The 57671-nt window shown below is 71.4% G+C and carries 50 protein-coding genes (1 of these 50 running past the window's edge); 30 read left to right on the top strand and 20 right to left on the bottom strand.

The features are described from left to right. Window positions 1–18: 18 nt before the first annotated feature. From AAW14_RS13910 to AAW14_RS13900, 3 genes are all read left to right on the top strand, one after another. Window positions 19–2055: a tetratricopeptide repeat protein gene (locus AAW14_RS13910; RefSeq protein WP_265563694.1), complete on the top strand. Its 2037-nt coding sequence runs from the start codon at window positions 19–21 to the stop codon at window positions 2053–2055. Beyond that, complete coding sequence (locus AAW14_RS13905; protein ID WP_265563693.1) at window positions 2052–3722, top strand: nickel transporter; 1671 nt, start codon at window positions 2052–2054, stop codon at window positions 3720–3722. Before AAW14_RS13910 ends, AAW14_RS13905 begins: the two co-directional genes overlap by 4 nt. 63 nt (window positions 3723–3785) lie before the next feature. Then, window positions 3786–5411: a serine/threonine-protein kinase gene (locus tag AAW14_RS13900; protein WP_265563691.1), complete on the top strand. Its 1626-nt coding sequence runs from the start codon at window positions 3786–3788 to the stop codon at window positions 5409–5411. 3 nt (window positions 5412–5414) lie between these two features. Here AAW14_RS13900 and AAW14_RS13895 read toward each other — a convergent pair whose 3' ends face one another. Next, window positions 5415–6221 carry an SGNH/GDSL hydrolase family protein gene (locus tag AAW14_RS13895; protein WP_265563689.1) on the bottom strand — a complete coding sequence of 269 codons (807 nt, stop codon included), beginning with the start codon at window positions 6219–6221 and terminating at the stop codon, window positions 5415–5417. A gap of 263 nt (window positions 6222–6484) precedes the next feature. On the opposite strand from AAW14_RS13895, the gene AAW14_RS13890 reads away from it, so the two are divergent. The 6 genes from AAW14_RS13890 (at window position 6485) to AAW14_RS13865 (ending at window position 14728) form a co-directional block, all read left to right on the top strand. Continuing rightward, window positions 6485–6907: a hypothetical protein gene (locus AAW14_RS13890; RefSeq protein WP_265563687.1), complete on the top strand. Its 423-nt coding sequence runs from the start codon at window positions 6485–6487 to the stop codon at window positions 6905–6907. Window positions 6908–6911: 4 nt separating this feature from the next. Further along, entirely contained in the window at window positions 6912–8006 is a 1095-nt protein-coding gene (locus AAW14_RS13885) for a GNAT family N-acetyltransferase (protein ID WP_265563686.1), read from the top strand. Window positions 8007–8375: 369 nt separating this feature from the next. Beyond that, complete coding sequence (locus tag AAW14_RS13880; RefSeq protein WP_265563684.1) at window positions 8376–9194, top strand: glycosyltransferase family 2 protein; 819 nt, start codon at window positions 8376–8378, stop codon at window positions 9192–9194. Beyond that, the gene (locus AAW14_RS13875; protein WP_265563682.1) at window positions 9191–10195 is read left to right on the top strand and encodes a glycosyltransferase family 2 protein; all 1005 of its coding nucleotides are present in this window, start codon (window positions 9191–9193) and stop codon (window positions 10193–10195) included. The genes AAW14_RS13880 and AAW14_RS13875 overlap by 4 nt, the downstream gene beginning before the upstream one ends. Next, window positions 10192–10992 carry a polysaccharide deacetylase family protein gene (locus AAW14_RS13870; protein WP_265563681.1) on the top strand — a complete coding sequence of 267 codons (801 nt, stop codon included), beginning with the start codon at window positions 10192–10194 and terminating at the stop codon, window positions 10990–10992. Before AAW14_RS13875 ends, AAW14_RS13870 begins: the two co-directional genes overlap by 4 nt. Further along, entirely contained in the window at window positions 10985–14728 is a 3744-nt protein-coding gene (locus AAW14_RS13865; RefSeq protein WP_265563678.1) for a lipopolysaccharide biosynthesis protein, read from the top strand. The genes AAW14_RS13870 and AAW14_RS13865 overlap by 8 nt, the downstream gene beginning before the upstream one ends. 77 nt (window positions 14729–14805) lie before the next feature. Here the strand turns inward: AAW14_RS13865 and AAW14_RS13860 are convergent, their stop codons facing one another. Then, window positions 14806–16227, bottom strand: a complete 1422-nt coding sequence (locus tag AAW14_RS13860; protein ID WP_265563677.1) for a GH39 family glycosyl hydrolase — start codon at window positions 16225–16227, stop codon at window positions 14806–14808. 166 nt (window positions 16228–16393) lie between these two features. Here AAW14_RS13860 and AAW14_RS13855 point away from each other — a divergent pair, with 166 nt between their 5' ends. Both AAW14_RS13855 and AAW14_RS13850 read left to right on the top strand, forming a co-directional pair. Next, on the top strand, window positions 16394–17488 hold the full coding sequence (locus AAW14_RS13855) for a DUF5925 domain-containing protein (protein ID WP_265563674.1): 1095 nt from the start codon (window positions 16394–16396) through the stop codon (window positions 17486–17488). Between the two features lie 50 nt (window positions 17489–17538). After that, entirely contained in the window at window positions 17539–18414 is an 876-nt protein-coding gene (locus AAW14_RS13850; RefSeq protein ID WP_265563672.1) for a DUF72 domain-containing protein, read from the top strand. Here the strand turns inward: AAW14_RS13850 and AAW14_RS13845 are convergent. Beyond that, entirely contained in the window at window positions 18402–18770 is a 369-nt protein-coding gene (locus tag AAW14_RS13845) for a GntR family transcriptional regulator (protein ID WP_265563670.1), read from the bottom strand. The two genes, AAW14_RS13850 and AAW14_RS13845, sit on opposite strands and share 13 nt — an antisense overlap. A gap of 71 nt (window positions 18771–18841) precedes the next feature. Here AAW14_RS13845 and AAW14_RS13840 point away from each other — a divergent pair, with 71 nt between their 5' ends. Next, window positions 18842–19771, top strand: coding sequence for a GNAT family N-acetyltransferase (locus AAW14_RS13840; protein ID WP_265563668.1), 930 nt, complete (start codon window positions 18842–18844; stop codon window positions 19769–19771). After that, entirely contained in the window at window positions 19752–20252 is a 501-nt protein-coding gene (locus AAW14_RS13835) for a DUF402 domain-containing protein (RefSeq protein WP_265563666.1), read from the top strand. The genes AAW14_RS13840 and AAW14_RS13835 overlap by 20 nt, the downstream gene beginning before the upstream one ends. Before the next feature lie 9 nt (window positions 20253–20261). On the opposite strand, the gene AAW14_RS13830 is transcribed toward AAW14_RS13835, so the two are convergent. Further along, window positions 20262–20888, bottom strand: coding sequence for a class I SAM-dependent methyltransferase (locus AAW14_RS13830; protein ID WP_265563806.1), 627 nt, complete (start codon window positions 20886–20888; stop codon window positions 20262–20264). A gap of 187 nt (window positions 20889–21075) precedes the next feature. Between AAW14_RS13830 and AAW14_RS13825 the strand changes: the two genes are divergently transcribed. Next, on the top strand, window positions 21076–21210 hold the full coding sequence (locus AAW14_RS13825) for a hypothetical protein (RefSeq protein WP_265563665.1): 135 nt from the start codon (window positions 21076–21078) through the stop codon (window positions 21208–21210). A gap of 38 nt (window positions 21211–21248) precedes the next feature. Here the strand turns inward: AAW14_RS13825 and AAW14_RS13820 are convergent, their stop codons facing one another. Next, window positions 21249–21698: a GNAT family N-acetyltransferase gene (locus AAW14_RS13820; protein ID WP_265563804.1), complete on the bottom strand. Its 450-nt coding sequence runs from the start codon at window positions 21696–21698 to the stop codon at window positions 21249–21251. Between the two features lie 194 nt (window positions 21699–21892). Between AAW14_RS13820 and AAW14_RS13815 the strand changes: the two genes are divergently transcribed. Then, the gene (locus AAW14_RS13815) at window positions 21893–22873 is read left to right on the top strand and encodes a lytic polysaccharide monooxygenase auxiliary activity family 9 protein (protein WP_265563663.1); all 981 of its coding nucleotides are present in this window, start codon (window positions 21893–21895) and stop codon (window positions 22871–22873) included. 97 nt (window positions 22874–22970) lie between these two features. On the opposite strand, the gene AAW14_RS13810 is transcribed toward AAW14_RS13815, so the two are convergent. Beyond that, window positions 22971–23828 (bottom strand): esterase/lipase family protein, encoded by an 858-nt coding sequence (locus AAW14_RS13810; RefSeq protein ID WP_265563662.1) that lies wholly within the window; start codon window positions 23826–23828, stop codon window positions 22971–22973. A gap of 190 nt (window positions 23829–24018) precedes the next feature. Continuing rightward, complete coding sequence (locus tag AAW14_RS13805; RefSeq protein WP_265563660.1) at window positions 24019–24465, bottom strand: MarR family winged helix-turn-helix transcriptional regulator; 447 nt, start codon at window positions 24463–24465, stop codon at window positions 24019–24021. A 95-nt stretch (window positions 24466–24560) separates the two neighbouring features. Here AAW14_RS13805 and AAW14_RS13800 point away from each other — a divergent pair, with 95 nt between their 5' ends. Continuing rightward, window positions 24561–24941, top strand: coding sequence for a cupin domain-containing protein (locus tag AAW14_RS13800; RefSeq protein WP_265563659.1), 381 nt, complete (start codon window positions 24561–24563; stop codon window positions 24939–24941). Window positions 24942–25149: 208 nt separating this feature from the next. Here AAW14_RS13800 and AAW14_RS13795 read toward each other — a convergent pair whose 3' ends face one another. Continuing rightward, window positions 25150–26175: an alcohol dehydrogenase gene (locus AAW14_RS13795; RefSeq protein ID WP_265563657.1), complete on the bottom strand. Its 1026-nt coding sequence runs from the start codon at window positions 26173–26175 to the stop codon at window positions 25150–25152. A 459-nt stretch (window positions 26176–26634) separates the two neighbouring features. Here AAW14_RS13795 and AAW14_RS13790 point away from each other — a divergent pair, with 459 nt between their 5' ends. From AAW14_RS13790 to AAW14_RS13760, 7 genes are all read left to right on the top strand, one after another. After that, window positions 26635–26844 (top strand): ferredoxin, encoded by a 210-nt coding sequence (locus AAW14_RS13790; RefSeq protein WP_265563655.1) that lies wholly within the window; start codon window positions 26635–26637, stop codon window positions 26842–26844. After that, complete coding sequence (locus tag AAW14_RS13785; protein ID WP_265563652.1) at window positions 26834–28207, top strand: NAD(P)/FAD-dependent oxidoreductase; 1374 nt, start codon at window positions 26834–26836, stop codon at window positions 28205–28207. Before AAW14_RS13790 ends, AAW14_RS13785 begins: the two co-directional genes overlap by 11 nt. 30 nt (window positions 28208–28237) lie before the next feature. Next, window positions 28238–29437 (top strand): cytochrome P450, encoded by a 1200-nt coding sequence (locus tag AAW14_RS13780; RefSeq protein ID WP_265563651.1) that lies wholly within the window; start codon window positions 28238–28240, stop codon window positions 29435–29437. 369 nt (window positions 29438–29806) lie between these two features. Continuing rightward, window positions 29807–33259 (top strand): DNA polymerase III subunit alpha, encoded by a 3453-nt coding sequence (locus AAW14_RS13775; RefSeq protein WP_265563649.1) that lies wholly within the window; start codon window positions 29807–29809, stop codon window positions 33257–33259. Further along, complete coding sequence (locus tag AAW14_RS13770) at window positions 33256–34269, top strand: DNA polymerase Y family protein (protein WP_265563648.1); 1014 nt, start codon at window positions 33256–33258, stop codon at window positions 34267–34269. The genes AAW14_RS13775 and AAW14_RS13770 overlap by 4 nt, the downstream gene beginning before the upstream one ends. Before the next feature lie 276 nt (window positions 34270–34545). Then, a complete protein-coding gene (locus AAW14_RS13765) occupies window positions 34546–35421 on the top strand; it encodes a universal stress protein (protein ID WP_265563646.1) in 876 nt (291 codons plus the stop codon). A gap of 25 nt (window positions 35422–35446) precedes the next feature. Then, entirely contained in the window at window positions 35447–37000 is a 1554-nt protein-coding gene (locus tag AAW14_RS13760) for an AAA family ATPase (protein WP_265563644.1), read from the top strand. Window positions 37001–37069: 69 nt separating this feature from the next. Here AAW14_RS13760 and AAW14_RS13755 read toward each other — a convergent pair whose 3' ends face one another. Beyond that, window positions 37070–37993, bottom strand: a complete 924-nt coding sequence (locus AAW14_RS13755; protein ID WP_265563642.1) for a CBS domain-containing protein — start codon at window positions 37991–37993, stop codon at window positions 37070–37072. Between the two features lie 490 nt (window positions 37994–38483). Here AAW14_RS13755 and AAW14_RS13750 point away from each other — a divergent pair, with 490 nt between their 5' ends. The 4 genes from AAW14_RS13750 to AAW14_RS13735 all read left to right on the top strand — a co-directional run bounded on the left by AAW14_RS13750 (window position 38484) and on the right by AAW14_RS13735 (window position 42574). Beyond that, the gene (locus AAW14_RS13750) at window positions 38484–39884 is read left to right on the top strand and encodes a nicotinate phosphoribosyltransferase (RefSeq protein WP_265563641.1); all 1401 of its coding nucleotides are present in this window, start codon (window positions 38484–38486) and stop codon (window positions 39882–39884) included. Between the two features lie 187 nt (window positions 39885–40071). Beyond that, entirely contained in the window at window positions 40072–40365 is a 294-nt protein-coding gene (locus tag AAW14_RS13745; RefSeq protein ID WP_265563639.1) for a DUF1918 domain-containing protein, read from the top strand. 39 nt (window positions 40366–40404) lie between these two features. Then, window positions 40405–41286 carry a universal stress protein gene (locus AAW14_RS13740; protein ID WP_265563637.1) on the top strand — a complete coding sequence of 294 codons (882 nt, stop codon included), beginning with the start codon at window positions 40405–40407 and terminating at the stop codon, window positions 41284–41286. 298 nt (window positions 41287–41584) lie between these two features. Further along, window positions 41585–42574 (top strand): Acg family FMN-binding oxidoreductase, encoded by a 990-nt coding sequence (locus AAW14_RS13735; protein ID WP_265563636.1) that lies wholly within the window; start codon window positions 41585–41587, stop codon window positions 42572–42574. A gap of 33 nt (window positions 42575–42607) precedes the next feature. Here the strand turns inward: AAW14_RS13735 and AAW14_RS13730 are convergent, their stop codons facing one another. Continuing rightward, a complete protein-coding gene (locus tag AAW14_RS13730; RefSeq protein ID WP_265563635.1) occupies window positions 42608–43075 on the bottom strand; it encodes a universal stress protein in 468 nt (155 codons plus the stop codon). A gap of 266 nt (window positions 43076–43341) precedes the next feature. On the opposite strand from AAW14_RS13730, the gene AAW14_RS13725 reads away from it, so the two are divergent. From AAW14_RS13725 to AAW14_RS13715, 3 genes are all read left to right on the top strand, one after another. Next, window positions 43342–43491: a hypothetical protein gene (locus AAW14_RS13725; protein WP_265563633.1), complete on the top strand. Its 150-nt coding sequence runs from the start codon at window positions 43342–43344 to the stop codon at window positions 43489–43491. A 68-nt stretch (window positions 43492–43559) separates the two neighbouring features. Further along, the gene (locus AAW14_RS13720) at window positions 43560–45422 is read left to right on the top strand and encodes an ABC transporter ATP-binding protein (protein ID WP_265563630.1); all 1863 of its coding nucleotides are present in this window, start codon (window positions 43560–43562) and stop codon (window positions 45420–45422) included. Further along, complete coding sequence (locus tag AAW14_RS13715) at window positions 45419–46333, top strand: serine/threonine-protein kinase (RefSeq protein WP_265563628.1); 915 nt, start codon at window positions 45419–45421, stop codon at window positions 46331–46333. Before AAW14_RS13720 ends, AAW14_RS13715 begins: the two co-directional genes overlap by 4 nt. Before the next feature lie 49 nt (window positions 46334–46382). On the opposite strand, the gene AAW14_RS13710 is transcribed toward AAW14_RS13715, so the two are convergent. The 10 genes from AAW14_RS13710 to AAW14_RS13665 form a co-directional block, all read right to left on the bottom strand. After that, window positions 46383–47144, bottom strand: a complete 762-nt coding sequence (locus AAW14_RS13710) for an anti-sigma factor family protein (RefSeq protein WP_265563626.1) — start codon at window positions 47142–47144, stop codon at window positions 46383–46385. Beyond that, window positions 47134–47700, bottom strand: coding sequence for an RNA polymerase sigma factor (locus tag AAW14_RS13705; protein WP_416223297.1), 567 nt, complete (start codon window positions 47698–47700; stop codon window positions 47134–47136). The genes AAW14_RS13710 and AAW14_RS13705 overlap by 11 nt, the downstream gene beginning before the upstream one ends. A gap of 240 nt (window positions 47701–47940) precedes the next feature. Then, the gene (locus tag AAW14_RS13700) at window positions 47941–49020 is read right to left on the bottom strand and encodes a S1 family peptidase (protein ID WP_265563622.1); all 1080 of its coding nucleotides are present in this window, start codon (window positions 49018–49020) and stop codon (window positions 47941–47943) included. A gap of 274 nt (window positions 49021–49294) precedes the next feature. Beyond that, a complete protein-coding gene (locus AAW14_RS13695; RefSeq protein ID WP_265563621.1) occupies window positions 49295–50209 on the bottom strand; it encodes a slipin family protein in 915 nt (304 codons plus the stop codon). A gap of 164 nt (window positions 50210–50373) precedes the next feature. Continuing rightward, window positions 50374–51273, bottom strand: a complete 900-nt coding sequence (locus AAW14_RS13690) for a S1 family peptidase (RefSeq protein WP_265563619.1) — start codon at window positions 51271–51273, stop codon at window positions 50374–50376. 173 nt (window positions 51274–51446) lie between these two features. Then, on the bottom strand, window positions 51447–52265 hold the full coding sequence (locus tag AAW14_RS13685; RefSeq protein WP_265563617.1) for a DUF1684 domain-containing protein: 819 nt from the start codon (window positions 52263–52265) through the stop codon (window positions 51447–51449). A 354-nt stretch (window positions 52266–52619) separates the two neighbouring features. Continuing rightward, the gene (locus tag AAW14_RS13680; RefSeq protein WP_265563615.1) at window positions 52620–54383 is read right to left on the bottom strand and encodes an FAD/NAD(P)-binding protein; all 1764 of its coding nucleotides are present in this window, start codon (window positions 54381–54383) and stop codon (window positions 52620–52622) included. After that, window positions 54380–54580, bottom strand: a complete 201-nt coding sequence (locus AAW14_RS13675) for a hypothetical protein (protein WP_265563613.1) — start codon at window positions 54578–54580, stop codon at window positions 54380–54382. Before AAW14_RS13675 ends, AAW14_RS13680 begins: the two co-directional genes overlap by 4 nt. Window positions 54581–55027: 447 nt before the next feature. Then, a complete protein-coding gene (locus tag AAW14_RS13670; protein ID WP_265563611.1) occupies window positions 55028–56902 on the bottom strand; it encodes a nitrate- and nitrite sensing domain-containing protein in 1875 nt (624 codons plus the stop codon). A gap of 169 nt (window positions 56903–57071) precedes the next feature. Continuing rightward, window positions 57072–57671, bottom strand: the 3' portion of a protein-coding gene (locus AAW14_RS13665) for a DUF5685 family protein (protein WP_265563609.1). The gene runs 672 nt beyond the window's last position; the window shows 600 of its 1272 coding nt (coding positions 673–1272); its start codon lies off the right edge, out of view — the gene reads right to left on this strand; its stop codon occupies window positions 57072–57074.

The raw sequence follows: 57671 nt of genomic DNA, 5'->3' as shown, positions 1-57671 counted from the left end.
CAGAACTGAGGAGAGGGCATGTCCCCGCGTACCAACGAGAGCGCGCCGGAGAGCGGGCACGGCGACCGGCCGAAGGCCGAGCCACCGAAGCCACCGCTCCGCGCGGTGGAGGCGAGCGGCGAGGCGGGCGCGACGGGCGCCTGGGCGGGCGCCGTGAGCGGCGGGGCGGGGAGCGCGAACGCCGCCATGACCGCGGGGGAAGGCAACGGGAGCGGTGTGAAGCACGCCGGAGCCGGAGCAGACGGCGGGAACGGTGCTGCGAGCGCCGGAGCGTATGGCGGCAGCGCCGCCACGGGCGCCGGGGCGAGCAGCGGGAGCATCGGAGAGCGCTGCGGGAGCATCGCCACGGGCGCGGACGAGTACGACGAGAGCGCCGAGGAGTTCGGCGAGGGCGCCGCCACACACGCCGAGGCACACGTCGACGCTCCGGCTCAGGCTGGCGACGGCGGTGGCGAGCTGGTCGACGGTGAGTCGGCGGCCCCCGCAACGACGGAGGGCGCGCCCCCACCGCCGGACGGCAAGACGCCCCCCTCACCGCCGGACCGCAAGACGCCCCCCTCACCGCCGGACGGCAAGACGCCCCCCTCACCGCCGGACGGCAAGACGCCCCCCTCACCGCCGGACGGCAAGACGCCCCCCTCACCGCCGGACGGCGACGCACCCTCTTGCGAAGCCGCCGGTGGTGGCGACGAGCGGGTCGTCGCGGTGCGGAGGTTCGCCGCTGCGGGGCGGCGGTGGCGGGTCGTGCAGCTCGGATTCTGTGCCGCCTCGTTGGCCGTTGCGCTCACCGCCGGGGCCGTCGCCGTAGGAGCCGTGCGGGACAGCGGCACGGCGCCCGTCGCATCCGCGCCCGCCGGGATCTCGCCCGAACTGCTCGCCGGCGGCGACCTCGACTCGAGCATCCGGGCCCTGCAGGCTCATCTCCGCGCCCAGCCACGGGACTACGGCAGCTGGGCCACCCTCGGCCTCGCGTACGTCGAACAGGCACGCACCAAGGGCGACCCTTCCCGCTACCCTCAGGCGCAGAGCACGCTGGACCGTTCGCTGGAGCTCCGCCCGGACAACGACGCCGCGCTCGCCGGCCGGGCCGCCCTCGCCGCGGCCCGCCACGACTTCACCGACGCCCTGAAGTACGCGGACCTCGCCCTGCAGCAGAACCCCTACAGCGAGCGCGCCCTGTCCTCCCGTATCGACGCGCTGGTCGAACTCGGGCGCTACGCGGACGCCTCGAAGGCGGCGGACCTGGCGGACTCGCGCCACCCCGGCGTTCCCGTCTTCACCCGCTACGCCTACGTCCACGAACTGCGCGGCGACGTGAACACCGCCCGCCGCGTCCTGGAGCAGGCACTCGCCTCGGCCACTTCCCGCGGCGACATCGCCTACGTGGCGACCGCGCTCGCCCAACTCGCCTGGAGCCAGGGCGACTACGGGACGGCTCTCACCGACTACGCACGCGCCCTCGCGGCAGACGACACCTACCTCCCTGCGCTGGAGGGCCGCGCCCGCGCCCAGGCGGCCCAAGGCGACACCGCGGACGCGATCCGGGGAATGGAGCAGGTCGTCGACCGCTATCCGCTCCCCCAACCCCTCGTGGAACTGGGCGAGTTGTACGAGGCGCGCGGCAAAGGCGACGACCTGACCAAGGCCCACGACCAGTACGCACTGGTCGACGCCTGGGTCTCGCTGGCCCGCGCCAACGGCGTCAACGCCGACCTCGACACGGCCCTCGCCGCTGCCGACCACGGGGACCGCACGGCCGCCCTGAAGGCCGCCCGCGCCGAGTGGGCACGCCGCCACACCGTGCACACTGCGGACGCCCTCGCCTGGGCGCTGCACGTCAACGGCCGCGACCAGGAGGCCCTCCCCTACGCCCGGCAGGCCACGGCCACCGGCTACCGCAACGCGGCCTTCCTCTACCACCGCGGCATGATCGAGCGCGCCGCCGGACACCCGGACCAGGCCCGAGCCTCGCTCACCGCGGCCCTCGGCCTCAATTCCGGCTTCTCACCCCTGGGCGCGCGCGAGGCCCGCAAGGCCCTGGAGGCGATGAAGTGAACCTGCGCCGTGTCGTCGCCTCCGGCGCGGCCGTCCTCACGGCCGCCTGCCTGCTCGTCCTCGCCCCTTCCGGCCACGCGAGCGCCCACCCGCTCGGCAATTTCACCGTCAACCGGTACGACGGCCTGGTCGCCGCCCCGGGGCAGCTGCGGATCGACCATGTCGAGGATCTTGCGGAGATCCCGGCCACCCAGGCCAGGCCCGACCTGGAACGGCTCGGCCTCACCGCATGGGCACGGGGGCGGTGCACGAAGGCCGCCGAAGGCAGCAAGGTCACGGTGGGCGGACGGAAGGCCGTGCTCACCGTCGGCGCGAGCCGCGCACAACTGCGGCCCGGCCAGGCGGGGCTGAACACCCTGCGCGTGGAGTGCCGGCTGACGGCCCCGCTGCCCAAGGCGGACACCCTCGTCGTCGGCTTCCACAGCGCGGGCGCGACCACCGGGCCCGGCTGGCGGGAGATAACCGCGCGCGGCGACCGCATGACGCTCACCGCGTCCACCGTGCCGAAGGTGTCGGTGTCCCATGAACTGATCACCTATCCGAAGGAGTTGCTCTCCTCACCGGCCGATACCTTCGAGGCCTCCCTGCGGGTGCGCCCCGGCGGCCCCGCCCTCACCGTCGACCGCCCGGACGCGCCGGCGGCCTCCATCCTGCCGCGCGACGCCGACCGTTGGACCCGGGCGCTGGACGATCTGGTCGCCAGTCACCACCTCACCCTCGGCTTCGGCGCGCTCGCCCTGGTCATCGCGGTTGGCCTCGGCGCGATGCACGCGCTCGCGCCGGGCCACGGCAAGACCCTGATGGCGGCGAGCGCGGCGGCCCGCGGAGGCCGTGCGAGGCTGCGCGACGTTCTTCCTCTGGCCGCGTCGGTGACGGTCACCCACACCCTGGGAGTGGTGGCCCTGGGCCTGCTGGTCACCGCCGGTTCCGCCGCTACGCCCTCGGTGATCGCATGGCTGGGCCTGGCGAGCGGGGTCCTCGTCATCCTGGCGGGCACGTCCCTCGTACGACGGGCATGGCGCAACCGGGGGCACGCGCACGGCCACGGACACTTGCACACCCAGCAGCGAGGAGACGCGCACACCCACGACGACGGGCACGACCACCACCACGGCCACGACAACGGACCCGGGCACGACCACGCGCACGACCACGACCACGCGCACGACCGCCCGGACCACGCGCACAACCACGACCACGCGCACGACCGCCCGGACCACACCCACGACCACGCCCGGGAACACGCCCACGACCACGCCCGGGAACACGCCCACGGCATCCCCCACACCCACGGCGGCGTCACCCACACCCACCCCGTCGCCCCCACCCTCCGCGGCACGATCCTCCTCGGCTTCGCCGGCGGACTCGTGCCCAGCCCCTCCGCCGTGGTGGTCCTCGTCGGGGCCACCGCGCTCGGCCAGGCCTGGTTCGGTCTCCTGCTCGTCGTCGCCTACGGCGCCGGGCTCGCCCTGACGCTGACCGCCGCCGGGTTCGCCGTGGTCAAGCTGGGCAGCGGGATGAACCGTCTGCTGGACCGGCGGCCACGCTGGACCCGCGGCCCGGCGGCCACGCTGGTACGCCGCACCGCTCCCCTGGGTTCCGCCTTCGTCGTCGTGGCCCTCGGGGCCGGACTGGTGTTCAAGGGGGCGGCATCCGCACTGGGTTGAGCTACTTTTGGGGAGAAATCACGCGGAGTTCATACGTCGCGCGGATGCGAATGGGGGACGCCCGTGTCCGAAGAACCGGGCCATGAACGTGTGATCGCGGGTCGCTACCGTCTGCTGTCCCCTCTCGGCCAGGGCGGCATGGGGACGGTGTGGCGGGCCCGTGACGAGGTCCTGCACCGTGAGGTGGCCGTCAAGGAGGTGCGCGCTCCGGCGGGACTGCCCTCGGCCGAGGTGGAGCGGATGTACGCCCGGCTGGAGCGCGAAGCCTGGGCCGCGGCCCGGGTGGCGAACCGCAACGTGGTGACGGTCTACGACGTCGCACACGAGGACGGGCGGCCCTGGATCGTCATGGAGCTGGTCCGCGGCATCGCCCTGTCGGACCTGCTGGACGCGGAGGGACCGATTCCCCCGCAGCGGGCCGCGCACATCGGCGCAGAGGTGCTGGCCGCCCTGCGCGCCGCGCACGCCGCCGGGGTGCTGCACCGCGACGTCAAACCGGGCAACGTCCTGCTGGCGAACGACGGCCGGGTGGTCCTCACGGACTTCGGCATCGCCATGGTCGAGGGCAGTTCCGCGCTGACCATGACCGGCGAGGTCATCGGCTCGCCGGAGTTCCTCGCCCCCGAGCGGGCACTCGGACGCACGCCGGGCCCCGAGTCGGACCTGTGGTCGCTCGGTGTGCTGCTGTATGCGGCGGTCGAGGGGAACTCACCGTTCCGGCAGAACACACCGCTGAGCACGCTACGGGCGGTCGTCGACGAGGAGTTGCCGCCACCGCGCCGGGCCGGTCCGCTGACTCCGGTGATCGAGGGGCTGTTGCGCAAGGACCCGGCGGAGCGCATCTCCGCCGAACGGGCCGAGCAGGACCTGCGGGTCATCGGAGCGGGCGGTACCCCTCGCACCGGCGCACCCGTGTACACGCCGACGGTCGCCGCGTATCCGAGCGGGCCGCCGACTCCCCCGCTGCCTGCATCCGCCTCCACGCCCGCCCCCACCACCGCAGCCACACGGCCCGCTCACACGGCTCCCGTCGATCCTCCGCGGCGCAACCGCCGTGCCGCCGTCGTGCTGGTCGCGGGCCTGGCCGCGCTCGCCCTGGCCCTGGCGGGAGTGACGTACGCGCTGATGAACCACGACAACGGCGGCGGTACGAGCAGTTCGAGCGGCGGCTCCACCCGCGCGGGCGGCGCCGAGGGCGGAGGCTCGGGCCGTTCGGGCAGCCCCGAGAGGAGCACCGGCGCGGGCACCGCCCCCTCCGGCGGATCGACGTCGGGCAGTGGCAGCGGCGGCAGTCGCACCGCGAGCCCGACCGCCCAGACCGTCCAGGTGACCGTCTCGGGCAGCCACACCGACTACACCGGCGCCTGTCCGCCGCCGGACGCGCAGGCACCCACCTTCACGGCGACGTTCACGGTGGGCAGTGTCCCGGTCCATGTGTCCTACCGCTGGGTGACCAAGACCGGGCAGGTGTCGGACCCGGGCTGGAAGACCCTGTCGTTCTCGGCGGGCAGCGACCGGACCAAGCAGCGGCAGGTCGTCGTCACCACGTACGACGCGGGCGGCTCGGTGCAGAACGAGATCGGCGTGGAGGTACGCGCTCCGGTGCGGGTCACGTCCAACTCCGTGCCGTTCTCGGTGACGTGTGAGAAGGAGACCCCGTCGGGCGGGGCCTCCCCCTCCAGTTCATGACGGTCAGGCCGCGCTGGTCAGCACCGGCAGATAGCCGCCGGACTGGCCGGCCGCGGTCGGGTGGTAGGACTCGCTGATGTTCAGCCAGTTGACGCTGTGAAGCCAGGGGTCGCCGGAGCAGATCTCGTGGCCGCTGAACGTGGCGCGCACGTCACCGAAGGTGAAGCCGTGGTCGGCGGCGCGCTTGGCGATGGCGGCGTCCAGGTAGTCGGCGGCGCCGTTGATCGCGGACCGCTTGGTCTCGGAGAGACCGAGGCAGGTGGTGCCGAGCTGGTAGAAGCGGGGGTAGCCCAGCACGACGACGTGCGCCGAGGGGGCCTTGGCGCTGATCGCCGAGTAGACGTTGTCCAGTTGGCCGGGCAGGCTCGAGTCCACGTACGCCTTGGCCGTCGCGATCCGCGAGAGGCAGGCGCTGTCGGACTGGAGCACACAGGTCGTCATGACATCGGAGAAGCCGGCGTCGTTGCCGCCGATGGTGAGGGACACCAGGCTCGTGGCCGAACCGAGGGTGCCGAGCTGATTGTTGAGGACGTCGGTCGTCTTGGCGCCCGAGCAGGCGAGGAAGCCGAAGGACGCGGGTGCGTGGGCGGCCTGCCACAGGTACGGGTAGGCCTTCGTGCTGCGGCTGCAGTTGCCGCTCGAGCTGATGTAGCTGCCGGAGCCGACGCCGGAGGAGTAGGAGTCGCCGAGGGCCACATAACCCCCGGTCGCGGTGAGGGGGGACGCCTGCGCCGCGGCGGCCCCGGTGAGGGCGAGGCCGACGGCGAGGAGGAGCGACGTCACGTATGCCGCATATCGGGAACGTCTCATGGAACCTCCCTTTAGCAGGATCTCTGCCACAACCGTGGTAGCAGCTACGCGTGTTGACAGGAAGTGTCCATGCCAAGACCATTTCGGCATTCAACAGGATCAACGCCCACACGACGGTTCCCCGGAGGCCACACCGTCTTTGGGGAACGGATGTTCAAAGCCGGCCAAGAATCCGCGCGTCCCGCTTCCGCATCTTGACGTCCCTCCGCCTGCTGCGCGACATTGAAGCCCGGCATCCGGCGCTTCGGGGGGCAAAGTCGCCAATGCAGACCTTAGGCATCAAGCCACCTTCATCAGGCAACGACGGGTGGTCGGGACAGGATCCGGGGAGGGACCTGTTTCCCCTGCTCGCGGGCGCGGCGGTCGCCGTCGCGGGGATCGGCGCGATCCTCGCTTTCGTCGATGCCGACTCACCGCTGCGCGGCCCGTTCGCGCTGTTCTTCCTGCTCGCCGCGCCGGCCACGGCCGTCGGCGCCGCCTTGCGCGGGCTGGAACCTTTCGCCCGCACGGTGGTGTCCGTCGCGGGAGCGATCGCGACCGACCTGCTCGTCGCCCAGGGCATGCTGGCGGTGCACCGGTGGTCGGTCACCGGCGGGATCGTCGCCGTGACCGTGATCAGCTCCCTCGCTCTCCTGCTGGTACTGGTACGACGGCAGCGCCGCCGTACGGCGAGAAGACGGGCCTGAAGACGTGGACATCAGCGTGTACCGCCCCGGCGAGCTCGGCTCCGCCGACCGGGCGGCGTGGACGGCTTTGCAGTCGAAGGCCCATCTGAACGGCTCGCCCGAACTGGCCAACCCGTTCCTGTCCCCGGAGTTCGCGCTCGCCGTGGGCAGAGCGAGACACGGCGTACGGATCGCGGTGGTCCGCGAGGACGGCGAGCCGGCCGCGTTCTTCCCGTTCCAGAGGACCGCCGCCGGCGTCGGCCGGGCCGTGGGCCTCGGCGTCTCGGACAGCCAGGGGCTGGTGCACCGGCCTGGCTTCGCCTGGGACGCACAGGAGTTGCTGCGGGCCTGCGGGCTCGCCGTCTGGGAGTTCGACCACCTGGTGGAAGGCCAGACGCCGTTCGAGGCAGGAGCCTCGGGCACCTTCCCGTCCCCGGTCATGGACATCGACCAGGGATACGAGGCCTATCTGAGCCGACTGCGCGCCCGGTCGCCCAAGTTCACCCGTACGACGCTCGCCAAGGAGCGCAAACTCGGACGGGACGCCGGCGAGGTGCGCTACGTCCACCATGAGCACGACCCGGCCGCCCTGCGCACGCTGATGGCCTGGAAGTCCGCGCAGTACCGCAGGACCGGGCGCAGCGACCGCTTCGCGCACCCCTGGATCAACCAGCTGGTGCAGCAGCTCTTCCACACCCGCTCGGAGCCGTTCGCGGGGATCCTGTCGGTGCTCTACGTGGGCGGCAGGCCGGTCGCCGCGCACTTCGGACTGCGCACCGAACGGGTGCTGGCCTGCTGGTTCCCGGCGTACGACACGGCATTCGCGAAATACTCGCCCGGGTTGATATTGCATCTGCGGATGGCCGAGGCCGCCGCCGCGGACGGCATAGCCTATTTGGATCTCGGGCGGGGCCACAAGGAATACAAGGACTCCCTGAAGACACGGGAACTCCTCGTGTCGGAAGGGTGGGTGACGCGTCGTCACCCCGTTGCACTCGGACACCGGGCGCGCCGCGCCCCGGTCCGGGCACTGCGCAATGCGGTGCTGTCACGGCCGGAACTTTTCGAACCCGCCGACCGGATCCTCAAACGGATGGGGAAAATCCGTTCGAAGGGTTGAGTTACGACCATACCAACAAAAAGCCGGGACACGTCCCAGGTCTTGCCATAAAGTCGCAATCGTCAATACCGTCATACATCAACCCGCATCGACCCATCATCAGGCGGCTCCAGGGGAGGGCTCAGGGTCCGCGATGGTTTCGGGGCGGGGCGCGGTAGGGGGGGTGCCGTGCTCGGTGACCACAGGTGTACCGAGTCGTGCCGCGCGACCGGCTGCCGTTTTTCCGGCAGACGGCCAGCTTTGCCAGCTCACCCGGCATGCACGGAGATCCATTTCGGCATGACGTAAGTGAGAACCCCCCTTTCGAACCGGACAAAGAGCCGGACTGTCCAGGGGCGGACGGTCCACCGGACGAGAGGGACCAGACTCATGAGTTCTGTATTGCGCCCGGCAGTTTCGGGACAAGATCCGTTAACGCCGGGGAAGTACCGGCCCATCTCCTCTCACCTGGCCATTGCGCCGCCGGTGAGTGTCGTGATCCCCGCCATGAATGAGGCGGAGAATCTCCCCTACGTCTTCAAGACCCTTCCCGGCTGGATTCATGAAGTGGTCCTTGTCGACGGGAATTCCACCGACGACACCGTGCAGGTCGCACGTGAGCTGTGGCCGGAGGTGAAGGTCGTCGAACAGCGCGGCAAGGGCAAAGGGGATGCCCTGATCACCGGGTTCGAGGCCTGCACCGGCGACATCATCGTGATGGTCGACGCGGACGGCTCGGCGGACGGTCACGAGATCGTCAGCTATGTCTCCGCGCTGGTGTCCGGCGCCGACTTCGCGAAGGGCTCGCGCTTCGCGAACGGCGGCGGCACCTCCGACATGACACCGATCCGCAAGCTGGGCAACCGGGTGCTGTGCGCGATCGTCAACGCCAAGTTCGGCGCCCGCTACACCGACCTCTGCTACGGCTACAACGCGTTCTGGCGGCACTGCCTCGACCAGATCGACCTCGACTGCACCGGCTTCGAGGTCGAGACCCTGATGAACATCCGGGTGGTCAAGGCCGGCCTCAAGGTGCAGGAGATACCCAGCCACGAGTACCTCCGCATCCACGGCGCCAGCAACCTGCGCGCGGTGCGCGACGGGTTCCGGGTACTGAAGGTGATCCTCAAGGAGCGCTCCAACAGGCGCGCGCTGCGCCGCCGCCCGCACGCCGTGGCGCTCAACTCCGGTCAGGGAGAGATGTCTTGAGCTACCCCGACATCTCCGTGGTGATCTGCGTCTACACCGAGGACCGCTGGGAGGACATCCTCGCGGCGGTCGCCTCGGTGCGGGCGCAGTCCCGGCCCGCGCGCGAAACGCTGCTGGTCGTGGACCACAACGAGACCCTGCGGGAACGGTTGACCGGGGAGTACAAGGAGGTCGAGGAGGTCCGCGTGATTGCCAACGCGGGCCCCCGCGGCCTGTCCGCCGGACGCAACACGGGAATCGCCGCCTCGCACGGGGAGATCATCGCGTTCCTCGACGACGACGCCGTGGCCGAGCGGGACTGGCTGAAACACTTCGCCGAAGGGTACGAGGATCGACGTGTCATGGCCGTCGGTGGCCGTACGATGCCGGTCTGGGCGTCGGGCCGTCGCCCGGCCTGGTTCCCCGAGGAGTTCGACTGGGTGGTCGGCTGTACGTACAGGGGACTGCCGCCCGGCCGGGTCCGGGTGCGCAACGTCCTCGGCGGCAACGCCTCCTTCCGCCGTGCGGCGTTCGAGGCCGCGGGCGGCTTCGCCACGGGCATCGGGCGCGACGGCGACAAGCGCCCGCTGGGCTGCGAGGAGACGGAACTGTGCATCCGCCTCGCCCGGGCCAGGCCCGACGCGGTCCTGCTGATCGACGACCGGGCGGTGATCCACCACCGGGTGCCCGCGCCGCGCGAGCACTTCGCGTACTTCCGCACCCGTACCTATGCCGAGGGCCTGTCCAAGGCGCTCGTGGCCCGGAGCGTCGGCTCCGACAAGGGCCTGGAGTCGGAGCGCCGCTACACCACCCGGGTTCTGCCCGCCGGGGTGGCCCGCGGGCTGCGCGACGCCCTGCTGGGCCGCCCCGGCGGCGCGGGCCGGGCGGGCGCGATCGTGGCCGGGGTGCTCACCGCGGCCGGCGGATACGTCCTCGGGAGCGTCCGGGCGCGCAGGGGCGGCACCGTGTTCTCGGTGGTCCCGATCGAGCGGATCCCGGAGGGCGAGGGGGAGGCAGCATGAGCGACCTGGCCGTGCCCATTCTGATGTACCACTCGGTCGCCACGGCACCGAACGAGGCGACGCGCGCCCTGTCGGTGGCGCCCGAGGCCTTCACGGAGCAGATGGCCCTGCTGGGCGACCTGGGTTTCACACCCGTCACCACCGCCGATCTGGCGAGGAGCTGGCGGGAGGACGGTCCGCTGCCCGAGCGCCCCGTCCTCATCACCTTCGACGACGGCTACGAGGGCGTGCACCGGCACGCCCTGCCCGTGCTCGCCAAGCACGGCTTCGCGTCCACGCTGTTCGTCTCGACCGGCTGGATCCGCGGTGCCCACGACACCGGCGGCGGCCTGGACACCATGCTCCACTGGGACCAGGTCCGCGATCTCGCGGGCGCCGGGGCCGAGATCGGCGGACACAGCCACACCCATCCGCAGCTCGACCAGCTGGACGACGACGCCCTCCGGTTCGAGCTGCGGCGCTGCACGGAGATCGTCGCCGACGAACTGGGCACCCGCCCGGTCTCGTTCGCCTACCCGTACGGCTACTCCAGCCGCCGGGTGCGCCGCACGGTGCGCGAGGCGGGATACCGCCAGTCGCTCGCCGTCGGCAACGCTCTCGCGCGCCGCCGCCAGGGCCCGTACGCGCTGCAACGGGTCACCGTGCGCCGCAGTACCGGTGTCGAGGAGTTCGAGCGGCTCGTCCAGGGCCGCGCGATCGCCCGCAACTTCGCCAGGGACCGCGTCCTCACCCAGGGGTACGCCGTGGTCCGAAGAGCACGACAGGTCCGCCGGAAGGCCATGCGTTCCCGTGTCTGACACGACGACCACCACCACCCAGGCCGCACAGGCCACGACCACGGCGACCGAACAGTCCGGGCGCCGCCTCCGCCTGCCGGGACGCGGCGGGGGCGGCGGCAACCAGCTGTTCCGCAACGCCTATGCGCTGATGCTCAACACCGGTATCTCCGCGGTGCTCGGCCTCGGCTACTGGCTGGTCGCGGCCCGCTACTACTCCGATTCCGCGGTCGGCCAGGGCTCGGCCGCGATCGCCGCGATGAAGCTCCTCGCCGGGCTCACCGCGGTGACGCTGACGGGTGCCCTCGCCCGTTTCATACCGGTCTCGGGCCGGACCACCGGACGTCTCATCTTCCGTACGTACGCCGGGAGTTCGGTCGTCGTGGCACTCGCGTCGGGGGTCTTCCTGCTGACGCTGGACGTGTGGGGGCCCTCGTACCGCTTTCTGCACGGACCGGGTACGGCGCTCGTCTTCGTGGTGGCCGTCGTCTCGTGGAACCTGCTGACCCTCCAGGACGGTGTGCTGACCGGGCTGCGCAGTGCGCTGTGGGTTCCGGTGGGCAACACCGTGTTCTCCGCGGTGAAGCTGGTGCTGCTGGTCGGGCTCGCGGCCGCGATCCCCATGATGGGTGTCTTCGTCTCCTGGGTGGCGGCCATCGCCACGTCCGTGCTGCCGCTGGGCTGGCTGGTGTTCCGGCGCCTGGTGCCCCGGCACATCGAGGCGACCGAGGAGCACGCCAGGCCGCCGTCCCTCAAGGAGGTCGGGCGGTTCCTGGCCGGCGACTACACCGGCTCGCTGTTCTCGCTCGCCGTGGTCTACCTCGTCCCGGTGATCGTGGCCTCGCAGGTCAGCTCCGCGGACAACGCGTACTTCTACATCACCACCACCATCGGCGGCACGGTCAACCTGCTCGCCATCAACATGGGCGCGTCGCTGACCGTCGAGGGCTCGCACGAGCCGGCCCGGCTCGCCGCCAACACCCGGGCCGCGCTCAAACGCATGGCCCGCATCATGCTGCCGGTGTGCGGCCTGCTGTTCCTCGGAGCGCCGCTCATCCTGCACGTCTTCGGCGAGGGCTATGCCCACTCGGCGACCCCGCTGCTGCGCTGGTTCGCGGTCGGCGCGCTGCTGCGGGTGGTCATGGAGACGTACTTCGCCGTGCTGCGCGCCCAGAGCCGCACCTTGGGACTCGCCTGCCTCCAGGGCCTGCTGTGCGTCCTGGTGCTGGGGCTGACCCTGCTGCTGCTTCCCCGCATGGGGCTGACCGGCGCGGGCGTCGCGGAGATCTCCAGCCTCGCGGTGATCGTGTCGATCGCCGCACCGAAGCTGTTCAGGATCGTGCGCGCCGCGCCCGCGGACGCCCTGCCCGAGGACGCGGCGCCGGACGGGGACCTCGCCGACCTGGGGGCGCGCGAGGTCCCCGCACCGAGGAGCGGGCCGTCCTGGGCGAAGAAGCTCGACGCCGACACGCTCGCGCTCGGCATCCACGTCGACTTCGACCATGTGGAACGCCGGCCGGACGTACGCCCCGGCCCGGGCACACCGCCCACCGGGACACCCGCGGTGCGCGAGGAGCGCGAGGAGCGCGACCGGACCTGGGAGTTGCGGCTGAAGCTCCCGGAGGGTGCGGTGGGGCTGCCGGTGGAGGAGGGGGAGAGCCGCGCCTCCGAGGCCGCGCGGGGAACTGCGCGACAAGCCACGGACGACCCGCAGCTCACGGGCGACCCGCACGCTTCCGGCGCTCCGAACGGAGTGCTCCTGCTCGGTTGTCTGCTCTTCTCCGCGCTGGTGCTGTACTGGGTGCCCGCGCTGGCGCTCGGTGACGTCTCCCTGGACCGGATGGGCGGCCTGGGACTGATCTCGGTCCTGCCGCTGCCGACGCTGGCCGGGGCCGCGCTGCTGGTCGTGGTCTTCGCCGCGCTGCTGTGGCGCGGCCGCGAGCACAGGGGGCTGCTGCTGGCCACCTTGCTCGCCACGGTGGTGTCGCTGCACGCGCTGCCCGCGGTGATCGAGGCCGAGCCACGGTTCGCGACGGCGTGGCAGCACCTGGGGTTCATCGACTACATCGACCGGACCGGCTCGGCCGTACCGGACCTGGACGCGCGCTGGAGCTGGCCGGGCTTCTTCGCGGGGGCCGCGTTCGTCGCGAAGGCCTGCGGGGTCACCGACCTCACCGAGGTCATCCGCTGGTGGCCGCTGACCATGCAACTCCTCTATCTGGCACCCATGTTCCTGCTGGTGCGCGCCCTGCGGGCGAGCTGGCGCGCCAAGTGGACCGGCATCTGGATCTTCGTACTCAGCGGCTGGGTGGGCCAGGACTACTTCTCCCCGCAGGGCTTCACCTATCTGCTCTACCTGGTCTTCGCGGCGATCCTGCTGGTGTGGTTCCGCGCGCCGCGCGTGATCTGGACGAAGGCGCGGCCCGGCGAGGCGGAGGTCGAGCCGACCGACCGCCGTCAGCGGGCCGTGCTGCTCATGGTGCTGACCGGCCTGTACGCGGCGAGCGTCCCGGCCCATCAGCTCACCCCGTTCGTGATGCTGGGCGTGCTCGCGGCCCTCGTCGTGGCCGGCCGCTGCGAACTGCGCGGCCTGCCGATCCTGTTCGCCGTGCTGGTGGCGTTCTGGGTCGGATTCATGGCCGAGCCGTACTGGTCCGGGCACTTCAACGAGCTCTTCGGTGGGGTCGGCGGCGTCGGCAGCAATGTGTCGACGTCCGTCTCCGGGCGCATCCAGGGTGGCGACTCGACGCACAAGCTCGTGCTCTACACACGGGTGCTGCTGGCCGGCGGTGTGATGGCTTTCGCGTGCTGGGGCTGGTGGCGGCGTCGCCGCCACCGGTACCGCGAGCGGTCGCTGCTCGTGCTCACCTTGGTGCCGTTCCTGGGCTTCGGCATGCAGTCGTACGGCGGTGAAATGGCGCTGCGCGTCTTCATGTTCGCCGTGCCCGGGGCGGCGTTGCTCGGCGGGCTCGCCCTCTTCCCGCGTGCCGGCGCGACGGCCGAGGAGCGGGAGAAGGACCGGGTGAGCCTCGCCCCGCTCGCGGCGCTCATGGCGGGCCTGCTGCTGATGGGCGGCTTCCTGGTGGCCCGCTGGGGCAACGAGACGTTCGAGCGGATCCGCCCGGGCGAGGTCGCGGCCATGGACTACGTGTATGCGCACGACAACCCGACCGTACGGCTGCTGTGGATGAGCAACGACACGGTCAACAATGTGACACCCGCGATGCCGTGGGGCGCGAAGGACATGGAGAAGGTGCAGTACGTGCCGACGCTGGCACCCGGCGATCCGGTCCTGGTGTCGGGCCTGGTCAAGTCGCTGAAGGACGCGGGCCCGAACTCGTACCTCATGATCAACCGCAGTCAGGTGACCTACCTGCGGATGGACGTGGGCTACCCGGCGACCTGGGAGTCCCGGCTCATCAAGAACCTGGACGACCGCCAGGAGCTGACCAAGGTCCTCGCCAACGACGACGTGACCCTGTACGCGCTGCGCAAGCAGCCCGCGGGCGAGGTCGCGAAGCCGCATCCGGGGCCGATCGGACCGCGGGTGACCTGGACGCCGTGGTCGGTCGTCGGGGGGCTCGCGACCGTCGCGCTGGTTCTGCTGCTCATCGCTCGCGAGGTGGTACGGGTCGCGGTGCAACCGGGCATACGGCAGCTGCGGTGGCTGCAGAGCAGCTTCTGGTTCTCGCTGCCGTTGCTCGCGGTGTTCCTGGCCTCACTGGTGCAGCGGTTCCTGACCATGGGGAAGGGCTGACGCACGGAACGGAACCTACGGGGTGAAACAGGAAACGGACGAGGCGAGAAGGGCTCGGCGCGGAAACCCGGGGCGGCTCAGCGCCGAAGCCACTTCACCTCGTAGGGCTTCATGTCGAACCGCTTGCCGTCGACCTGTGCGCTGATCGGACGGTCGAGGATGTTCACCACCAGGACCGCCCTGTCGCTCGCAAGGACACGGACGTTGGGGACGTCGTCCTTGGCGACCGGCACCGTGCGGTAGGCGGTACCGGGCGGGAACTCCTTGCCGAAACGGGAGACCAGGTCGTACATGGGAAGTGGCCGGCCGCCGCCCGAGGCAGCGGTCGGGGTCCACAGACAGCCGGCGCAGCCGGTGCCCTGCTGCTCCTCCGGGTTCCAGTAGAAGCCGGAGGAGGCGCCGCCCCTGACCATCGCGATCATCCCGGTGGCCTGGACGGCGACGCGATGGTCCTCGGTCCAGCCCTTGCGGTTGTCGCTGCCGTCGGCGGGCTCGACGTAGTACTCGGCCCACCACAGCGGCAGGCCGCGGGTCTGCCGCCGCACCCAGGCGCCGACGGCGGTGAGCTTGTCGGTGGCGGCGAACTCGTCGGGCAGCAGGTCGTCGTCCTTGGTGTAGCTGGAGCCGTCCACGACGACGAAGTCGGCGCCCGCCTTGTGCGCGTTCCAGTAGTCGAAGGCATCGAGGACCCGCTGGTCCATGGCGCCCCAGGTACCGCGCAGGGCTGTTGCGGCGTTGTCCTTCTGGCGCGGGTTGACGCTGTCCATGACGAGGTACGGGCCACCGACCATGATCTTGTCGTCGACCTGCTTGAGCGCCGTGTAGACCTGGTTGTAGAGCTCGGTGTAGCCCTCGTAGTCCCAGCGGGCCTTGGAGTCGTTCCAGAAGCCCTTGAACTCGTTCCAGACGATGAAGTGACGCACGTCCGGGTAGCGCCTGGCGACGGTCGCCGCGAGGGCGGCGAAGTCCTTGTAGTGGCCGGGGGTCGGGGCGGTCTCCAGCGCGGACTGGCTCCAGTTGGTGTTGTCGGCGCCCGCCCTGCCGCCCTTCATCCAGTCCGGGGCGCAGCACAGGGTGACGACCGGGGTGCCGCCCGACGCGCGGACGAAGTCGATGCGACGGTCCATCTCGGTGAAGTCGTAACGGCCCTTGACCGGTTCGGGGTTGCCCGCGCCCCAGCCCATTATGGCCTGATTCTGCGGCAGCGCCGTCCCCGACAGGAGTCCCTCGACGCGTGTGGTGGCGGCGGAGCTGCCCTCGTCGGCGCTGTACTGGGTGTGGGTGAAGCCCCAGCCGACGTCCGGTTTCGTCTCCGCGGGCGGGGTGGCGGGCGTGCCGTGCACCTTGTCGCCGTCGCGGGTGGTGCCTCTGGTGCTCGCGCCGTTGCCGGGCAGCGTGCTGATCAGGGTCACCACCAGGGCCAGAGCGGCCGCCCCCACGCCGAGCAGTGCGGTGAGGCGCCACCGCCCTGCCCCCGAAACCCACCCATGACGTCCCATCATGGGCCACAGTAACGGCGGAATTCGACCGAAGGGCGGATTCCGTCATACGACGGTCCGGCAACAGGACGGACCGGAGGGAACAGGAATACGGCGCACAGCCGACACACCCGGCGCACTGCGGAAACCGGGTGCACGGGACCGTGGTGTGACGGATCATGGCGGCATGTCTGCGAACCCACACGACGCTCTGCCGATCCGGCTCAACGTCGACGACAGCGACTCGCCGTCCGACGTCGTCGACGCGCTGTTCCTCGGCCGCTTCGCGACGGGCGAGCAGCCGTACTCGCACGCGGTGAACATCGACCGCGTCCGCTCCGGGGCGACGCTCCTGCCGCCGGGCGCCCGGGTGCTGCGGGTCGCCCGCGACGACGACCGCAGCGCGACCCTGGCGGAGGGCGAGGGCTGGACGCTGCTGGTCTCCCGCTGGAACCGCGGCGCGGACGTCACGGTGACCGCGACCACCGCCGAGCTGGCGGAGCGGGTGCTGCACCAGGCCACGGACGGCGCGGCGGACGAGCCGGAACCCCAGCCGGAGAACGTGACGATGGGCTTCTGGTACGTCTCTCCGAGGCGGGGCCCGCACCGCACCACCCGCCAGATCTCGGCGGGTACGTGGGAGGAGGTCCGCCCGAATTACACGGCACCGGTCGCGGACGCCATGGACCGGCTGATGAAGACGACACCGGAGGACATCGCGGGCCGCCTGCTGCTACTCCACGGACCGCCGGGCACGGGCAAGACGTCGGCGCTGCGCACGCTGGCCCGCTCGTGGCGGGACTGGTGCCAGGTGGACTGCGTCCTGGACCCGGAGAGGCTCTTCAGCGACGTCGGCTATCTGATGGACATCGCGATCGGCGAGGAGGACGGCGCGGGCAAGGGCCGCTGGCGGCTGCTACTGCTGGAGGACTGCGACGAGCTGATCCGCGGCGAGGCCAAGCACACGGCGGGCCAAGCCCTGTCCCGGCTGCTGAACCTGACGGACGGGCTGCTGGGCCAGGGCAGGAACGTCCTGGTGGGCGTCACGACCAACGAGGACCTGGAGCGCCTGCATCCGGCCGTCGTCCGTCCCGGACGCTGTCTGGCCCGCATCGAGGTCGGCCCGCTGACCCGGCCCGAGGCGGTGAACTGGCTGGGCCGTGAGGAGGGCGTGAACCGTGAGGGGGCGACCCTGGCGGAGCTGTACGCGCTGCGGCGGGGGACGTCGCCGACATCGGTGCCGGACCCACGGGCGGGGGCCGACTCGGGGCTGTACCTGTAGGGCGCCTGCGGCACCCTGTGAAAGGCCGCGGCCGATGCTTTGATGGATGTATGACCCTGTTCGTCGGCACGTCGGGGTGGCAGTACAAGGACTGGCGCGACGTCCTGTACCCGGCCGACGTGCCCATGCGGCTGTGGCTGGAGGAGTACGCGAGGCGGTTCGCGACGGTCGAGATCAACAACGCCTTCTACCGGCTGCCGTCCCGGGAGACCTTCGAGAGCTGGCGGGAGCGGGTGCCGCAGGACTTCGTGGTCGCGGTGAAGGCGAGCCGCTATCTGACGCACATCAAACGCCTGCGCGACCCCGAGGAGCCGGTGCACCGCCTGATGGACCATGCGGCGGGCCTCGGCGGGCGCCTCGGCCCGGTGCTGCTCCAGCTCCCGCCGACACTGCGCGCGGATGCCGCCCTGCTCGACGACTGCCTGGCCTGCTTCCCGTCCGGCACCCGGGTCGCGGTCGAACCACGCCACGACTCCTGGTGGACATCGGAGGTGCGCGGGGTGCTCGAGGCCCGGGGCGCCGCGCTGTGCTGGGCCGACGTACTGTCCCGCCCGGTCACCCCGCTGTGGCGGACCGCCGACTGGGGCTACGTCCGCTTCCACGCGGGGCGCGCCCAGCCGTGGCCGCGCTACGGCCGCAGGTCCCTGACGTCATGGGTCCAGCGCATCGCGGAGGCCTGGCCCGACGACCGGGACGTCCATGCCTACTTCAACAACGACCCGCACGCGGCGGCGGTGGAGGACGCGAGGGTGTTCGCCCGCGTGGCTGGGGCGGCGGGCCTGGCGGTCACCCGTACACCCCAACAGCTGGGTGCGGCACCCGCGTCCGCCGCGCAGTCCCAGGAGATGTCCGGCCGTTCTCCCTGCGGTGCCGAACCGGCCCGGCCTAACCGGGCAGCCGGCCGACCGGCCTCTCAGCTCCCGTAAGCCGCCCGCAGGGCGTCCCGCGCGGCGGCCAGCGCCGCGTCCTCGGCCAGCCCGAGCCGCCGGACCCGCTCGGCATACGCCTGCGCGGCCGACGCTGCCTCACGTTCCGCGGCCGAGCCGGCGGCGGCCACGAACGTTCCGTTGCGGCCCCGGGTCTCGATGACTCCGTCCGCCTCCAGCGCCCGGTACGCCTTGGCGACCGTGTTCGCCGCGAGGCCGAGGGACTCGGCCAGTCCGCGCACGGTCGGCAGCCGGTATCCCACCGGCAGCTCCCTCGCCCTTGCCTGCTCGGAGATCTGCGCCCGTACCTGCTCGTACGGCGGCGCGCTCCCGTCGATGTGGATCTTCAAGGTCACGAGGAGATTGTCCCGCATCCGCCGGAAAATGAGAGGCACCCCCACGCTTCGGCCGCGTACCGTGCGCCGTCATGACAGTGATGGTGCGCGACCTACGCCCCGACGTACGCGCCGACGCCGAGGGTTTCGCCCGGGTCCGGCGTCTCGCTCTGCCCTTCGTCCTGTGCACCCCCGAGTCGATCGCCCACGACGCCGCCCACAGGCACCCCGGCGCCCACTACCGGCAGCTCGTCGCCGAGGAGGAAGGCGAGATCGTCGGCACGGCCCAGACCGGAATCGTCCATGACAGCCCGGAACCCGGCCAGGGCTTCGTCAACGTGTACGTGCACCCGCAGCGCACGCGCCGCGGCGCGGGATCGCTGCTCGTCCGTGCCGCCGAGGAGCAGCTGTCCGCCATGGGCGCGACGAGGCTCTTCGCCTGGGTCCTGGACGAGCCCGGCAGCCGTGCCTTCGCCGAGCGGCACGGCTATCGCGCGAGCCGCTCCGCGTACTTCTTCCGCCTGGATCTGGCGCACCGCGACCTGCCACCGCTCCAAAGCCCGCCGCCCGGCGTCGAGTTGCGTACGGGCGCGGACTTCGCCGACGACCCGCACCCCCTGTTCGAGCTGGACGCGGAGACGATGGCCGACGAACCGGGCGACGTCTCCCACGAGTTCGCCGACTACGAGGCCTGGCTCCGGGAGAGTTGGCACCACCCCCTCTTCAGCCCCGAGCTGACCTCGGTGGCGGTGGTCGACGGCCGTCCCGCCGCCTTCAGCGCGGCCCGTACCGACGACACCACCCTCTACGGCACGGCGATGACCGGCACCGCCCGCGCCTTCCGCGGCCGCGGCCTCGCCAAGCTCGCCAAGAACCACAGCCTGCACCGAGCCCGCGCCGCCGGGTTCACGGAGGCGTTCACGGGCAACGACGCCGGCAACGCCCCGATGATCGCGATCAACAAGTGGCTCGGCTACGAGATCTGCGCCACGGAGGTGCGTCATGTCCGCGAACTCGGCTGAGACGACGACCAGGATGGAGGTCGTCCTGGTCAAGGCCGGCCGTACGAAGATCCGTTACCCCGCCGAGCTGCTCCACGACGACGGCAACCGCATCACCGTACGCGCGCCGTGGGCGGGCGACGGTGTCCGGGACTTCGGCTTCGTACGGTTCGAACCCGGTGATGTCTTCACCGAGCACTACTGGCGCGACCGCTGGTACGCGGTCAAGGAGGTCCGCGACGGGCAGGGCGTCCTGAAGGGCTGGTACTGCGACATCACCCGCCCGGCCGCCGTCCGGGGCGGGGAACTGGTCGTCCCGGACCTCGACCTGGACCTGTGGCGCTCCGCGGACGGCACGACCGTACTCCGCCTCGACGAGGACGAGTTCGCGGCGAGCGGCCTCGCGAGAACGGATCCGGAGGCCGCCGCGGCGGCCGTGCGGGCCCTCGAGACCCTCGAACTCCTCGCCCGCGAAGGCGACTTCGGGGCCCTGTCGGCCTGAGCGGGACGGTCAGGGCACCGCCACCACCGCGTACCGCTCGTCCTCCACCTGCCTGCCCCACAGCCGGGTGTCGTCCGACAGCCGCTCGACGCGTACGTCCCGGGCCAGGGGCGTGAGCAGGGCGGTCAGGCGGTCGGCGGGTATGCCGACCAGGCTGGTCGTCCCCCACACGCCCTCCACCAGCACCAGACGCCCGCCGGGGCGCAGCAGTCCGCGCCAGTGCCGCAGGGTCCGGGCCGGGTCGGGCAGGGTCCACAGCACATGGCGCACCAACACGGCGTCGAAGAGCTGCTCGCCGACCGGCGGCTGCGCCGCATCACCGGTCAGGAACACGGCGTCGCGGCCCGCCAGCTTGGCGCGCGCCCGGGCGACCATGGGCGGCGACAGATCCACGCCCGTCACCCGGTGCCCCTGCTCGGAGGCGAGGAGTGACAGGCTGCCCGTGCCGCAGCCCAGATCCAGGAGGTCACCGGGGTGCGGGGGCAGCCACGCCTCCAGCCGGGCGGCCCATGCCTCGCGCACGACGGGGTCGCGCAGCCCGTGATCCGGTTCCTCGTCGAAGGTGGCGGCCTCGGCGTTCCAGTCGATGTCCGCGCCGGGCGCCGCCGAGGTTTCGGCGCCCTCGTTACTGGCCATGTTCCTGGTCATGTACCTGGTCATGCCGCCAGGGTCTCAGCCACCACTGACAACCGGATCGTGAAAGCCGCCGCGGACAACCGGATCGTGACAGCCGCCACAGACAGACCGCCACCGATGAGCAACCCTCACCCAAAGGGTCTACCTCCGCACAAATACGGAACCCGGTAGACACAAGGAGGCAGCCATGCGCCGCGTGACCGTGCACAAGCCCCTGAAGAGGGCGGAATCCCGCCGAGTGCGGGAGGAAGCCGACGAACGCCCCGTCGAGCGGCCGGAGGTGCGGAAGGACATCGCTCGCCTCTGGTGGCCGGACGGCTGAGCCCGTCGGCCCGTCACTCCTGGGACCGCACGAGAATCTCAGTCCAGCCGCTTGCGGTAGTGGACACGGTCGTACGGCCCGTCGACCCGGCGCTCCACGGCCTCGTATCCGTACCTCGGGTAGATCTCCTGGTTCTCCCACATCATGGCGTTCGTATAGAGCCTGACCTCGGGCAGTCCGAGTGCTCGCGCGCGTGCGTCCACGAAGGCGAGCAGCCGCCGCCCCACGCCCCGCGCCTGGGCGCCGGGATGCACGGCGATGCTGTCGAGGAAGAAATGGTCCTCGTGCGCCTCCACCACCACGAGCCCGGCCACCGGCTCCCCCGCCACGAACACGCGCCCCGCGGCCACGTTCGCCGCGTGGTCCGCCTCCATGGGCTGCGGCACCACCCCGATGCGCTCGATGTAGTGGTGGTACGCGGCGTCGGTCACGGCCCGCACGGCCGGCACGTCCGCGGCGACGGCGGCCCTCACGTCCCCGGCCGTCATGGCGTCTGCCCTGGCATCTGTCATGGACCGCACGGTACTTACCTGAGCGCAGTCTCAGTACCCCCTTAACAGCGCCATAAGGATCTCCTCGACCCGCCCTCAGCAGGCGATTCCACGAGTTCTCGGGGCTAGTTTGCTGATCGCCCCCACGGGATCCGCCGCCCGCGTCCAGGACCGCTCCGAGGAGTTCCCCCATGCCCGTACGCCGCAGAGCCGCCGTCGTCGCCGTCGGAGCCGTCCCGCTCCTGCTCGCCGGGCCGGCCGCCGTGCCCGCGCTCGCGCACGGCTCGATGGCCGGTCCGGTCAGCCGGGTGTCGCAGTGTTATGCGGAGGGTCCCGAGAACCCCAGGTCGGCCGCGTGCGGTGCGGCGGTCGCGGCGGGCGGAACCCAGGCGCTCTACGACTGGAACGGCGTGCGCATCGGCGACGCCAACGGACTGCACCGGGCGCTGATCCCGGACGGCAAGCTGTGCAGCGCGAACAACGACGAGTTCAAGGGCCTCGATCTGCCCCGCGCCGACTGGCCGGCGACCTCCGTGCACAGCGGTGCGTACACGTTCCGGTACCGCGTGACCGCCCCGCACAAAGGCACCTTCACGGTCTACGTCACCAGGCCCGGCTACGACCCGTCGAAGCCGCTCGCCTGGGCCGGCCTGGACCTCGGGCATCCGGTCGCCACAGCCGTCGACCCGGTCGCGCGCGGCGGCTATTACACGTTCTCCGGCGTCCTTCCGCAGCGCTCCGGCAAGCAGCTGCTGTACGCCGTCTGGCAGCGCTCGGACAGCCCGGAGGCCTTCTACTCCTGCTCGGACGTCACCTTCGGTGGCTCCGGCAGTGGTGCCGCGAACCGTGGTGCCACGAGGGGCCCGGTCCCGGCACCGTCCGCCTCCGCGCCCTCCGAACGGCAGATCGAGGCCGGCGCCGGCAGGTCTACGGTCGGCCACCACGGTCACGGCGGCCACGCGGCCGGTACGCCGGCCACGGCCGCGGCGGACACCACGTCGGCCGACCGCCCGAGCGCCGCCGGTGCCGCGCACCACCTCGCCGAGACCGGGAGCAGCGGTTCCGCCCCGTATCTGACGCTCGGTGGGGCTGCCGCCCTGGCGCTGGGGGCCGCGGCCCTGTTCGCGTCGGTCCGCCGGCGCGCGACGGGCGGGGGCCGGCGCGGGCGATGAAGCTCCGGGGCCTGTCCGGCGGCTCAGGCCGGACAGGCCCCGGAAACGGCCGTAGCCCCTGGGGAGATGGCCACGGACGTTCTGCCGCACCCTCGGGTCAGCTGAACACCGAGGCGCAGTTGGTCGCGGTGGCGTGCCCCGGATCGAGGGCGTTCGCCACCTCGTGGAAGGCGATCCGGTCGGTCAGACCGATTGCCACGTGCTCGGAGAAGTCGACCACGCACAGGTCCTGCAACAGGACGTTGTGCACGTCGGATCCGCTCAGGAACTGCGACCTGTACGGCGTGGCCACCTCGTCGTACTTGGTGGCGATGACCGTGTAGTGGACGCCGGGCACGGTGTCGCCGCCCGCGTTGAGCTTGGCCAGGAACTCCGAGCCGACCGCCTGGTCGGCGAGCCCGGGCGTGGCCGCGGAGAGCAGGTCCTGGGCCCCCGGGAAGTACGGGAGCAGGTTGGTGAGCCCGTCCAGGGTGGTGCCGTGGTTGTCGGGCGCGATGCCGACGAGGGCGTTCACCTTGTCGGCGCCGCCGAGGAACTTCAGGTAGTAGCGAGGCATCATGCCGCCCTGCGAGTGGCCGACGATGTCGGCCTTGGCGGCGCCGGTCGCGGCGAGCACCTTGTCGACGAAGGAGTGGAGCTGTTCGGCGGACGTGGCGATGGGGCCGAGGCCGTAGAAGAGGGGAACCCCGGGCAGCTGGCCGTAGTCGAGGGAGAAGACGCAGTAACCGCGGTCCTCCAGATAGGGCGCGAGGGCCAGCCAGTTGTCGACGGCGTTGCCGAAGGTTCCGTGGACCAGGACGACGGGGCGGGGGTGGGCGGCGGAGGGCTTGCACGAGTAGTCGTTCCAGCCGCTGCTCGGCGCGGCGGCCTCGGCGGTGGCGGCGGGGACCACGGCGACCACGGTGGCCAGCAGCAGGGCGGCGAGCGGTCTGAACACTCGTTTCCAGGGCAGCATCGGGTGATCTCCTTGCGGCTCACGGGAGGTATGACGGCCTTAACCTGTGATCCGGATCACGGGATGCTGTTCACTCGTCAAGTTACGGACGAGTAGCCCCGGTGTGAAGTTACGTGTCAGTAAAAACTTGCGGCGACAGCCGACGGCAGCCGGGATTCCTGGTACCGCCCTGAACACATACGACGTGCCGTCACCAGGCGGGCCTGACCGGCCCATACGGCGCAATCCGCGACAACTGTCCCTGGAGTGCACGGATTTCGCGCTCACCGAGGAGCTCCGCCCACGGCCGTACGGCGTCCGCAGCGGCTTCCTCGGCGGCCCGCGTGCAGGCCAGACCACGCCCGGTCAGCACGACCAGCCGGGCCCGCGCATCCGCGGGATGCGGCCGCCGCTCGGCGTATCCCTTGCGCACGATCTCGTCGACGAGCTGGCTCGCGGCCTGCTTGGTGACCCCGAGATGGGCGGCGAGTTCGGTGACGGTGGCGCCGTCCGGGGTGAGCCGGGCGAAGGCGAAGCCGTGCGCGGGCCGCAACCCCTCGAACCCGCGCGCGACGACGCCGTCGTGAATGCGCTGCGTCAGCTCGCCCGCTACGGCGAGCAGGGCGGCGGACAGGGCCATGGCCTCGGAGTTCTGCACGAAGGCATTCAAACACCCTTGACGAGACGGTCAAGCAGCTTGACCATATTCACAGTAGTCAAGCAACTTGACCATCTCTTCCGAGGGAGACACCCATGCCCGTCGTCCGCTCGTCCGAAGCCGTCACCCATGAGATGCACGGCGCCCGTTTCGTCTCGTACGCCACTCCCCTGACCGGGAGCCAGGAGCTGTGCGCATGGCGCGGTGAGATCCCCGCGGGGACCCGCGCCCCCCTCCACACCGTGACCCGGGAGGAGATCTTCCATCTCCTCGACGGCGAGCTGCTGGTCACGCTCGACGGCCACGTCGAGCGGATCACCGCGGGGGACACAGTGATCATCAATCCCGGTGCGACCCTCGGCGTGGAGAACCCGACGGACGAGGTCGCCGTCTCCTGGGTCACCACCTCCATCGGCCTGGAGGCGGAGCTCGCCGACGGCAGTCGGGTCGCACCGCCGTGGGCCAACCGCCCCTGAGAACCGTCCTGGTGACCGAAAGGCGGACCGTCTCCGCCGGGCCGTCGCGGCGGCCCGGCGAAGACAGGGGCCGCCTGCCCCGGGGACACCGGGGAGGCAGGTGAGCGGCCCCCGCGAAGGGGCGAGGTGGCCGGTACGAAGGCGTCGGAGCGGCGGGGTCGCCCGGGCACTGCGACCCGCGCACCCCGCCGGATCACAGGGTGCGATGTCAGCGAGTGGCGAGCACCATTCGGAAGCGGGCGGCGCCGGAGAGCATTTTCCGGTACGCCTCATCGGCCCGGCTCAACGGCACGACCTCGACCATCGGGCGGATTCCGTGCAGGGCACTGAACGCCATGGTCTCCTGCACATCCTGCGCGGTGCCGGACGCATGGCCGCGCACGACCCTGCCGCTCATGATCAGCTGGGGCGGGCTGATCCCCAGCGGCTCGGGAACCGCCCCGATGACCACGAGCTCGCCGCGGTGCGACAGCCCGTCCACGGTCGCTGTGATGGCATCGGAGCTGCCGGCGGTGGCCAGCACGGCCTTGGCGCCGCCCAGGGACTGCAGCGCGTCTGCGACGCCGGTGCCCGCCGTGCTGTCGATGTAGTGGTGAGCGCCGAGCTGCTTGGCGATGCCGGCCTTGTCGGCTCCGCGGGCGATGGCCACGGTCCGAAAGCCCATGGCGGCCGCATACTGCACCCCCAGGTGGCCGAGGCCGCCGATGCCGAGTACGGCGACCAGGTCGCCCGGCCGTGCGGAGCTGCGCCGCAAGCCGTCGAACGTGGTCACCCCTGCGCAGGCCATGGGCGCCGCATCGGTCGCCGCCAGCGCGTCGGGAATGCGGGCCAAGGCGTCGGCGGGCGCGATCACCACCTCTGCGAAGCCCCCGTCGTACGCCCACCCGGGAACCTTCAGGTTCTCGCACACGACGAAGTCGCCCTGTCTGCAGGGCGTGCAGTGGCCGCAGCTGCCTCCGAACCAGCCGACCGCCACCCGGTCGCCCACCTGCCAGCCTCTGTCCCGCGTTCCCTCGCCGAGCTCCTCGATGCGCCCCGCGATCTCGTGCCCGGGAACCAGCGGGAACCGGACGCCCGGCACCGCGGCGTTCACGAAGAGGGCGTCGCTGTGACAGACCCCGCAGGCCTCCACGGCGATCCGTACGTGGCCGGGGCCCGGCTGCGGCACCTCACGCTCGGTGATCTCGAACAGCCCGTCGGCGGTGTCCACCTGTGCGACTCGATAGGTACTCATCTGGCTCTCCGGGAAAGAGTGGGAGGGCCCCTGGACCAGCAGACCAGCTCGGGAACGATCGCGCGCGCCGAGCGGGAGACGCGGGGGGACCCCCAGGAGGCGCCCACGCCACGCCACTGGTCCAACGGGTCCGGCAATTTCCCGACCTGCTGGGGGTCGGTGGGTTTCCGGTCCGGTCAGAAGCAAGGTGCCCGCGATCGCGGGTGGTCTTTCGCATCAGGGCGTCGACCGCCTCGAGCAAGGGCGGACAGCACCGTCATCCATGTGGCGGTTTCAGGACGTTGCAGGGTGAGGGGCACTGGTCGACGCCCCCGCGGGCCGCCTCTGTCATCCCTTGCGGGGAGCCACGAACAAGTAGCGAGGTGGGCAAGGGGTGCGACACGGGCGTGAAGAGCGCCTGGTGCGATACCGGCGTAGAAAAGAAAGGGGACGCCGGGACGACTCAGGGAGTGACCAGCCATGCAGATCGTTGTGGACCTCACACGCTGCCAGGGCTATGCGCAGTGCGTGTTCCTCGCGCCGGAGGTGTTCGAACTGCACGGTGAAGAGGGGTTGCTGTACACCACGGCCGTCCCGGACGACCAGGTCGAGCGCGTGCGCCAAGCCGCGGCGGCGTGCCCGGTCCAGGCCATCGTCGTCGGCGAGGCGGTGAGCGCCGGTGTCCGGTGATCTGCGGGGCGGCCGCATCGTCGTCGTCGGCGCGTCGCTGGCCGGGTTGAGGGCCGCGGAGACGCTGCGCGAGGAGGGCTTCACCGGCTCACTCACCGTGGTGGGGGATGAACCCTGTCCTCCCTACGACCGCCCACCGCTGTCCAAGCAGGTACTGCTCGGCAAGGCGTCGGCGGACACCACGGCGCTGCCGATGCGCCGGGACCCGGACGCCGACTGGCGGCTCGGAGTAGCGGCCACCGGCCTGGACCCTTTGGAGAAACGGGTGATGCTGGCCGACGGTGAGTCGCTGCCGTTCGACCGGCTGCTGATCGCCACCGGGACCCGGGCGCGCCCCTGGCCCAACCCGGAGGAGGCCTCCCTGGACGGGGTTTTCACCCTGCGCACCAGTGACGAGGCCGGGGGGCTGGCCGAGCGGCTGGCCGCCGGGCCGGGTCGGGTGCTGGTGATCGGCGCCGGCTTCACCGGTTCGGAGATCGCCTCGGCCTGCCGGGAGCGGGGTATCGAGGTCACGGTCGCAGAACGCGGCCCCGCGCCCCTGGTGGGCGCGCTCGGCGGCACCCTGTCGAAACTCGCGGCCGTCATGCACCGCAACCACGGCGTGGACCTGCGCTGCGGCGTGACGGTCACCGCCCTGCGCGGGGACGGGAACGGCCGGTTCACCGGTGCGGACCTGTCCGACGGCAGCCGTGTCGACGCGGAGGTGTGCGTCGTGGCGTTGGGGGCGGTCCGCAATGTCGAGTGGCTGGCGGAGTCCGGGCTGGCAGCGGGTCCGCGCGGAATCGCGTGCGACGCCGGGTGCCGGGCCTTCGACATGTACGGGATCGTGACCGACGACGTCTTCGTGGCCGGCGACGTCTCCCGGTTCCCGCACCCGCTGTTCGGGTACCAGATGCTCTCCCTGGAGCACTGGGGCAACGCGGTCGCACAGGCCGAGGTGGCAGCCCACAACATGGTCAGTCCGGGGCCCATGCGGCGCCCGCACCTCGCCGTCCCGACGTTCTGGTCGACCCAGTTCGGGATCAACATCAAGTCGGTGGGCGTGCCCACCTACTCCGACCACGTGGTCATCGCCCAAGGCTCTCTGGAGGCGCGCCGCCTGGCCATGGTCTACGGCTACCAAGGACGGGTCACCGCCGCCGTCACCGTCGACATGGCCAAGTCGCTCGACTATTACAAGAACCTGATCGAGACGGCTGCTCCGTTCCCGCCCCCGCCCGGCGCGGCGGACCGTGCGATCGCGGCCGACATCACGATTCCGTCCGACGTGCCGGACCCGAGTGGGCTGTCCCACGGCCCCACCGTGGCGCTCACCGGTCACCTGCCCGATCGCCGGCTGACGGTGGTGCAGCCCTCCCGCTGACCCCGTCCCGCCCGACCACGAGGAGCCACCATGGACTCCGAGACCTTGCTGGCACGGATCACCGACTACGAGAACCGTCCCAACCCGTACCCGCTGTACGCGGAACTCCGCGAGGCCGGTCCCGTGGTGCGGCAGGCAGACGGCAGCTATCTGATCGGTACCTACCACGAGATCGCCGCTCTGCTTCACGATCCTCGGATGAGCGCGGATCCGCGCAGCCGCACCGGCCCGTCCCCGTCCGAGGAGACGGTGAAGCCGCCGTTCCTGCGGCTCGACGACCCCGAGCACCACAGGCTGCGCACCCTGACCATGCGCCCGTTCGGCCCGCCGCACAGCCCCGGCCGGATCGACGCCATGCGCGGCGAGATCACCCACATCACCGGGGAACTGATCGAGGAACTCCGGGACCGCAAGCAGATCGACATCGTCGACGACTTCGCCTATCCCCTGCCCATCACGGTCATCTGCCGACTGCTCGGCGTCCCGCGTGAGGACGAGTCACTCTTCCAGGCGTGGACCGACGCAATCGTCGCGTCCGCCGACATCGGGCCCGAAGAGGACACCACCGAACGGGACAAGGCAGGCATGCAGGCCCGGCAGGAGATGGGCCGATACCTGGTCGACCTCGCCGAACAGCGCCGCGAGCGGCCCACGGGCGACATGCTCTCCGCCTTCGTCAACGAACCGGACCCCGCCCTTCGGCTCACTGTCGAGGAACTGGCGGAAACCACCATCCTGTTGTTCATCGCCGGACACGAGACCACGGTCAATCTGATCACCAACGGCGTCCTCACCCTGCTGCGCCAGCCCGACCAGCTGGACCGGCTGCGCCGCGACCCCGGCCTGCTGCCGCAAGCGGTGGAGGAACTGCTGCGCTACGAACCCCCGGTCCATATGCGCGAGAGGATCCCTCTCGCCGACGTCGAGGTCGCCGGCACCACGATCCGCAAGGGCACGTCCGTCGTACTGGCGCTGGCCTCAGGCAGCCGCGACCCCATGCGGTTCCACGAGCCCGACCGGTTCGACCCCACCCGCCCGGACAACCAGCACTTCGGCTTCGGCAGCGGAATCCACCTGTGCTACGGCGCACCACTCGCCCGCATCGAAGCCGAGACCGCGCTCGGCGCGCTGCTCCCCCACCTCGGCACGGCACGCCTGGTCCAGGACCCGCCCCCGTACCGGCAGAACGCCATGCTGCGCGGCCCCCGCCACCTGCCCATCCAGCTATGAATCGGCTACGTGGCGGCACACGGCGGCAGACAGGAGTGGCGGTCCGCCCCGTGTTCCGCCCGTCAGCCCCCGGCACTCACGCTGCCTCCAGATCGGCCCGAACAGGTCTCGCCGGCCGACCGGGCTGAGGTATAGCCAGTCGGCCCGCGTGGTGCGCGCCGTAGGGGCGATTTCGCCCAACCGCCCTGCCCGGTGGGAGAGGTGACGGGGCGGTGCCTGTTTTCGGCCGCTACTGACCTCGCCAAAGAATCGTTGATGTGTTCGAATCTGCTCGCTGACCGGGGCTGATGAGGTTAGAGTAATCGAACGGGCGTACGATGAACATATCAGGCGTATGGCTGAAAAGGGGTGGAGTGATGGAGGTGCGGCATGGCGGGCTTCGCCCATCTGCACGTCGCGTCCGGTTACTCCGCCCGGTACGGCGCCGCCCATCCCGAGCATCTCGTCGGACGGGCGGCTGAGCGCGGCATGACGGCACTCGCGCTCACCGACCGGGACACGGTCACCGGGGCCGTCCGGTTCGCCCGGGCATGCTCGGAAACCGGGGTTCGGCCGATCTTCGGTGTCGACCTCGCGGTGCAGGCCCTCGCACCCCCGCCACCCGCTCAGCGCCGCCGCACCCCGGCGCGCGGTGGCGCACATGTCGTCGAGCCGCCGCTGCGGTTCGTGCTGCTCGCGCAGGACCGGGCGGGATGGGCACGGCTGTGCCGCATCACGTCGGCCGCGCATGTCGGTGCCGTGTCCGGGACGCCGCCGGTGGTGCCGTGGGAGGCGCTGCGCGAGTACGGCGGCCCTGGCCTGACCGTACTGCTCGGGCCGCTCTCGGAGCCGATGCGAGCCTTGGCGGCCGGTCGCGAAGACGTCGCGGTGAAGCTGCTGGCGCCGTGGCAGGAGATCTTCGGTGGGGGAATCAGGCTGGAAGCTGTCGTGCATAAACGTTTCGGCATCGGACCCGGATCGCTTCGGCCGGCTGCCCGGACCCTGGCACTGGCCGACCGCACCCGCACCACCGCCGTGCTCTCCAATGCAGTCCGCTACGCCGACCCGGACCAGCACCGCCTCGCCGACGTCCTGGACGCCGCGCGGCTGCTGCGGCCCATCGACCGGCGCCGACTGGACAGCGGGCAGCGCTGGCTCAAGGACGAGGGAAGGATGGCGGCCATCGCGCGGCTGGTCGCCGAATGCGCCGGAGCCGACGTCCGGCGGGCACATCGCCTGCTGGCGGACACCGCCGCGACGGCGGCCGCGTGCACCGTCGACCCCGTGTCCGACCTCGGCCTCGGCGCAGCGCACCTCCCGGAACCGGAGGTGCTCGGCGCCGAGCCCGGGCCGGGCGGCACGGCACGGCTGCTGCGCCGACGGTGCGAGGACGGTCTGGCCCGGCGCGGTCTGGCCCACGACCGGGCCGCGCTCGACCGGCTGGACCAGGAACTCGCCGTGATCTCCGAGCTGAACTACGACTCGTACTTCCTCGCCGTCGGCCAGGTCGTGGCCGACATCCGGGCCAAGGGCATCCGGGTCGCGGCCCGCGGTTCGGGCGCCGGCTCGATGGTCTGCCATGCGCTGGACATCGCCACGGCCAATCCGCTCGACCACCGACTGCTGTTCGAACGCTTCCTGAGCGTGCGCCGGGCGTCGCTGCCCGACATCGACATCGACGTGGAATCCGCCCGGCGGCTGGAGTGCTACGACGCGATCTTCGACCGGTTCGGCAAGGAACGGGTGGCGGTCACCGCGATGCCCGAGACCTACCGGGCCCGCCGGGCCCTGCGCGACACCGGCCTCGCCCTCGGGATCGCGCCGGCCGACATCGACCGCATCGCCAAGAGCTTCCCGCATCTGCGGGCCGCCGACATCACCGGCTCACTCACCGAGCTGCCCGAACTGCGGCAGCTGGCGGCCGAGGCGCACCGGTACGGACCGCTGTGGGAGCTGGCCGAGGGTCTCGACTCCCTGGTCCACGGCATGGCCATGCACCCGTGCGGCGTGGTCATCAGCGACGCGACGCTCCTGGACCGGCTGCCGGTGCAGCCGACCCCTCAGGGCGACTACCCGATGGCGATGGCGGCGAAGGAGGAGATCGAGGCGCTGGGCAACATCAAGCTGGACGTCCTGGGCGTACGGATGCAGTCCGCGATGGCCCATGCCGTCGCGGAGATCGAACGGACGACCGGCAACCACATCGACCTGGACGACCCACGGCAGGTACCGCTCGACGACGTCTTCGCCTTCAAACTCATCCAGGAGAGCCAGACCCTGGGGCTCTTCCAGCTCGAATCCCCCGGCCAGCAGGACCTCCTGTCCCGGTTGCAGCCCCGCAATCCGCAGGACGTCATCGCCGACATCAGCCTCTTCCGCCCCGGACCGGTCGCCGGCGGCATGCCCGAGCGGTACATCGCCGCACGCCACGGCGGCACGCCGTGCTACGCCCACCCGGACCTCGAGCCGGTGCTCGCCGACACCTACGGCGTGACCATCTGGCACGAGCAGATCATCGAGACCCTCTCGGTCATGACCGGCTGCGACCGGGCCCTCGCGGAGATCGCCCGGCGGGCGCTCGGCGAGAAGGACCGGCTGCCGAAGATCAAGGCCTGGTTCCACGGCCTGGCACGCGCGCGTGGCTACAGCACGGCCGTCCGCGACGAGGTATGGAAGACCGTGGAGGCCTTCGGTGCCTACGGCTTCTGCCGCGCTCACGCGGTCGCCTTCGCCGTACCCGCCCTCCAGAGTGCCTGGCTCAAGGCGCACTACCCGGCGTTCCTGCTGGCGGGCCTCCTCGAACACGACCCCGGCATGTGGCCCAAGCGCGTCCTCGTCTCCGACGCCCGCCGCAACGGCGTCCCCGTGCTGCCCGTCGACATCAACCGCTCCGGGGTGAAGCACACCGTGGAGAGGACCGACGGAGACCAGTGGGGCGTACGCCTTGCCCTGTCCGCGGTGCACGGCATCAGCGAGCAGGAGTGCGCACGGATCGAGGAGGGCCGGCCGTACGGATCCCTGTCGGACTTCTGGCAGCGGGCCCACCCCAGCAGGCCCATCGCCGAACGCCTCGCCGAGATCGGCGCCCTGAACTGTCTCCACGACGGCCGCCTCACCCGGCGTGACCTGCTGCTGCAGATCGCCGAACTCCACCGGGCCTCCCGCACCCGTTCCGCGGGCAAGGGCCAACTGCCCATCGACACGAACGCCGTCGGCGCAGCGGAGCCGAGCGGCCTGCCGGACCTGACCGGACGCGAAGCCCTCAGCGCCGAGCTGAGCACGCTCGGCATCGACGTCTCCAAGCATCTGATGGAGCACCACCACCGGCTGCTGCGGGAGATCGGCGCGACCGACGCGGCGCATCTGGCCGGACTGCGCGCCGGTCAGCAGGTGCTCGTCGCCGGTGTACGGGCCTCGACCCAGACCCCGCCGATCGCCAGCGGCAAGCGCATCATCTTCGTCACCCTGGAGGACGGCTCCGGCCTGGTCGACCTGGCCTTCTTCGAGGACTCCCATCCGGCCTGCGCGCACACCGTCTTCCACAGCGGGCTGCTGCTGGTCCGCGGCACGGTCCAGGTACGCGGCACCCGCCGCACCGTCGTCGGAACCATGGCCTGGGACCTGGACCGGATCGCCGCGGCCCGCCGCGACAACGGTCCCGAGGCCGCGCTCGCCCTCCTCGGCGCCGACCGCCCGCACCCGACCCCCGCCCAGCCGCACCGCACCCTGGCCAACGGCACCACCGGCGCCCGCCTGCACCCGTACGCCGACCTGCAGCCCGCCGGCAGCCGTTCGGCCGATCTGAAGAAGTTCGGTTACACCAGTCCGGGGAGTGCGGGATGACCACGCGGCAGCGGCACATCGCCCACCTCCACCTGCACGCCTCACTGACCGAGGATCAGTACGCCAAAATAATCGAACTGATGTCCGGCATCACTCCCCATGTCCAGGCCGTCCCCCCCAACGCCGTTCAACTGGACCTGACGTCGGCGCTCAGGTACTTCGACCTGTCCCCCTACGACCTGGTCCAGACGGCGCAGCTCAGGCTGAAGCTCCTCTACGACATCGACAGCAGCGCCGGCCTCGCGGGCAACCGCATGCTGGCGGCCATGGCGGCCGACGCCTCAGCCCCCGGACACGCCACCTGGGTCCCCGCCGAGCGGGCCGCCGACTGGCTGTACCCCCGCCCGGTCACCGCACTGCCGGGGATCGGGCGCGTCACGGCGACCGCCCTCAACCGGTACGGCCTGCACACCATCGGCCAGATCGCCGACCTGCCCGCAGCGACCCTGCAACGCCTCCTCGGCGCCGGCCAGGCCCGGCTGCTGACCGAACGCGCCCACGGCCACGATCCGCGTCCGGTCACCCCCGCGGAACCAGCGGCCCACCTGACCGCCGATCTCGTACTCGACCGGGACTGCCTCGACCCGGAACAACATCACCGGTCGGTCCTGGGGCTCGCCGAGCAGATCGGCGGGCGTCTGCGCGGTGAAGGCCAGGTCACCGGCCGTATCACCCTCACAGTGCGGTACGCCGACCGGAGTTCCACCACGCGCATGCGTAAGCTGCCGGAACCCACCAACCACTCACCGGCCCTCGCCGCAACCGCCCTGGGTCTGCTCACCGCCCTCGGGCTGCAACGCGCACGAGTGCGCGGCTTCGCGATCCGCGCCGACAACCTGCTGCCGGCCGACACCGCTCACCGCCAGCTCTCCATGGACCCCGGCGAGGACCGAGCCCGCGCCGCCGAAGCCGCCGCGGACCGGGCCCGCCGCCGCTTCGGGCCGAAAGCCGCAGGTCCCGCCGCTCTGGCCGGCGACCTGCATCAAGGCCGATCTCCGGCCGGGAGATGACTCGGCCGCCACAGGCTCGCGTCCACGCCCACCGGGCCGAAGGGCCCCGGCGCAGCGCGGGACCACTGGCCCTGTGAACGGGCCTGGTGGCTCACCCGGGGACGCCGGATTCCTGACACGGTGGACTCGTGATCACAACTGGCCGACGCGGCCGGAGGCACAGGACACCACCGCGGGTACTCCTTGGGTGAGGAGAATCCCTGCTCGGCGTGTCGGCCCTGTCCGGAGAGGCGGACCAAGCCCCCGTCATTCAGGTTCCGAGAGGAGGCAGCGACCGTGGACCCAGTCGTCACGGTGGGCCTCGACGGCTCGCCCGAGAGCCTCGCCGCTGCCCACTGGGCCGCTGACGAGGCCGAGCGGCGCAACCTCACGCTGCGCCTGCTGCACGCGTGGCCGCTGCTGGTGCCCGAACCCACCCGCCTTCCCGGCGAGGTCGATCAGAACTACTGGGCGAAGCGGCTGGTGCACGACGCGCGGGCCAAGCTCCTGGCGCGCCACCCGAACCTCACCGTCGTCGACAGCCTGGTCGCCGACGACGCACAGCACGCACTGCTCCAAGCGGCATCGGAGTCCGAGATGACCGTGCTCGGTTCACGGGGGCTGGAGCCCGTCGAGAGCTACTTCCTGGGCGACATCAGCATGCCCGTCGTGTCACGGTCCGAGCGGCCGGTGGTGCTGGTCCGTGCCGCTACTCGCGAAGATGGCCCTCCGCCGGCGCCCTCGGGCTGCGTGGTGGTGGCGCTGAAACTGCACGGATCGTGCGACGACCTGCTCGAATTCGCCTTCGCCACCGCAACGGCGAGGGATGTGGCCCTTCGGGCCGTCCATGGCCGAAGCGTGCCGCTCCACGCGTACGTGCCCTGGGGCATGAACCACGACATCACCGACATCACCGACATCACGCAGGACGCGCAGAAGCAGCTCAGCCAGGCACTGCACCCCTGGCGCGTGAAGTTCCCGCGGGTCGAGGTCGCCGAGAGCATCGCTCCGGAAAGCCCCGCCAAGGCCGTCGTACGGGGAGCCGAGGGCGCCCGAGTGCTGGTGGTCGGCAGACGCAGGCACCGTCCCGCCCTCGCACCGCACCTGGGCCCGGTGACCCAGGCAGCCATCCATCACGCGCGCTGCCCCGTCGCCGTCGTTCCCCATGACTGAGCCACGCCGCCACGGGGAACCGAGCATGCCGGTGCATCACTCGGACGCGTCGGTGCTGCGGTCGGGCACCGGGGTTCACGCTCCGTCGCTTGCGCGCGCGGAGGTACGCGAGACCCACACCGCGATCGTGTTCTTCGCCGGTGACCGCGCCTACAAGGTCAAGAAGCCGGTCGATCTGGGCTTCCTGGACTACTCCACCGTGGCGGCTCGCCGTGCCGCCTGTGAGCGCGAACTCGCTCTCAACCGCCGCTTCGCACCCGACGTCTACCTGGGCCTGGGAGAGATCCGCAGTCCGGGAACTGAGGCGTCGGAACCGCTCGTGGTGATGCGCCGCATGCCGGCGGACCGGCGCCTGTCCCTGCTGGTACGGGAAGGTGCGGCGATCGACGACGTCCTCCGGGCCGTGGCCCGGCAGCTCGCCGCATGCCACGCAGGCGCACCTCACAGCCGGGAGATCGACGAACAGGGCACGAGGGACGCGCTGTCCTGCCGCTGGGAGGCCAGCTTCGCTCAGGTCCGCGCATTGGCCGACGACGGATCCGCGCCCGACGGGGTGGAGGAGATCGAGCGGCTGGTACGCCGCTATCTGGCAGGACGCAAGCAGTTGTTCGACACCCGCATCGAGCAGGGGCGGGTGGTGGACGGACACGGCGACCTGCTCTCCGAGGACGTCTTCTGCCTCGATGACGGCCCCCGCATCCTCGACTGCCTGGAATTCGACGACCACCTTCGCTACGTCGACGGCCTCGACGACGCGGCGTTCCTCGCCATGGACCTGGAACAGCTCGGCGCACCGGAGGCCGCGGCGTTCTTCCTCGCCCAGTACAGCGAGTACTCCGGCGATCCGGCACCACCGTCGCTGTGGCACCACTACGTCGCCTACCGCGCGTTCGTCCGCGCCAAGGTCTCCCTGATCCAGGCACGACAGGGTGCGTCCGGCGCGGAGGCGGCGTCACGCCGGCTGGCCACGACGGCACTGCGCCACCTGCGCGCCTCCGCCGTCGGCGTGACGCTCGTGGGCGGGCTGCCGGGCAGCGGGAAGTCCGCCCTCTCCGCAGCACTGGCCGACCGCATGGGCGTCACGCTGCTCAGCAGCGACCGCCTCCGCAAGGAACTGGCAGGCATCCCGGCGGAGCAGTCCGCGGCGGCCGGATACAGCGAGGGCCTGTACACAGCCGAGTGGACCGCGAGGACCTACGAGGCCCTGCTCGACCGGGCATCCGCCCTGCTGTCCTGCGGCGAGTCCGTCGTCCTGGACGCCACCTGGTCCGACACGGGACAGCGCGAAGCAGCCGTGCGCACGGCCGAAACCACCAGTGCCGACCTGGTGGCCCTGCACTGCCAGGTGCCCAGCGACGTATCGGCGTCCCGCTTGAAGACCCGCGCCCCCGGAGCGTCGGACGCCGACCTCGACGTGGCCTCTGCCATGGCGGCCAAGGAACCACCGTGGACGGACGCCGTCACCATCGACACGAGTGGCGCCCTGGAGTCCGCGGTCGTCCAGGCGCTGGCAGCCGTACGCTCCTCGGGCACAGGCCGAGTCCCGGTCTTCCGCCGCCCCTACATGGAGCCGGACTGAGGAGGAAACGCGTGGCACCGACCCGCGCAATACGGGCCCGTACGCCGTAGCCATGAGTGAGGTTTCATCTCACACGGCGGTGAGGTGGCTGGTCACCTCGACCACGTCGTCGATGTCCTCGACCTCCGCCAGCAGCCTGGCCATCGAGGCTTTCGACATCCGGCCCGCGAACTCCACCACGCCTTCGTGCACCCGCACCTCGACGGTGTCACGGTCGGCCGGAGAGCAGAAGGCACGGATCTTCCCCTCGATCTCCCGCCGAATTCCCGCGTCATCCCGGATCAGAGCCCGCAGCAGCGCGTCCCGGCGCACCACTCCGACCAGGCGTCCGTCGTGGTCGGCGACCGGGATCCGCTTCAGACGTGACAGCGCCGCAAGCCAGGCGGCTTCCGCGACGGTAGCCCCCGGCAGCACAGTGATCGCGGGGCTGGTCATCAGCTCCGCTGCCGTCTCCCCCCGTACCTTGCCGTGCAGCTGCCGCTCCCGAAGCCTGCCGAGAGGTCCGGATCGGTGACCCGACGCTTCGAACGCCACCTTCGCCAGCAGGTCGGACTCCGACACCACGCCGACGACCTGGTCGTCGGCGTCGACCACGGGGACCGCACCCACGTGCTCGCGCGCCAGCAGGCGTGCGATCTCGCGGTACGGCAGGTCGTCCCGCATGGACGCGGCGGGCACGTCCATCACGTCCCGTACCAGCGGTGCCTCGGGCTCGGTGGGCGGCTGCGACCGCCTCTCCTCCCGGCCGGTCTCCCGCTCCGCCCCGGGTACCGGGCCCGGCGCGGGACCCGCCGCCGGGGTCGCGGACGCCGTCCCGCCGGTCGCGGGTGACATGGCCGCCCCTGCCCCCGCCTGTCTGGCCGACGCGGTGGCGACGGCACCCAGATAGCGCAGGAGCTGGTCCTGCCTTCCCCCCTCAGCGGGACGCCGCTGGTGCGACGGCACGCCACGGCGGGCATCGGCGTCCGCGGAGTAGTTCTCGCGCTTGTTCACGGCGGCCTCCGGACTGCGTCGGATTGCCTACGGACCCAGTCTTACGCTCCACCGCACTGAGCCAAGAGCCGAACGGCCCTGGTGGAGCGGCGGTACGGCCCCATCCGACGCGAGCCCGCACAGGAGCGGTGAGACCGAGGAGGAGCAGACCGGCATAGGAGGACGTTCGTGATGAACCCGCGGGACTTCCTCGCGCGGTTCCGTCCGACCGGCACGCCGGGAGCACCCGTCACCAATGTCCCCGCCGACCGGGAGGCGGAGCGCGCCGCGGAACTGCAGCCGCCTCCAGCACAACTGACAGAGGCTCAGCAGGGGACGGCGGCCCGGATCCGCGCCGCGGCGCGCCGCGCCTCCTCGCACTCTCGTCGTCGACCGGCGTCGCACCGTACCGCGGGGAGAGCGCCTGTACGTCCCATCGGAGAGACTGGTGACGAGATGGAGGAGCGACCCTGGCATCGGCTCCTCCCCAGCCCACTCAGTGGCGGTCACCATGTCCGATGTCACCACCACCGACCTGTACGAAGTGACCATGGCCCTGTCGTATCTGCGGGAGGGCATGCGGACCCCGGCGACCTTCAGCCTCTTCGTCCGGGACCTGCCGCCCGGCCGGGGATTCCTCGTAGCCGCGGGCCTGGAACCCGCCCTGGACTTCCTGGCCCGCTACCGCGTGGAACGCGAGGACGTCCAGGAGTTCGCGGCAGCCCTGCACCGGCCGCCCGAGGACCTCGAACCGCTGCTCGGACTGGCCTTCGGCGGCGAAGTGCGCGCCGTCCCGGAGGGACACGTGGTCCTCGCCGGTGAGCCGCTGCTGGAGGTGACCGCGCCGCTGCCCCAGGCCCAGCTCGTGGAGACCTACCTGCTCAACCAGCTGTGTCATCAGACGGCGGTGGCGTCGAAGGCGGCCCGCTGTGTACTGGCGGCGGCCGGACGGCCTGTCGTGGACTTCTCCCTGCGCCGCACCCACGGCCCCTGGGCGGGCCTGCAGGCGGCCCGGCTGGGAGCCATGGCGGGCTTCGCGGCCACCAGCAACGTGGCGGCGGCCGGGGCCCTGGGCTTTCCGGCCTCGGGCACGATGGCCCACTCCTATGTGGAGGCTTTCCCCAGTGAGGAGCAGGCTTTCCGTGCCTTCGCCCGCACCCACCCGGGGCCGGTCACCTTCCTCGTCGACACCTACGACACCGAGGCGGGAGTCATGGCCGCCGCCCGTGTCCTTGCCGAGATCCGTCGGGGACCGGGCTGTGCGATCCGCCTGGACAGCGGCGATCTCGGCGATTTGGCGCGGCGGGCGCGGACCCTGCTGGACGCCGCCGGGCTGCCCGACGTGCGCATCGTCGCCAGCGGCGGGCTCGACGAGTACGCCGTCGCGGAACTGGTGCACAACGGGGCCCCGATCGACGTCTACGCGGTGGGAACGAAGGTGGGCGTCGCCGCGGACGCGCCTTACCTGGACGCGGCGTACAAGCTCGTGGAGTACGGCGGCAGCCCGGTCATGAAGCTGTCGTCGGCGAAGGTGACGGCCCCGGGCCGCAAGCAGGTCTTCCGCCGTCCGGGACAGCCGGACGTCATCGGCCTGTGGGACGAGGACCCGCCGGACTCGGCGCAGCGGCTGCTACGCACCGTCATGCGCGACGGACGGCGCACGGCCCCATCCGACCGCTTGGAGTACGCGCGTGCACGCTGCGCCCACGACATCGCCGCTCTTCCCGCTCCGGCCCGCAGAATCCACCGCCCCGAGCCTTGGCGCCCGGTCGTGTCACAGGCACTGGAGGACCTGACGTCGCGGGTGCGCGGGGAGACCGAACGGCGGTTTCGTCCGGAACGCCGCGGGTTGTCCGGCAGCGGCGGGCAGACCGATCGGAAGCTCTCCTCCTCGCTCCGGGAGCCGCACTGACGGCCACGGCGGAGCCCGCGACGCAGCGGTACGACCGGACCGGGGCGTATGGGCCCACGCGTCGCACAGTGGCCCGACAGTCCCCGGTCCGGGGACCAACGGCCCCTGGTGACATCGCACCGACCGGCTTTGCATGAAAGAGCGTGCAGAGCCCTGTCCGCCACCGCGCCGAGGAGGCGAGGACGACATGACCGCACCCGCCCCGACCGAGAAGGGCCACCCGAGGACGGACCTGCCACCTGCCCAGGCGAGAGGCGACGGCATGCGTGCCCACGTCGGTGACGAGATCGTCGTACGCGGCGCCGGCCCCGGCGTCATCGCCCGAGAGGGTGAGGTCGTCGGCGTCCACCACCCCGACGGCAGCCCCCCGTTCGACGTGCGCTGGTCGGACAGCAGCCGGGTGACGCTGTACTTCCCCGGTCCCGACGCGTACGTCAGGCGCCTCGCGCGTACCCGGACATCCGATGAACGCGGTTCATGACGTCTTCGTCAACGTGTCGGCGAACGGCTGGAGACGACGATGGCCCGACCCTCTGATCACCGGCCGGTCGTAGTCGGTGTCGACCCCGACCCCACGAAGCGGATGGCGCTGGCCTGGGCGGCCGACGAGGCCGCCCGCCGCCGGGTGCCTCTGCGTCTGGTACACGCCGAGGGCGTGCCGACCCCGGGCGTCCGCAGGGGGTATGTGCCGCCCTCCTGGGAGGAGTGGAACCAGGCACTGCACGAGGCTGGTGAGCGAGTGCTCAAGGAGGCGGTGATCTTCGCCGAGGCGCGGCAGCCGCAGGTCGAGGTGTCCGCGCTGCTCGCCGAGGGGAACCCGGCGTGGATCCTGCGGGAGCAGAGCCACGATGCGACGGCCGTCGTTCTGGGTTCCTGGCACCTGGGCCGGCTGAAGGATGTGTCCGGCACCGCCTCGGTCGCCCTGCCCGTCATGGCGCATGCCCACTGCCCCGTGGTGGTCGTGCCGGAGCCGGAGCACGTCACCCAGCAGCCCGCGTACTTCGTTGTGGGCGTGGACGGCAGCGCGCAGTCCGCCGCCGCCGTCGACTTCGCCTTCGAGGAGGCCGCCCTGCGCAGCGCGGCCCTGCGGGCGCTGTACGTCTGGCAGCCGGGCCCGCTGAGGGTCTTCGACGAATACGCGGTGCAGCAGGAGTGCCGCCGTCTGCTCTCCGAGACCGTTGCCGGCCGCGGCGCCGCGTACCCGGACGTGGAGTTGCATCACGAGCTGCTCAGCGGTCATCCCGTCAAGGTGCTGGCCGAGGAGTCCGCGCACGCGCTGGGCCTGGTGGTGGGAACCCGGGGCCACGGTGGCTTCGCCGGCATGCTGCTGGGCTCGGTGAGCCAGGGCGTACTGCGCTACGCCCGCTGCCCCGTCGTCGCCGTGCCGCACACTTCGGTGTGAGCCGAGTGGCAACCGGCCCGTATTGCTCCCTGACGCCGTGACGGTCAGGGCGTCCCGCCCAACACATCGGCAGGCCGGTCACGGCGGTTCCGGTAATACGGCCCAAGCTGCCCCGCAGCCGGGAGCCGAAGCCCGCTTCTGCAGAACGTCGCCTGGACGCGGGCCCACTCGGCCCCCGAGGAGGTCCGTGCGGCCCCTCCCCCGCCAGGCCACGCACCCCCAGCCTGGGAAGTGGTCGACCGTCTCGTCCGAAGACATGGCCGAGGCAATGTGGGCCGCTCCTGAAGGGAGGCGTCCAGTGGCCGTACCACCCCTGGAGACGACCGCCGTCACCGCATTCGTCGAGGACGCCACGGCGGCCCCGTCACTGCACAACGCCCAGCCCTGGAAGTTCCGGTTCCTGCGCGATCGCGGCATTCTGCAGCTGTACGCCGACCTCGAACGCACGCTCCCGCAGACCGACCCCGACGGGCGCAACCTGCACCTGGGCTGCGGTGCCGCACTGTTCAACCTGCGGGTGGCCGCCGCGGCCGCAGGCCGGGAGACCACCGTCCGCCTCCTGCCCGACTCAGCCGACCCCGCGCTGCTGGGCGAGGTGGATCTCACCGGGACCGCACGAACCGACGACGCCCTCGCTCTCCTCCACCCAGCGATCCACCGGCGCCACACGAGCCGCCACCCCTTCCTCGAGGAGGACATACCGGCCGCGCTGGAGGACGGACTGTGTGGTGCGGCCCGCCTGGAAGGCGCGCGCTTGCTCTTCCCCGACGCCTGGCATGTACGGTCGGTGCTGGATCTGGTGCACGACGCGGAATACCGCGAAGCACGGGACCCTGGTATCCGTGGCGAAACAGCGCGCTGGGCCCGTACGGAGCCCGTCGGGGAGAGCACGGCTTCCGACGGGATCCCCGCAGAGGCGTTCGGCCCCGGCCAGTGGGGAGCCAGTTCACCCGTGCGGGACTTCGCCGCCGGCCGGTCGGTACCCGGTCGCGGTTGGGCCCCGTTCGAGAAGGAGCCGCACATCGCCCTGCTCGGTACGGCCGAGGACCGACCGCTGGACTGGCTACGGGCAGGCCAGGCACTGGAGCGGGTCCTGCTTCAGGCCACCTTGGACGGCCTCGTCGCGTCCCTGACCTCACAGGCTCTCGAATGGCCGGAGCTCCGGTGGGCGGTGCGTGACCCGACATCGGCCCTGGGTCACGTACAGATGGTGATCCGCCTGGGCTACGGCCCCGAAGGCCACCCGACTCCGCGCCGAGCAGTGGCCGAGGTGCTCGACATCCTCTAGCTCTCGGGCGTCCGGCCATGCGGGCCGACCGGGTCATGCTCGCCTGCCGGACCGCCCTCCTCGGGACTCCGGGCGCACGATGACAACCGGGCACCTCGCATGGTGAGCGACGTGCTGGCTGACGGAACCCAGCAGCGCTCGCGCGAACCCGCCCCGCCCCCTGCTGCCCACCACCAGGGCTTCGGCCTCCTCGGCGGCCGTCAGAAGCACGTCGACGGTGTTTCCACATACCAATAGCGCCCTGACTGAGGCGGCTCCCTCGGCTCCCAGCACATCGTTCAACTCCTGGTTCAACCGTTGCCGGGCACTGGCCTCGTCGAAGTCGGCGTCCACGGCCAGAGCCGACCAGCCGTACGCGCCCGGCAAGTCCCACGCCGCCACCGCGTCCACGGTGCCCCCGATCAGGTCGGCGTACCGCACGGCCCAGCGGAGTGCCGCGTGCGAGGACGGCGAACCGTCGACGCCGACCACGACACGAGGACTGGAAGTGTCCGTACCCATACTTCTCACCTCTCCTGCGGCCCTCTCGCCGACCACGCCGCATGCCGTCCTTCACCTCCACGCTGCGCGTCTCCGTGGCGGTACGCCAGGGATGGGCGGCCGAGTGGGCCGTATGCGCCGCTCAGTGGGCCGATCGGCCCCTGGCGGGCTGCCGCGAACGGGAAGTTGCCCTGCCCGGGAGAGAAATCTCTCCGACTTGCGGGAAACGCCATCCAAGTTCCGCCTTGAAACGTATCCGGTACGGGACAAGTTTCAGGAGGAACGCAATGGCGATCTTCAGTGATCTCTTTCCTGCCAAACACCGTGACCACCGGGACGAAGGAACCTCGGAGCACGACGAGACCTCGATGCGGAGGCGCCGTCACCGTCACCGTGACCACGGCGACGAAGACCACGAGTTCGGTCACCGCTACTGAAGGCGAAACGGACCGGTGACCATGAGGCCCGGTCCGTTCCGTCGTCCATCACCTGAGGGACGCATGCCATGGTGCGTGTCCCGCGGCATGTACTGCGGCGTCTGCTGTCGGTGCGCGGGGACGGCGATGCCGTGGTCGCCGGCGCGCCGCCGTTGCCCCCGCGCGAGGTGTTCCGGCGATTCTGGCCCTACACCCGCGGGCGTCGGCGCTGGCTCGTCCCTCTGGTCCTCGTCAGCCTGATCGGGCCCCTCTTCGACGCGGCCGAACTGTGGCTCTTCAAGATCATGGTGGACGACGTGCTCGTCCCACGAGATATCAGGCCGTTCCTCTGGATCGCCCCGACCTATCTGGCGCTCATCGTCGGCTCCGGGATCATCGGGTTCGCCGACGACGTGACGTCGACATGGGTCAGCGAGCGGTTCCTGCTGACATTGCGCTCCGATGTGTTCCGGCACGTCCAGGGTCTCTCGCTCGGGTTCTTCGAGCGGCGGCGGCTCGGGGACGTGCTGTCGCGTGTCACCGGTGACGTGGACGCGGTCGAGACGTTCCTGCTCTCGGGCGTGGCCGACGGCCTCTACCAGGTGATCCGGCTCGGCGTGTTCCTCGGTCTGCTCTTCTACCTCCGATGGGATCTGACGCTCCTCGCGCTCGTCATCGTGCCGCTGTTCTGGCGCGCCGCCCGGCACTTCTCCCGGCTGATCAAGGAGGCGTCACGGGAGCGCAGACGCCGCAGCGGGTCGCTCAGCGCGGTCGCCGAGGAGTCGCTGTCCAACGTGGTCCTCGTCCAGGCGTACAACCGGCAGGGCCGGGAGGAGCGCCGCTTCGAGCGCGAGAACCTCGGCAAGTTCCATGCCGCGATGGCGTCGGCACGGATCCGTGCCGTCTACGGATCGCTCGTCGAGGTCATCGAGGTGTCCGGCGTCCTCGCCGTCATGGCCCTCGGCACCTGGAAACTGGCGCAGGGGCAGCTCACCCTGGGCGGACTGCTGGTGTTCCTGGCACTGATCGGCAAGCTCTACAGCCCGGTGCGGGACCTGTCCCGCCTGGGCAACACCTTCTACGCCGCTTCGGCCTCCGCGGAACGCATCATCGAGCTCATGGACCAGCGGCCCCAGGTCGTCGAGGCCACCGGCGCCCGGCGGCTCGGCCGGGCGCGGGGTGACGTCGAGTTCGACGGCGTGTCCTTTCACTATCCCGGCAGCCCGCGCCGGGCGCTGTCCGGTGTTTCGTTCCATGCCGCCCCCGGCGAGTGCCTGGCGCTGGTCGGGGCGAGCGGGGCCGGCAAGTCCACGGTCGCGAAGCTGCAGCTGCGTTTCTACGACCCCGATCACGGTGCGGTCCTTCTCGACGGGGTCGATCTGCGGGACCTGCTCCTGTCCGATGTGCGGGAGAACGTCGCGGTGGTCCTGCAGGAGACGCTCGTCCTCCACGACACGGTGCGGGAGAACATCGCCTACGGCCGTCCCGACGCGACGGAGGCGGAGATCGTCGCGGCGGCGCGCGCCGCCGACGCCCACGAGTTCGTCCAGCAGCTTCCGGATGGCTACGACACGGTGGTCGGCCAGCGCGGCCGGACGCTGTCCGGCGGACAGCGCCGGCGTCTGGCCATCGCGCGCGCAATGATCAGGGACGCGCCGGTGCTGCTCCTGGACGAACCGACCACCGGACTCGACGTCGAGTCGGGTCTGAGGATCATGGAGCCACTGCGCCGCCTCATGGCCGGGCGGACCACGATCGTCATCTCGCACAACCTGCTCACCGTCCGGGACGCCACGCGGATCGTGGTACTCGACCGCGGCCGGGTCGTCGAGTCCGGGACCCACGACGACCTGCTCGGGCGCGGCGGGACCTACGCCCGGCTCCACCGGCTGCACGCCGTGACCACTGCCGCCCCGGCGGGCTCCTTCGACCGGGGGACGGTGCCGTCATGACCGTTGCATGGGCGGCACCGGCCCCGCCCCTGGATCCGGGCATTCGTCCGGTCCCGGGCTACGAGGTCCTGGGGCACCTGGCCCGTACGGGATGGCTTGACCTGTACGACTCCTGGAGCGAGGAGCGGGCCTGCCGGTGCGTCATCAAGATGGTGCGTCCGGACCGGCGTGACGAGGCGCGGCTGCGTGACCGGCTGCTGCGGGAGGGCCGTTGGCTGCGGGCCTTCACTCATCCGCACCTGGTACGCGCGTACGAGATCTTCGAGTCGCCCGAGCCGCTCGTCGTCCTGGAGACCCTGACCGGGGAGACGCTGTCCCACCTCATCCACCGGTTGCGGCGCCGGCCGGCCGCCCTCGACGTGGCACTCCTCGGTGTGCAGCTGTGTTCCGCGGTCCACTACCTGCACGGTCAGGGCTTGCTGCACCTGGACCTCAAGCCCTCCAACGTCGTGGTGGAGCGCGGACACGCCAAGGTGCTGGACCTCAGCGTGGCCAGGCCGCCCGGATCCGCTCCGCCCGGCGTGGGCACGTTCTGCTATCTCGCACCGGAGCAGGCGCGCGGCGGACAGCTGTCGAGCGCGGCCGACGTTTGGGGCATCGGCATCACCCTGTACGAGGTGGCCGCCGGCGACGTGCCCTTCGACCGCGGAGAAACGGTGGAGGAGAGCTCGGGCACGCGAACCGCGGAGGCGGGCGACGACAGCGCCCCGGGAGCCCGGGACGACTGGTATCCGCAGCTCGAGGCAGCTGCGCCGCCGATCGCGTCGCGGCGTCGCCTGCCGCGCGCTCTCGACGCGGCCATCGACGGCTGTCTGCGGGACGACCCGTCGACCCGTCCCACGGTCCCGGAGGTGGCCAGGGCCCTCGGCGCGATGCTCCCGGGGCGGGCGATCCACGCCGCCCGGACCTGAGATGCGCCGCCCCTCTCGCGGGGCACCGCATGCTCGGCGACCCGTCGGGCTACGCCAAGTCCTGATCAACCGACCTGAAGTGGGCCGTGGCGAGCACGGAGCCGTCGGACGTCGTCAGCCGGGCGCCGGTGAGCGCCGAAGGGTCGACCGGGGCCGGGCTCCCCCAGTAGCCGTATCCCTTGTGCAGCGTGAAGCTGCCCACCTTGACGGTGGTGCCGTCATGGCGCGTCAGCTGGCAGGAGACCTTGCCGCTGTACGGGGTACCGGCGTCGGCCAGGTCGACGGACATGTAGACCCAGCCCGGAGACCCCGGGTGGGCGTAGACCTCACCGGTCGGCTTCCCCAGCGACCGGGCGGAGGTCAGCCCTCCCCACAGCATGCCCGTCGCGACCTCGGCGGGCCCGGAGGGGCCGGCCAGGATGCCCTCGATCGCCGTGCCGACCGCCCAGCCGCCGAACCCGACGGAAAGTGCGAGCGCGGCCACGGCGGACGCGGCCCTCAGCCGTATCCGGCCCCCCACGCCCTTGTACACGATGCCGGACCCGCGGGCGTGCGAACGCCCCTCGTGCGACGGCGCCGCCTGCGTCAGCGCGTGCGCCACCCGGCTCTCGAACCCGACCGGCGGCTCGCTGCCCGGCAGCAGGCCGATCAGCCGGTCGCCCACGAGGGTGAGGTGTTCGATGTACTCGCGGCAGTCCGCGCAGCCGTCCAGATGGGCGACCGCCTCGGCCCGCTCCCGGGCGGGCAGCACGCCGAGGGCCAGCTCGGCGCCGATCTCCCGTAGCTTCTCGCAGGTCACGTCATGGGTCATGGTCGCCTCGCTTCGGAGACGCGAGCGTGGTCCGCAGCTTTCCCATCGCCGTCCTGATACGCGTCTTGGCGGTGCCCAGCGGGATGTGCTCCCAGTCGGCGACCTGCTGGGCCGTCATTCCGTAGATGCCCGCCATCACCAGGGCTCGGGCCTGTTCGCGCGGCAGCTCCGCCACGGCGGCCCGCAGCCGGGACGACGCCTCGTCCGCCAGCGCCTGCTGCTCGGGTGTCTCGCTGACGACGTCCAGGACCGCGTCGAGGTCTTCGGGCGCCAGCGGCTCCGGACGCCGGGAGCGGACGGCGTCGATGGCGAGGTTGTGGGCGATGGTCGTCAGCCACGTCGTCACCGAACCGCGCCGCGAGTCGTACATCTGTGCATGGCGCCACGCACGCTCGAAGGTCTGCTGGGCGATGTCCTCGGCGAGCTGCGGATCCCCGGTGACGGCCAGAGCGACACCGAAGACCCTGTGCTGGAACCTCCGTACGAATGTGACCGCGAGCTCCGGGTCACCGGTGGCCAGCCCGGACAGCAGAGCCTCGTCCGGGAGACGGCCCACGGGGAACCGAAACCTCTGCACACCCGTACATACGATCCGCCGCCGCCAGGGGATTGCCCGGCCGTTACGGGAGATCACCCTTCCATTCTCCCTCGGCCGGCACCCGTCCCGCACATACGAGCGCCCGCCCCCGACGTACGACAAGTCCCGCCCCCGCACATACGAGCGCCCGCCTCCCGACGCACGAGGGCCCCGCCCCCGGGCGTACGGGAGCGGGACCTCGCCGGGCCTGCGGGAGGGTCAGCCGATCTGGGCGCCCAAGGCCGCGAGCGCCGCGGTGACCGGCTGGAAGAACGTCTGGCCGCCCGAGGTGCAGTCGCCGCTGCCGCCGGAGGTGAGGCCGATCGCGGCGTCACCGTCGAACAGCGAGCCGCCGCTGTCACCGGGCTCGGCACAGACGTCGGTCTGGATGAGGCCGCTGACGCTGCCCTCCGAGTAGTTCACGGTGGCGTTCAGGCCGGTGACCGTGCCGGAGTGCACATGGGTCGTCGAGCCGCTGCGGGTCACCTTCTCGCCGACGGTCGCGTCCGCCGCCTTGGTGATCTGCTGCGTGGAGCCGTTGTAGAGGTCGACCGTGCTCGGGTGGTCGACGTTCGCGGCGTACTTGACCAGACCGAAGTCATGGCCGGGGAAGTCCGACTTCTCGTTCTGGCCGATCACCTTGCCGCTGGAGTCCGACCAGCTGGAGATCGCCGAGGTGCAGTGGCCTGCGGTGATGAAGTACGGCTGACCGCCCTTGACCACGTTGAAGCCCAGCGAGCAGCGCCCGCCGGACCCGGTGATCGCGTCGCCGCCCGCGACGAAGGGCTTGAACTCCCCCTTGGAGCGCTTGAGTTCGGCCTTGCCGCCGAGTCCGCCGACCACCTTGGTGAGCTTGGCCCACTCGGCCGCCGAGACGGTCTTGTCGGCCGTGACGACGACCTTGTTGCTCCTGGGGTCGGTCGTCCAGGAGGTGCCCGGGATGGTCGCGTCCTTCTTCAGCGTGATGCTTGCGCCCGCGAGTTCGGCCAGGGAGTTCTGGACGATTCTCGCCTTGGCCCCGGCCGCCTCGACCGTCCTGGCGGCCGTCTCGTCGAGCACGTTCACGACGAGGTTCTTCGCGTTCGCGTCGTAATACGTTCCGGCCGAGTCGGCGCCCAGGTCCTTGCCGAGCGTCGAGGCGAGCTTTCCGGCCGCGGCGACCGAGAGGGTGTGGGGCGCCTCGGCCGACGTGGTCTCACTCGCGTTCGCGTTCTGGAATGTGACGCCTGCGGCGATCAGCGCGGCGACACCCGCGCCCGCCAGGGCGGCCCGCCGCCTGGGTATGCGTCGGTGCTTCAAGTCACGTCCTCCTGTGGGGGGTCGACCGCGGAGGTTGTGGGGACCGCCACGGCCGGAAGGCGTAGGGATACGGAAACGGCGCATGTCACAGCCGGTCCGCGCCCATGGTGTTCCGCCCACTATTCCGAGGCTCACAGGGAGCACACAAGGTCGACTTCAGGACGCGCATGCGCCAACGGGCGCGCCCCCCGCGCGCCCTGACCGCACAGGTCGCCCCGACTCGATTTCCACTGCAAAGGCCGTGCGAGGGTTATCCCTGTGCGGCCGGCGAGGTCTAGTCCTGTCCGGATCCAGCCCCTTCGGGGTCGGAGTCCGGAAGGGGAGTGACGGAAGGGAGTTGCTCCCGCACCGATTGCGCGCCCACCTGGGGCACCGCTTGCCGCTCCGCCGGGGCTGCCCCGGCCGCCTGCCGGGGTGCCGCCTCGACCTGTTGCTGCGCCCGCTCCAGGAACCGCAGCAGTTCCACCGGGAAGGGCAGCACGAGTGTGGAGTTCTTCTCCGCCGCGACCGCCACCACGGTCTGCAGCAGCCGCAGTTGCAGCGCGGCGGGCGTGTCGGCCATCTGCTGCGCCGCCTCCGCCAGCTTCCTGGAGGCCTGGAGCTCCGCGTCGGCGTTGATGACACGGGCACGCCGCTCCCGGTCGGCCTCCGCCTGCCGCGCCATGGACCGCTTCATGGTCTCCGGCAGCGACACATCCTTGATCTCGACCCGGTCGATGGTGACGCCCCACTCCACCGCCGGGCTGTCAATCATCAATTCCAGCCCCTGGTTGAGCCTTTCGCGGTTGGAGAGCAGATCGTCCAGCTCACTCTTGCCGATGATGGACCTGAGCGAGGTCTGCGCCATCTGCGAGACGGCGAACCGGTAGTCCTCGACCCGGACGATCGCGTCGGCGGGTGAGGTCACCCTGAAGTAGACGACGGCGTCCACGCGCACCGTGACATTGTCCCGGGTGATGCCCTCCTGCGCGGGCACCGGCATCGTCACGATCTGCATGTTGACCTTCCGCAGCCGGTCGACGAAGGGCACGACCATCGTCAACCCGGGCCCGCGCACCTCGGGCCTGAGCCGCCCGAGGCGGAACACCACTCCCCGCTCGTACTGTTTGACGACCCGGGCCGCCGCCATCGCGCAGACGGCCCCGCCGGAGGCGAGGGCCACTCCTGCCGTCACCAGCTCCTCGACCATGCCGGCCCCCCGGGGTCCGAAGTAGGCGTGTCAAGGGAGTACGCGCGGATGTGCCGCGCGTGCCCTTCGACGGTAACGCCGGTTCTCGGGCAAGGGCGAGCCCCCGCACACCACATGGGTACGGGGGCTCGCCTGCCGCTGGCTGCGGTAAGGGGGCCGGAGCGTCAGCCGACGCTCACGCCATAGGCGCTGAGGGCCTCGGTGACCGGCTGGAAGAAGGTCGTGCCGCCGAAGGTGCAGTCGCCGCTGCCGCCGGAGGTCAGACCGTAGGCCGTGGTGCCCGCGTAGAGGGGACCGCCGCTGTCGCCGCCCTCGGCGCAGACCGTGGTCTGGATGAGGCCGTGGACGATGTCTCCGCCGCCGTAGTTGACGGTGGCGTTCAGGGCGGTGACCCGGCCGCTGTGAGTACCGGTCGTGGAGCCGCGCCGGTAGACGGTCGTGCCGACGCTCGGGGTGGCCGCGCGGGTGATGGTCTGACTGCCGACCGCGCTCGGGTGCGCGATCGAGGAGTTGGTGTAGCGCACCAGGGCGTAGTCGTTGCCCGGGAAGCTGTAGCTGACGTTCGAGCCCAGCACCGTGCTGTGGCCGGAGTTGGCGTACCAGGTGGAGGCCACCTGCCCGCAGTGGCCGGCGGTCAGGAAGTAGTAGGTGCTTCCGCTGTGCACGTTGAAGCCGAGCGAGCAGCGGTACTGGCCGCCGTAGATGGCGTCGCCGCCGGAGATCAGCTTGTTGAAACTGCCCGCGGTGTGCTTGATGGTGAGCGCGCCGGCGTTGCTCCCGGCCGCCTGCTTGATCTTCGCGATCTCGGCCGGGGAGACCCTGCTGTCGACGGTGACGACAACGCGGTTCGTCTTGGGATCGACGGCCCAGGCGGTGCCCGCGACATCGGACTTGAGCACCGAGTCGCTCGCCGTGGTGAGTTGGTTCGCGCTGAAGGTCCGTGCCTCGCCGGCGCTCGCGCTGGGGACGGCGAACGCGGCCGCGGCCACGAGACCGGCTGCCACGGCGATCAGCCGGGTCCGTCTCGCGATACCGCTTGTGGGGGTGGTGCGCTTGATCCTCACTTTTCGTTCCCTCCAAGGGAAGTCGGGGGCCCGGGTGGGGAGTTGGGGCCCGTGAGGCGCAGCCAGGGGCGACTTGCCCGGATTTCGGACGAGCCGTGCCCCTGACAAGCGCTGTGGGGGAGTATTCGGCCGCGTGGCCGACCGGCGCAAGGCGCCTTTCGGCCGTGCAGCGTTCAACTTACCGACGGCCCAGACGCACTGGGATTTCTCCGGAGCAGGGTCCGCTCCCCCGCCTCGACTGCGATGCCCAGCGTGTTGCCCGGCGGCGGGAAGGGGCAGATGAAATGGTCCGCGAAGGCGCACGGCGGGAGCAGCGCCCGGTTGAAGTCCACCGTCGTACGCCCGTCGGCATCGGGTGCCGGCGGCCGCAGGAACCGGAAGCGGTAGCTGGTGTCCTCGCTGGTGGCGTCGGCGAAGACGGCCCACAGGGAGCCGTCGTCCTGGACCGACACCTGGAGGGTGAGGTCCTGCCCGTCGAGCGTGAAGGCGAGCACACCGCCGAGACCGAGCCCGCGGTGCCGCCCGTCGGCGTTCTCCACGCGTACGGTGCGGTCCTCGCCGTAGGGGGTGAAGTGCCCCTCGACCGACCAGCGCGGATCGTGGGGCGTGGCATCGATGCCCTGGAAGGCCCGGCGGCCCGGGGCGTCGGGGTCGTAGTCGCGCACGCCCCAGACGCCCTCGCGGACGAGGACGGCCAGCCGGCGCCCACCGGCCGCGACCCGGGCCGCGGCCACGGGTCCGGGGTCGGCGTCCAGGCGGATCCCACCGCTGAAGGGCTTTCCGTCGACGGTCAGGCCGTCGTCCTCGGCGGCCGTCAGCACCACCGCGTCCTCGTCGGCCGTCCAGTTCCCGGGGATGTCCGGAATTCGACCCTCCGGATAGTCCTCCAGCCAGTAGGTGCCCGTCAGCGCGAGCGGCCCGTAGGGCTCCGACACCTGTGCGGTGCGGTGCTCGTGCCACTGCTTCCACTCGTCGGATGCGTCCGTCGTCATGTGATGAACCCTTCCATATCGGATCCGCCGGCCCGAGGTGCGAGCGCAGCGTGGTTCCCGTGCCTTCCGGGCGGAAGTCGCCGCGCTCCTGGAGCAACGGCACGCCCCGGTCCACGTACTCGTCGAGTCCGCCCGGCATGAGATGGGGTACGAGGATGAACCCATCGGCCGCGTCCGTCCGGACGAACTCGTCCATCTCGGGGCGACGGCCTCGGGAGTGACGATGCGTCCGGCGTCCGCGAACACAACCGGGCAGGCGGGCGTGGCCGTTCCTGTGTGAGTGACGTACTCATGGAGGTTCCTGGGAGGAGTCGTCGTCGGAGGCGTTGCAGGAAGCGGGCGGTGCGGTCGCGCTCAGGCCGCGGCGCGACAGGACAGGTCGCGCAGGAAAGTGAGCGCGGCCCGCGCCGCCGCGTCGTTCTGCCGGAAGGCGGGCCCGCCGGTTCGGGGCCGGGTGAACGCGCCGGAGCCCCGGGCGTCGGTGTGCGGTCCGAGCGCGAAGCGGCGCGGATGCGGCCGGCCGGACCGGTCCAGGACCCGCCCGTCGGCGGGGTCCACGGCGAGCAGTCCCCCGGCGGTGCCGGCGGCCCCGTCCGCGTACAGCTGCCGCAGCAGGCGGTCGCGGGTGCGCTCGAGGGTGGGGAGCGGCAGCCGCGCCTCGACCAGTGCGCGGGCCTCTACGCGCGCGCCGGGCACGGTGGCGCTCGCCGCCCGGAAAACCCCGTCCTCGGCGGTGACGGTCATACCGGCGCCGAGGAAGCCGAGAACTCCCGCGCGGGAGAGGGCGAGCATCTGCCGCAGCCTCGGCCCGGGCGGCCCGGACGCCAGATGGCTGAAGAAGCCGTGCCACCGGGACCCGATGTCCCCGAGCCGCACCAACTGGCCGTAGACGGACAGCAGCCCCAGGAAGACCGCCAGGTCCGGGCTGCGGGCAGGGTCGTGGCGTCTCTTCAGGTCCGCCTCGATGTAGGCCCGCAGACCGTCCTGGAGTTGGTCGTACGACCGGTATCGCAGCCCGTCCAGCGGCTGGTCGAGCGCGGCGAGGTCGAGCCGGTCGGACGGGTCGGGCACGGCGGCGGCCACCAGCGCCGGCAGCGACGCGGGGCCGGCCACCGCGAACTTCTCCTCGAAGTCCCGCCAGGCGACGGTGGTGCGCTCGGGGTGGGCGGTGAACAGCCGGTGGTAGTTGGCGAAGCCCAGCTCCTTCTCGATCAGCGGCCACACATCGCGCCGGAAGTCGAAGCCGCCCGGGCGCGCCAGCAGCGCGTCGACCTCGGCCGGCCCGAAGAACCGGGGCAGTGGCGGCCTCTCCCCCGTCCAGTCATAGCCGATCTTCGAGTGGTAGGGGACACCACGCCGGGAGCCGACGTACAGGACCGGTTCGCGTCCGGAAGGGACATAGACGTCCCCCTCGTAGCGTCCGCCGCGCCCCTCGGTGAGCAGCACCATGAGATCCACGAAGGCGAGTCCGAAGCCGCGGACGAGGACCGGTTCGCCCGCCTTCAGCGGGGACAGATCGCTGTCGGCCGTGAAGTCGGGCGGCAGGTGGACCAGGCCGTGGGCGCGCGCGTAGGACGCCAACGCACTCTGTTCGTCGTCGAGTTCGGCGTCGAGGTGGCCCAGCGTGAGGACGACGAGATCGGCGAGGAGCGGTTCGGCGCGTCCCTCCAGCCAGACCCGCTGCCGCCCGTCGCGGGGACCGTCGACCCGTATCGCGAGACGGGGGTGGTGGTGGACGCGGACGTCCGGTGGCAGGGCGGCGACCGTCTGCTCGTACACCCAGCGCATATAGGCGCCCTGCCGCTGCCGCCCGGCGAAGAGACGCCCGTCGACTCCGGCCCATTCGTGCAGGGTCGGGCCCCCGCGGACCGGGCCCTGCATCGGCACCGTCTCGTCGGTGAACATGGTGACGTCCTCGGCGTGGGAGTTCATCCACAGCAGCGGTGACTGGGCCTCGCGCCAGATGCGTCCGCCGCCGGGCGGATGCGGGTCCACCAGGTGCACGTCGAGCGGCGAACCGGCGTACAGCTCGGGCGCGTTGGCCGCGATCCGCTCCAGGAGACCGGTCCCCCGCGGCCCGGCTCCCACGATCACCAGCGAACGGCGTCCGATGCTCATCGAGTGCGCTCCGCTCCGCGGGCGCAGCACTTCTGCCGCGGCAGTTCGTTGCGTACCACGCCGTCGACGGCGAGCCCGAGCAGGACAGGGACGACGAGGGCCGCGGACCACCGGCCGGGGTGGAGCCGGGGAACGATGCGCGGGAGTACGGCTTCTTCGGCTGCCGCGGCCGGTTTGGCGGGGGTGTCGCAGGACATGCGAAAGCTCCGTGATGCGTCGGGTCGAACACGGTGGTGCCTTCACACGCGAGCGCCTCGGGGGCGCGTACGGCCGAGCCCCTCAGCATGGCCGCTCACCGAGAGTACGGCGGCGTTTGCCCCAACTGTCAAGGCCGTCCGTACTGTGAGCCGTGCGTCTCAAGTCGGTTGACGCGGAAACGGATGCCTGCTCCACTTGGCGCATGCATCCACAGCAGCGGCTGGTCACCCGCTCCCACATCGACTTCGGTCGCGTGTGGTCCTCCTCCTGTTGAGCTGACCCCGCTGCGCGCCCCGGTCCAACGGAGCGACTTTCGCGTTGTCCCGCGCCTTCACACGCGTCTCCCCTCGCCTGTTCGCGTCCCCTCCCCTCTTCGCATCCCTTCCCCTCTTCGCATCCCTTCCCCTCTTCGCGCTGATCGGCGCCCTGTTCACCTCGGCGGGTGTCTACGGCGTTCGGGGCAGCGCGGGCCCGGACACCAGCGCGCGGGCGTCCTCGGTGGCTGCCCGCGGCACGGGCAGCACCGGTTTCGGAGAGGCGGGCTTCGGCGAGACGGGTTCCGTCGCGGCGACCGTAGTGGCCTTCCGGGATGCCGGGGGCTCCGCGAGCAGTGACGCCGGGATCAGCACCCGCGCCACCACACCGGCGCTCGGCGCGTGCGCCAGCCGCACCTCGGTCCCGCCCGTGCGGGCGAACGCGCCGACCGCGAAGTCCCCCAGGAACCCGGCGGATCCGGCCGGTAAGCCGCTGGTCCCGGACCGCCCCATCTGGGCCCCGGCCGCCGCCGGGGCTCTCCTGTCCGGCCCGTGGCCGACGATCACCACGAGATACCCGCTGCCGGTGCGCGTCCCCTCGATCGCGATGCCCGAACCCGGCGGCGAGTGGCTCACCGCCTTCTCGACCAACTCGGCGAGCAGACGGGCGGTCTCGGTGACAACGGTCCCGATGATGTGGACCGGTTCGATCCGCCGCAGGCTGACACGCCGGTACTCCCCTGCCTCGGTCAGCGCGGCGCGCAGGACGTCGGTGACGGACTGCGGGGTGGACCGGGGCCGGGGGGCGGTCTCCTCGGCGACGACGAGCAGGCTTTCGGTGGTGCGGCGCAGCACCGCCTGCTCGGTGGCCAACTCGAAGGCGAGGCGCTGCACCCGCTCGAACGCCTCGGCGACGTCGCGTACTTCCGCCCCGGCCCGGTCGGGCACGGTGAGCGGCACGAGGGGTCCGGGCATCTCCCCCGGAGTGCCGTCCCGCACGGCGGCGACGGCCCGCGGCAGCCGTGTACCGGCCGCCTCACGCGTCTGCCGGGCGAGTACGGCGAGCGGTGTGGAGACGCTGCGCACGCAGTCGAGGGTGAGATGGCCGAGGGTGACGACGGTGCCGAGCGCGAACAGCACGAACAGCAGCAGATCGCACCGGGCGGCGCCCTCCAGCGCGGCGGCACGGCCCTCGATGTCCCTGCCCAGTGAAATCTGCACGTCGCGCAGCCCGTCGATGGTGGAGGACAGGGACCTCCACCACGACATCGGCGGAATGTCACGGGCGTCGAGCCGTCCGTCGCCATGCACGGCAACACGTTCGTATGCGAGCGCGCGTTCGGCGTCGGGTGTGGTGAGCGCCGCGTCGAGGCGCCGCTGCTGGGCGCCGGTGGCCGAGCGCGGAAAGCTCTCCAGGGCGGCGAGCCTGCCCGCGCGGATCTGCAGGAAGCGGCCGTAGCCGTCTGGCCGGAAGCGGCCGGCAGGGACCGAGCCGAGCACGATGGCGCGCTCCTCGCCGAGGAACTCCTTGGCGTCACCGAGAACCTGGAGTGCCTGGCAGGCCGCGCGGAGCCGGGCGTCGTACACGTCGTCGGGTCCCGGCCGCAGCCGGCCGAGCACGGTGATGACGTTCGTGAGGCGGCCGAAGGTGTCCTCGATGCCGCCGGTGCCGTCGTCGGCGCGCCGGCGGATCCCGGCGAGTCCGTCGAGCCGCCCGAGTGCCCGCCGCACCGAGCGGGCGCCCGGGTCCTCGCGGCCCCTGAGTGCCCTGCCGAGCCGCGCGCGGGCGGCGTCCGTGGCCCTGCGTTGTGCGGGCAGCAGAGCGCCGAACGGGCGCCCGCCGCCCAGGTAGCCGACGGTCAGCCCGCGTTCCTTCTGCAACTCGTGGACGAGCCCCTGGAGCAGGAGTTCGAGCCGGGCGTTGTCGGCAGCGGCGGCGGCGTTGCGGTAGGCGGCGAGCTGCTCGGCGGCGGCCGCGCCGAGCAGGGCGAGCAGGAGGGCCAGGGCGAGCACCAGAAACCTCAGGACCCTGGCGCGGATGGTGGGGGAAGGCGGTGTGACGTCCACGGAAATGCCTTAGGAGGAGGGCGATGTGTCGGGGGGAAGGTGGTCATGGTCCTGCCCCCGGGCAAACGACCTTCGCGGCACACCGGTCACCCGATGATGTTCTTGTTTTACGGAGAGGAAACCCGATTTCCACCCAGGGTGGTACCGGCCACCCCTGCAAGACCGCGCGTCAGCAGTCGCAGCCGCAGTCGCACCCGTTGCAGCAATCACATCCGTCACAATTGCCACAGCAATCGCCACAGCACTGACACCAGTCGCAGCAGTCCCCGCAGTCCTCGCAGAGCGACGCCTCCTTGCGCTCCCCGGTCCACGGGTCCTCGTAGGTGCCGCAGCACATCCGGCAGGTGCAGGCGAGTCCCAGCCACACGGCGCAGCCCGCGATCAGCCCGCGCCGGTTGCCGCGGGGCGGCTCAGGGGACGGCGGGCCGCCCGGACCCCCGGGGCCGCCCTGCGCATACGGTCCCGACGGTCCACTCGGCGTATACGGTCCCGACGGTCCACTCGGCGCGTACGGTCCCGACGGTCCACCCGGCGCGTACGGTCCCGAGGGCGGCGGGCCGTACAGTTCGGCCGTGTGCGAGCAGGAGGTCGTGCCGAAGGCGCGGTCGACGGAGTTCCGCAGCTCGTGCGCGAGCAGGACATGGACGAGCCGGCCGTCCGTGAACTCCACCTCGCGCAGCGCCAGCCGTATCCCGTGCAGCGCGTCGTCGGCGAGACGGCGGGCCCGAGCGAGGGAAGTCCCGGTGGCCGTCAGGGGGTTCCAGGCCTT

This window comes from Streptomyces hygroscopicus, from assembly GCF_026168105.1.
In the GTDB taxonomy this organism is placed as follows: domain Bacteria; phylum Actinomycetota; class Actinomycetes; order Streptomycetales; family Streptomycetaceae; genus Streptomyces; species Streptomyces hygroscopicus_D.
This window is presented reverse-complemented; position numbering and strand designations above follow the sequence as displayed.

Bases quoted from the DNA above. Each gene is read 5' to 3' on its own strand.
- AAW14_RS13800 (WP_265563659.1), top strand. From the start codon at position 24,561: ATGCCCGTCGTCCGCTCGTCCGAAGCCGTCACCCATGAGATGCACGGC.
- AAW14_RS13825 (WP_265563665.1), top strand. From the start codon at position 21,076: ATGCGCCGCGTGACCGTGCACAAGCCCCTGAAGAGGGCGGAATCCCGC.
- AAW14_RS13860 (WP_265563677.1), bottom strand. From the start codon at position 16,227: ATGGGACGTCATGGGTGGGTTTCGGGGGCAGGGCGGTGGCGCCTCACC.
- AAW14_RS13815 (WP_265563663.1), top strand. From the start codon at position 21,893: ATGCCCGTACGCCGCAGAGCCGCCGTCGTCGCCGTCGGAGCCGTCCCG.
- AAW14_RS13730 (WP_265563635.1), bottom strand. From the start codon at position 43,075: ATGGGTACGGACACTTCCAGTCCTCGTGTCGTGGTCGGCGTCGACGGT.
- AAW14_RS13830 (WP_265563806.1), bottom strand. From the start codon at position 20,888: ATGGCCAGTAACGAGGGCGCCGAAACCTCGGCGGCGCCCGGCGCGGAC.
- AAW14_RS13880 (WP_265563684.1), top strand. From the start codon at position 8,376: ATGAGTTCTGTATTGCGCCCGGCAGTTTCGGGACAAGATCCGTTAACG.
- AAW14_RS13715 (WP_265563628.1), top strand. From the start codon at position 45,419: ATGACCGTTGCATGGGCGGCACCGGCCCCGCCCCTGGATCCGGGCATT.
- AAW14_RS13750 (WP_265563641.1), top strand. From the start codon at position 38,484: ATGTCCGATGTCACCACCACCGACCTGTACGAAGTGACCATGGCCCTG.
- AAW14_RS13745 (WP_265563639.1), top strand. From the start codon at position 40,072: ATGACCGCACCCGCCCCGACCGAGAAGGGCCACCCGAGGACGGACCTG.
- AAW14_RS13850 (WP_265563672.1), top strand. From the start codon at position 17,539: ATGACCCTGTTCGTCGGCACGTCGGGGTGGCAGTACAAGGACTGGCGC.
- AAW14_RS13790 (WP_265563655.1), top strand. From the start codon at position 26,635: ATGCAGATCGTTGTGGACCTCACACGCTGCCAGGGCTATGCGCAGTGC.
- AAW14_RS13840 (WP_265563668.1), top strand. From the start codon at position 18,842: ATGACAGTGATGGTGCGCGACCTACGCCCCGACGTACGCGCCGACGCC.
- AAW14_RS13890 (WP_265563687.1), top strand. From the start codon at position 6,485: ATGCAGACCTTAGGCATCAAGCCACCTTCATCAGGCAACGACGGGTGG.
- AAW14_RS13810 (WP_265563662.1), bottom strand. From the start codon at position 23,828: ATGCTGCCCTGGAAACGAGTGTTCAGACCGCTCGCCGCCCTGCTGCTG.
- AAW14_RS13695 (WP_265563621.1), bottom strand. From the start codon at position 50,209: ATGGTCGAGGAGCTGGTGACGGCAGGAGTGGCCCTCGCCTCCGGCGGG.
- AAW14_RS13680 (WP_265563615.1), bottom strand. From the start codon at position 54,383: ATGAGCATCGGACGCCGTTCGCTGGTGATCGTGGGAGCCGGGCCGCGG.
- AAW14_RS13870 (WP_265563681.1), top strand. From the start codon at position 10,192: ATGAGCGACCTGGCCGTGCCCATTCTGATGTACCACTCGGTCGCCACG.
- AAW14_RS13820 (WP_265563804.1), bottom strand. From the start codon at position 21,698: ATGACGGCCGGGGACGTGAGGGCCGCCGTCGCCGCGGACGTGCCGGCC.
- AAW14_RS13685 (WP_265563617.1), bottom strand. From the start codon at position 52,265: ATGACGACGGACGCATCCGACGAGTGGAAGCAGTGGCACGAGCACCGC.
- AAW14_RS13780 (WP_265563651.1), top strand. From the start codon at position 28,238: ATGGACTCCGAGACCTTGCTGGCACGGATCACCGACTACGAGAACCGT.
- AAW14_RS13740 (WP_265563637.1), top strand. From the start codon at position 40,405: ATGGCCCGACCCTCTGATCACCGGCCGGTCGTAGTCGGTGTCGACCCC.
- AAW14_RS13855 (WP_265563674.1), top strand. From the start codon at position 16,394: ATGTCTGCGAACCCACACGACGCTCTGCCGATCCGGCTCAACGTCGAC.
- AAW14_RS13710 (WP_265563626.1), bottom strand. From the start codon at position 47,144: ATGACCCATGACGTGACCTGCGAGAAGCTACGGGAGATCGGCGCCGAG.
- AAW14_RS13835 (WP_265563666.1), top strand. From the start codon at position 19,752: ATGTCCGCGAACTCGGCTGAGACGACGACCAGGATGGAGGTCGTCCTG.
- AAW14_RS13720 (WP_265563630.1), top strand. From the start codon at position 43,560: ATGGTGCGTGTCCCGCGGCATGTACTGCGGCGTCTGCTGTCGGTGCGC.
- AAW14_RS13775 (WP_265563649.1), top strand. From the start codon at position 29,807: ATGGCGGGCTTCGCCCATCTGCACGTCGCGTCCGGTTACTCCGCCCGG.
- AAW14_RS13725 (WP_265563633.1), top strand. From the start codon at position 43,342: ATGGCGATCTTCAGTGATCTCTTTCCTGCCAAACACCGTGACCACCGG.
- AAW14_RS13895 (WP_265563689.1), bottom strand. From the start codon at position 6,221: ATGAGACGTTCCCGATATGCGGCATACGTGACGTCGCTCCTCCTCGCC.
- AAW14_RS13770 (WP_265563648.1), top strand. From the start codon at position 33,256: ATGACCACGCGGCAGCGGCACATCGCCCACCTCCACCTGCACGCCTCA.
- AAW14_RS13675 (WP_265563613.1), bottom strand. From the start codon at position 54,580: ATGTCCTGCGACACCCCCGCCAAACCGGCCGCGGCAGCCGAAGAAGCC.
- AAW14_RS13760 (WP_265563644.1), top strand. From the start codon at position 35,447: ATGCCGGTGCATCACTCGGACGCGTCGGTGCTGCGGTCGGGCACCGGG.
- AAW14_RS13910 (WP_265563694.1), top strand. From the start codon at position 19: ATGTCCCCGCGTACCAACGAGAGCGCGCCGGAGAGCGGGCACGGCGAC.
- AAW14_RS13795 (WP_265563657.1), bottom strand. From the start codon at position 26,175: ATGAGTACCTATCGAGTCGCACAGGTGGACACCGCCGACGGGCTGTTC.